40 protein-coding genes and 3 tRNA genes are annotated in these 48,625 nt (G+C 71.5%); 14 read left to right on the top strand and 29 right to left on the bottom strand.

Annotated elements, in window-relative coordinates; all coding sequences use genetic code 11:
• Positions 1 to 523, bottom strand: a 523-nt coding sequence (locus ADL22_RS22230; protein ID WP_159048709.1) for a maleylpyruvate isomerase N-terminal domain-containing protein, incomplete at its 3' end; no start/stop codon positions are given.
• A 233-nt stretch (positions 524 to 756) separates the two neighbouring features.
• Here ADL22_RS22230 and ADL22_RS22225 point away from each other — a divergent pair.
• Entirely contained in the window at positions 757 to 1,632 is an 876-nt protein-coding gene (locus tag ADL22_RS22225; RefSeq protein WP_066982512.1) for a glycosyltransferase family 2 protein, read from the top strand.
• A 301-nt stretch (positions 1,633 to 1,933) separates the two neighbouring features.
• On the opposite strand, the gene ADL22_RS36340 is transcribed toward ADL22_RS22225, so the two are convergent.
• The 7 genes from ADL22_RS36340 to ADL22_RS35805 form a co-directional block, all read right to left on the bottom strand.
• Positions 1,934 to 2,212, bottom strand: a complete 279-nt coding sequence (locus ADL22_RS36340) for an SUKH-4 family immunity protein (RefSeq protein WP_234430805.1) — start codon at positions 2,210 to 2,212, stop codon at positions 1,934 to 1,936.
• 568 nt (positions 2,213 to 2,780) lie between these two features.
• Entirely contained in the window at positions 2,781 to 3,530 is a 750-nt protein-coding gene (locus ADL22_RS22220) for a type I-E CRISPR-associated protein Cas6/Cse3/CasE (RefSeq protein ID WP_066982509.1), read from the bottom strand.
• Positions 3,527 to 4,399 carry a type I-E CRISPR-associated protein Cas5/CasD gene (cas5e, locus tag ADL22_RS22215; RefSeq protein WP_066982506.1) on the bottom strand — a complete coding sequence of 291 codons (873 nt, stop codon included), beginning with the start codon at positions 4,397 to 4,399 and terminating at the stop codon, positions 3,527 to 3,529. Before cas5e ends, ADL22_RS22220 begins: the two co-directional genes overlap by 4 nt.
• Positions 4,396 to 5,760 (bottom strand): type I-E CRISPR-associated protein Cas7/Cse4/CasC, encoded by a 1,365-nt coding sequence (locus ADL22_RS22210; RefSeq protein ID WP_066982503.1) that lies wholly within the window; start codon positions 5,758 to 5,760, stop codon positions 4,396 to 4,398. Before ADL22_RS22210 ends, cas5e begins: the two co-directional genes overlap by 4 nt.
• Positions 5,757 to 6,341 (bottom strand): type I-E CRISPR-associated protein Cse2/CasB, encoded by a 585-nt coding sequence (gene casB / locus ADL22_RS22205; protein WP_079064335.1) that lies wholly within the window; start codon positions 6,339 to 6,341, stop codon positions 5,757 to 5,759. Before casB ends, ADL22_RS22210 begins: the two co-directional genes overlap by 4 nt.
• Positions 6,334 to 7,929: a type I-E CRISPR-associated protein Cse1/CasA gene (locus tag ADL22_RS22200; RefSeq protein ID WP_234430804.1), complete on the bottom strand. Its 1,596-nt coding sequence runs from the start codon at positions 7,927 to 7,929 to the stop codon at positions 6,334 to 6,336. Before ADL22_RS22200 ends, casB begins: the two co-directional genes overlap by 8 nt.
• A gap of 822 nt (positions 7,930 to 8,751) precedes the next feature.
• Complete coding sequence (locus ADL22_RS35805) at positions 8,752 to 8,928, bottom strand: hypothetical protein (protein WP_199836356.1); 177 nt, start codon at positions 8,926 to 8,928, stop codon at positions 8,752 to 8,754.
• Positions 8,929 to 9,503: 575 nt separating this feature from the next.
• Between ADL22_RS35805 and ADL22_RS22195 the strand changes: the two genes are divergently transcribed.
• Positions 9,504 to 12,926, top strand: a complete 3,423-nt coding sequence (locus ADL22_RS22195) for a hypothetical protein (RefSeq protein ID WP_159048708.1) — start codon at positions 9,504 to 9,506, stop codon at positions 12,924 to 12,926.
• Between the two features lie 829 nt (positions 12,927 to 13,755).
• Here ADL22_RS22195 and ADL22_RS35465 read toward each other — a convergent pair.
• The 8 genes from ADL22_RS35465 to ADL22_RS22160 form a co-directional block, all read right to left on the bottom strand.
• The gene (locus ADL22_RS35465) at positions 13,756 to 13,914 is read right to left on the bottom strand and encodes a hypothetical protein (protein WP_159048707.1); all 159 of its coding nucleotides are present in this window, start codon (positions 13,912 to 13,914) and stop codon (positions 13,756 to 13,758) included.
• A gap of 81 nt (positions 13,915 to 13,995) precedes the next feature.
• Entirely contained in the window at positions 13,996 to 14,433 is a 438-nt protein-coding gene (locus ADL22_RS22190; RefSeq protein WP_159048706.1) for a hypothetical protein, read from the bottom strand.
• A 133-nt stretch (positions 14,434 to 14,566) separates the two neighbouring features.
• Positions 14,567 to 15,463: a hypothetical protein gene (locus tag ADL22_RS22185; RefSeq protein WP_159048705.1), complete on the bottom strand. Its 897-nt coding sequence runs from the start codon at positions 15,461 to 15,463 to the stop codon at positions 14,567 to 14,569.
• A 428-nt stretch (positions 15,464 to 15,891) separates the two neighbouring features.
• Positions 15,892 to 17,142, bottom strand: a complete 1,251-nt coding sequence (locus tag ADL22_RS22180) for an esterase/lipase family protein (RefSeq protein ID WP_066982492.1) — start codon at positions 17,140 to 17,142, stop codon at positions 15,892 to 15,894.
• A 474-nt stretch (positions 17,143 to 17,616) separates the two neighbouring features.
• The gene (locus ADL22_RS22175; RefSeq protein ID WP_066982490.1) at positions 17,617 to 18,732 is read right to left on the bottom strand and encodes a glycine amidinotransferase; all 1,116 of its coding nucleotides are present in this window, start codon (positions 18,730 to 18,732) and stop codon (positions 17,617 to 17,619) included.
• Positions 18,733 to 19,163: 431 nt separating this feature from the next.
• Positions 19,164 to 19,240, bottom strand: a tRNA-Ile gene (locus ADL22_RS22170).
• 179 nt (positions 19,241 to 19,419) lie between these two features.
• Positions 19,420 to 19,492: transfer RNA gene (locus tag ADL22_RS22165), tRNA-Asn, on the bottom strand.
• 5 nt (positions 19,493 to 19,497) lie between these two features.
• Positions 19,498 to 19,570: transfer RNA gene (locus ADL22_RS22160), tRNA-Asn, on the bottom strand.
• Between the two features lie 214 nt (positions 19,571 to 19,784).
• Between ADL22_RS22160 and ADL22_RS22155 the strand changes: the two genes are divergently transcribed.
• Positions 19,785 to 20,084: a hypothetical protein gene (locus ADL22_RS22155; RefSeq protein ID WP_066982486.1), complete on the top strand. Its 300-nt coding sequence runs from the start codon at positions 19,785 to 19,787 to the stop codon at positions 20,082 to 20,084.
• Positions 20,085 to 20,217: 133 nt separating this feature from the next.
• On the top strand, positions 20,218 to 21,678 hold the full coding sequence (locus ADL22_RS22150; RefSeq protein ID WP_066982483.1) for an FGGY family carbohydrate kinase: 1,461 nt from the start codon (positions 20,218 to 20,220) through the stop codon (positions 21,676 to 21,678).
• 48 nt (positions 21,679 to 21,726) lie between these two features.
• Here the strand turns inward: ADL22_RS22150 and ADL22_RS22145 are convergent, their stop codons facing one another.
• The 6 genes from ADL22_RS22145 to ADL22_RS22120 all read right to left on the bottom strand — a co-directional run bounded on the left by ADL22_RS22145 (position 21,727) and on the right by ADL22_RS22120 (position 30,193).
• Positions 21,727 to 23,004 carry an RNA polymerase sigma factor gene (locus ADL22_RS22145; RefSeq protein ID WP_420711586.1) on the bottom strand — a complete coding sequence of 426 codons (1,278 nt, stop codon included), beginning with the start codon at positions 23,002 to 23,004 and terminating at the stop codon, positions 21,727 to 21,729.
• A gap of 307 nt (positions 23,005 to 23,311) precedes the next feature.
• Positions 23,312 to 25,225 (bottom strand): DNA primase, encoded by a 1,914-nt coding sequence (gene dnaG, locus ADL22_RS22140; protein ID WP_066982477.1) that lies wholly within the window; start codon positions 25,223 to 25,225, stop codon positions 23,312 to 23,314.
• 69 nt (positions 25,226 to 25,294) lie between these two features.
• Positions 25,295 to 26,299 (bottom strand): threo-3-hydroxy-L-aspartate ammonia-lyase, encoded by a 1,005-nt coding sequence (locus ADL22_RS22135; protein WP_066982474.1) that lies wholly within the window; start codon positions 26,297 to 26,299, stop codon positions 25,295 to 25,297.
• Between the two features lie 9 nt (positions 26,300 to 26,308).
• On the bottom strand, positions 26,309 to 27,571 hold the full coding sequence (locus ADL22_RS22130) for an NAD(P)/FAD-dependent oxidoreductase (RefSeq protein WP_066982471.1): 1,263 nt from the start codon (positions 27,569 to 27,571) through the stop codon (positions 26,309 to 26,311).
• 352 nt (positions 27,572 to 27,923) lie between these two features.
• Positions 27,924 to 29,258 carry a deoxyguanosinetriphosphate triphosphohydrolase gene (locus tag ADL22_RS22125; protein WP_079064334.1) on the bottom strand — a complete coding sequence of 445 codons (1,335 nt, stop codon included), beginning with the start codon at positions 29,256 to 29,258 and terminating at the stop codon, positions 27,924 to 27,926.
• Positions 29,255 to 30,193, bottom strand: coding sequence for a sirohydrochlorin chelatase (locus ADL22_RS22120; RefSeq protein WP_079064333.1), 939 nt, complete (start codon positions 30,191 to 30,193; stop codon positions 29,255 to 29,257). Before ADL22_RS22120 ends, ADL22_RS22125 begins: the two co-directional genes overlap by 4 nt.
• A 161-nt stretch (positions 30,194 to 30,354) precedes the next feature.
• On the opposite strand from ADL22_RS22120, the gene ADL22_RS22115 reads away from it, so the two are divergent.
• Entirely contained in the window at positions 30,355 to 32,574 is a 2,220-nt protein-coding gene (locus ADL22_RS22115) for a molybdopterin oxidoreductase family protein (RefSeq protein WP_066982468.1), read from the top strand.
• A gap of 50 nt (positions 32,575 to 32,624) precedes the next feature.
• Here ADL22_RS22115 and ADL22_RS22110 read toward each other — a convergent pair whose 3' ends face one another.
• Both ADL22_RS22110 and ADL22_RS22105 read right to left on the bottom strand, forming a co-directional pair.
• Positions 32,625 to 33,632 (bottom strand): adenosine deaminase, encoded by a 1,008-nt coding sequence (locus tag ADL22_RS22110; protein WP_066982466.1) that lies wholly within the window; start codon positions 33,630 to 33,632, stop codon positions 32,625 to 32,627.
• A 44-nt stretch (positions 33,633 to 33,676) separates the two neighbouring features.
• Complete coding sequence (locus ADL22_RS22105; protein ID WP_066982463.1) at positions 33,677 to 34,123, bottom strand: gamma-glutamylcyclotransferase family protein; 447 nt, start codon at positions 34,121 to 34,123, stop codon at positions 33,677 to 33,679.
• A gap of 193 nt (positions 34,124 to 34,316) precedes the next feature.
• Between ADL22_RS22105 and ADL22_RS22100 the strand changes: the two genes are divergently transcribed.
• On the top strand, positions 34,317 to 35,021 hold the full coding sequence (locus tag ADL22_RS22100; RefSeq protein ID WP_066982460.1) for a SanA/YdcF family protein: 705 nt from the start codon (positions 34,317 to 34,319) through the stop codon (positions 35,019 to 35,021).
• Positions 35,022 to 35,180: 159 nt separating this feature from the next.
• On the opposite strand, the gene ADL22_RS22095 is transcribed toward ADL22_RS22100, so the two are convergent.
• Both ADL22_RS22095 and cutA read right to left on the bottom strand, forming a co-directional pair.
• Positions 35,181 to 36,158, bottom strand: a complete 978-nt coding sequence (locus tag ADL22_RS22095; RefSeq protein WP_066982457.1) for a trypsin-like serine peptidase — start codon at positions 36,156 to 36,158, stop codon at positions 35,181 to 35,183.
• Position 36,159: 1 nt separating this feature from the next.
• A complete protein-coding gene (cutA, locus tag ADL22_RS22090; protein WP_234430803.1) occupies positions 36,160 to 36,534 on the bottom strand; it encodes a divalent-cation tolerance protein CutA in 375 nt (124 codons plus the stop codon).
• Between the two features lie 440 nt (positions 36,535 to 36,974).
• On the opposite strand from cutA, the gene ADL22_RS22085 reads away from it, so the two are divergent.
• Complete coding sequence (locus tag ADL22_RS22085; RefSeq protein ID WP_234430802.1) at positions 36,975 to 37,409, top strand: cupin; 435 nt, start codon at positions 36,975 to 36,977, stop codon at positions 37,407 to 37,409.
• 213 nt (positions 37,410 to 37,622) lie between these two features.
• On the opposite strand, the gene ADL22_RS22080 is transcribed toward ADL22_RS22085, so the two are convergent.
• A complete protein-coding gene (locus ADL22_RS22080; RefSeq protein ID WP_066982454.1) occupies positions 37,623 to 38,411 on the bottom strand; it encodes a sulfite exporter TauE/SafE family protein in 789 nt (262 codons plus the stop codon).
• A gap of 87 nt (positions 38,412 to 38,498) precedes the next feature.
• On the opposite strand from ADL22_RS22080, the gene ADL22_RS22075 reads away from it, so the two are divergent.
• The 6 genes from ADL22_RS22075 (at position 38,499) to ADL22_RS22045 (ending at position 45,185) form a co-directional block, all read left to right on the top strand.
• The gene (locus tag ADL22_RS22075) at positions 38,499 to 39,437 is read left to right on the top strand and encodes an aldo/keto reductase (RefSeq protein ID WP_066982451.1); all 939 of its coding nucleotides are present in this window, start codon (positions 38,499 to 38,501) and stop codon (positions 39,435 to 39,437) included.
• A 456-nt stretch (positions 39,438 to 39,893) separates the two neighbouring features.
• The gene (locus ADL22_RS22065) at positions 39,894 to 40,760 is read left to right on the top strand and encodes a helix-turn-helix domain-containing protein (RefSeq protein WP_079064337.1); all 867 of its coding nucleotides are present in this window, start codon (positions 39,894 to 39,896) and stop codon (positions 40,758 to 40,760) included.
• Positions 40,757 to 41,113: a DUF397 domain-containing protein gene (locus ADL22_RS22060; RefSeq protein ID WP_066982445.1), complete on the top strand. Its 357-nt coding sequence runs from the start codon at positions 40,757 to 40,759 to the stop codon at positions 41,111 to 41,113. The genes ADL22_RS22065 and ADL22_RS22060 overlap by 4 nt, the downstream gene beginning before the upstream one ends.
• A gap of 14 nt (positions 41,114 to 41,127) precedes the next feature.
• Positions 41,128 to 42,318, top strand: coding sequence for a M20 metallopeptidase family protein (locus ADL22_RS22055; protein WP_066982441.1), 1,191 nt, complete (start codon positions 41,128 to 41,130; stop codon positions 42,316 to 42,318).
• A 92-nt stretch (positions 42,319 to 42,410) separates the two neighbouring features.
• The gene (locus ADL22_RS22050; RefSeq protein WP_066982438.1) at positions 42,411 to 43,166 is read left to right on the top strand and encodes a hypothetical protein; all 756 of its coding nucleotides are present in this window, start codon (positions 42,411 to 42,413) and stop codon (positions 43,164 to 43,166) included.
• A 33-nt stretch (positions 43,167 to 43,199) separates the two neighbouring features.
• A complete protein-coding gene (locus tag ADL22_RS22045; protein ID WP_066982435.1) occupies positions 43,200 to 45,185 on the top strand; it encodes a glycoside hydrolase in 1,986 nt (661 codons plus the stop codon).
• Between the two features lie 111 nt (positions 45,186 to 45,296).
• Here ADL22_RS22045 and ADL22_RS22040 read toward each other — a convergent pair whose 3' ends face one another.
• Positions 45,297 to 45,959: a response regulator transcription factor gene (locus ADL22_RS22040; RefSeq protein ID WP_066982431.1), complete on the bottom strand. Its 663-nt coding sequence runs from the start codon at positions 45,957 to 45,959 to the stop codon at positions 45,297 to 45,299.
• A gap of 77 nt (positions 45,960 to 46,036) precedes the next feature.
• Positions 46,037 to 47,434: a sensor histidine kinase gene (locus ADL22_RS22035; RefSeq protein WP_066982427.1), complete on the bottom strand. Its 1,398-nt coding sequence runs from the start codon at positions 47,432 to 47,434 to the stop codon at positions 46,037 to 46,039.
• A 295-nt stretch (positions 47,435 to 47,729) separates the two neighbouring features.
• Here ADL22_RS22035 and ADL22_RS22030 point away from each other — a divergent pair.
• Positions 47,730 to 48,625, top strand: an 896-nt coding sequence (locus ADL22_RS22030; protein WP_234430806.1) for an FAD-dependent oxidoreductase, incomplete at its 3' end; no start/stop codon positions are given.

The following is a 48,625-nucleotide window of genomic DNA, read 5'->3' as shown; positions in this document are numbered from 1 at the left end:
CTCCCCCACCCAACTCCACCACCACCTCCGCGTCCGTCGCCTCGATACGCAGGGCCGGGAGGGCCTCCGGCCTACGGGACACGGCTTCGGCGAAGTCCTCGATGATCCAGCGGGCGATACGTTCCGGCACGTCGGCGAAGGTGTAACCAGCGGCGAGGTCGGCGTGGTGCACCTCCAGTTCGCGGAGCCTGGTGGCGAGCAGGCTGCCCGGCGTACGGAGTTCCCCGGTCCGCAGCCGTACGCGGCGCCGCCAGGCGCCCTCCGGGAGGCTCCGGACGGCGGCGTCCAGCCGGGCGGCGCCGGCCGCCACGTCATCCAGCAGTACGGCGACCGGCCGCCCCGCCCCCGCCTCGATCTCCGCCTCCCGGGCCGCCATGCTCGCGTACTGCGGGATCGCCCGGCCCGTCCGCGCCCCTTCGAGCAGCCGGCACAGGCTGTCGGCGGCCCGCGCGACATGGGTGAGGACGTGGCCGCGCGTCCAGGGCGGCACCAGCGACATCCCCCGCACCTGCTCATCGGTCAACTTCCCCGCCGTACGCACCAACCGCGCCATGGACTCGTCAATAGGCCCCAACAGCCCCTCGGCATCCACCCTCACCACCACACCCCTCCCGGCGCACCCGCGCCCCTCAGCCCCATCCCCGCCCCGCAGCCCCTACCCCCACGCCCCCGGCCCCACCCCCGCGCCATGGCACGCACCGCCCCCTGCGGCGGCTAGCATCGCTGGGGAGACCGCCAAGAACGGAGTGTTCATCTGTGCGTCAGCTGCGCGTAGGCGTCGCCATCTTGACCATGGGGAACCGCCCCACCGAGCTGCAGGAACTGCTGGATTCGGTGGCGAGGCAGGACCTCCCCGCGACCCACATCGTGGTCGTCGGCAACGGCTCGCCGCTGCCCCCGCTGCCCGACGGCGTCACCGGCGTCGCGCTGAGCGAGAACCTCGGCGTCTCCGGCGGCCGGAACGTCGCCCTGGACGAGCTGCGCAAGCTCGGCGACCTCGACGTGGTGGTCGACCTCGACGACGACGGCCTGCTGATCAGCGACGACGTCTTCAGCCGGCTCGCGGAACTCTACGCAAGCGACCCGAAGTTGGGCATCGTCAGCTTCCGGATCGCCGACGAACTGGGCCGCACCCAGCGCCGCCACGTCCCGCGCCTCCGGGTCGGCGACCCGAAGCAGGGCGGGCTGGTCACCACGTTCCTGGGCGGCGGGCACGCGCTGTCGGTGCCGATGCTGGACCGCGTCGGCGGCTGGCCCGACGAGTTCTTCTACGCCCACGAGGAGACCGACCTGGCCTGGCGGGCGCTCGACGACGGCTGGCGCGTCCGCTACGCCCCGGAGATCGTCCTCCAGCACCCGTACACCTCGCCGACCCGGCACGCGGTCTACCACCGGATGGTCGCCCGCAACCGCGTCTGGCTGGCCAAGCGCCACCTCCCGGCCGTACTGGTCCCGGTCTACCTCGGCGTCTGGGCGGGCCTGACGGCCGTCCGCACCCGCTCCGCGGCGGGCCTGCGCGCCTGGGCCGCCGGCTTCGCCGAGGGCGTACGGACACCATGCGGCCGCCGCAAGCCCATGCGCTGGCGCACCGTCTGGCGCATGACCCGCCTGGGCCGCCCCCCGATCATCTGACGCCCGGCCCGGCCGACCCCGAGGGCTGGGGCGAGCGGCCGCCGGCTACTCACCCCTCGCCCGCTTCCCGAGCCATCAAGGGCGGCCACGGGAATCGTCCCGCCATCTGCATGACGTGCTGCTGGAAAATCCATCGAGCATCCAGGTAGGCCACATATTCCAGGATGTCATGCCACCGCGAATGACTCTCTTCCAGAGCTTCGGGGTCGATTTCCAGAAGCTGCTCAGCCAGTCGCCGAGCAGCCCCTCCGGGGCTGGGGAATGCCGTTCGGATTCGAAATCCCACTTCGGCCGCTCCACCTCAAGGAGACAGAGGAAGTGACCGAAAGCGTGCAGATTCCTGTTGAGCGGATAGACCTCGCCCCCCGTCGTCATAGCAGTCGCCCACCCTCCGGAGTTTTTCGGAGGCCGCCTCGATGAGGTCGAACCAGGGATTAGGGCGGGATGGGATGCCGACGTGGCGCAGGAAGTGGGAGCTGGGTTCGTGCTGGACACCGTCCAACAACCCCGCTGGCAGGGTGACCAGCCCTTCCGGGCCGAACTCGGCCTCAAGAGTGCCCCGGTCGAGGGGAGGCGTCATGCCATGACCTGCTCTGTCGATCGTGATACAGGCCGCTCGACGCTACCAGTTGTCAGGTGACTTCGGGTCGTTCGGAGCGTGCTGCGCGAGGGAAGTTCACTTCCTGTGGCGATTCGCTTTCAGTCAGTCCAGGCAATTCATCTTGTCCGCGTCATCTTGCGACCGGGACTGAGCCGCGGGGCCGAATTCGCCGCTCCGGGGCCACCTTCTCCCTCTGAAGGTTGAGCGTGAGGTTACACGGGCCGGGCGCTACCGACGTCGCCGAGCTTGACACCGTCCACCCCCGCCTGCGGTCCGGGCCCACGTCGCCTTCCCCGAGGCCGCGATGTCCGCGCTCCAGGGAGGCACCCGGCCCGGCTTCCGGCAGGCGTCGCGGCGGGCGCATGAGGGTTCCGGCCGACGGCCTGTCCGCACGTCCGTTGGATCTTGGTCTGGACGGATGAACGGGGGCCGCCCCGGCGGTGGGGCGGAAACCCCTCGTGCGCGATGACCACCACCGGCCCGCTCTCGCCCTTCCAGGCGGGACAGGGAGCATCTCCGCGGGCCTCAGGAGCCCAACACCCCCTGTTCAGCGCACGAGTATCAGTCCGCAGCTGTAGGCACGCGCGTGACCGATGCCCTGTGTGAGGGCGGCGACGAACGTCTTCGGGTCGGTCACCGTGAGCGTGCCCTTGATCTCCGCACGAGCAATGCGCAGACCCTTATGCGGTGCCGGACTGGAGACTCGCGGAAGCATGCGCAGAGCGAGCCGCTCGGTGTCCGCGTCAGCGCCGATGCGGGTGACACCGTTGGGGGCGACCGCGGGCTCCCCGGATGGTTGCAGGCGGTGCGAGAACCACGTCTTCACGTGCTCGGGACGGGTGTGGGGGACACGGACGCCGCGGGTTTTCGGCGGTGAGCCCGGTGTGGGCGGAATGCTGCGGACCGGATTGACGACCGTACGGAAGTCGACACGGTCACCGATGCGGAAAGTGCGGTCGACGGTGAGGGTCTCCGGCGCCTCGGCCAGGGCGCCCCGGGGCACACCGCTCCAGTCGGCCGGGACCGAGGACTGGACCACCAGGTTGAGCCGTGCCTGCCGGAGATCGACTGTCCAGGTCGACAGGATGCCCATCTGGGAGCGGGCGTCGGGACTGCCATCGTCCACCCAGCCGGGGAAACCGCTCATGACGGTCCGGTGCATGTCCTGTGCGTCGATGAGCGATTTCGCGGCAAAAGGATGCCGGGCGTCCAGAGCAAGCAGGCTCTGCGTGGCGACGAACCTGGCGGCACCACCCGGGCCTGAAGGTGCAGGCGACGTGGCGGCTGTCGTGTTCACAGAATGATGTCCCATCCACGGGCGTGCGAGGCAATAGTGATGCGGTGACGGGTCTCCCAACGGAGGCTGTGAACGCCTCCGTCCGCGCCGAACCGCACAGGCTGGTCCGACAGGGCCCCGATGCCAGGGAGCGGGCACGGACTCTCGATCCAGGCCCACGGACGTACGTCTGTCACCGAAGCCGGCGGCTCTCCTTCGTAGCAAGGATCCTCGGGGAGCAAGGCATGTGTCTCGAACGCTTCCCGGAGGGTGCCTGGAACGACTCCGAGGGCGAGGTCACCCGAGGGCGGGCATGCCTTACGGCCGAGCCAGAGCAACCGCTTGGGGTGCTCCAGTGCATGAGCGATCCGCTCCAGGAGTGCCGCGTCGGGGTGCTCAAGGCCGACGAGGAAGGCGGCGTCAGCGAGATACCAACGCTCTGTGATCAGAGCGTGACGGCGGACCTTTCCGGAGATGAGGGCTCCCGATACCGGGTCCGCGGTAACGTACTTCGGTGAGCCGTACCAGGCTTCCAACTCCCCGCGGCCGAACGGGCCGGGCTCTGAATTCAGCATCGAAGCGGTCGCGGCTTCCTCGGCACGATGGTGGTCGGTGAGGAGGTCGCGAGGGCGCAGAGGATAAGTACCTCCGCCGACCGTGTGGTAGTCGCGAAGCGGCGTGCCGGGCCGGTCGGCGCGGACCCCGAAGAGAACCTCCGCAAGTTCCCCGAGGGGCTCCTCCCGGCGGAGGCCGAGAGCTGCGGCGCACAAGCCGATCACACCGGATTTGGTGGGACGGGTGTGTGTGTCGCGGCGTGCGAACCGGCCGGTGAGGCCCCAGGACTGCAGGGGACCGGCCAGCCGGACGAGCAGAACGTGTGGGCCGTTCACGGGGTGAGGTCCTCGGTTCGCTCCACCACGGTCAGTGAATCCGGCAAGCCCAGTTCGCCCAGAAGCATGTCGATTTCGGGGTCGTAGGTGAGTACCCGCGCGGTGCGCAGGTCCTCGCGGCGACGGCTGACGAAGGTGTGATGGCGCAGCAGCCTGCGAACGGCCGCAGGCCCAGCCGGTCCCTCCCCGCCGGCAGAAACAGGGCCTTCGTCCACCGGCCGCTGGAAGGCAGACGCGTAGTTGTAGGGGCGTTCCCCCTCGAACGCGAGAACGAGCATAGGCAACGACCCGGTAGAGGCGGTGGAGTTCTTCTTCGCCTCCGGGAACGCCTCCACGAAGGCGTTCACGAACTCCTCTTCGGCTTCGGAGGCGGCCGTATCGGCCTCCTGCTCGTCCATTCCGGCCGCCCGCAGATTGGTGCGCAGTTGCGCGCGGTCAAGGACGGCGTGCCGGTAGAAGGTGCCCGAGATCAGCGACTGGTAGCCGGTCATACCAGCGCCCGCGTCATCGGCGGCGTCGAGAAAGCTGAGGGCATTGCGCTTGCGATCCAGCTTCGCATCGTCGGCCGCCGCATAGAAGTCCTCGATCTGCTCAGCCTCGTGGACGGTGAAGGCATGCCCGGTCTGGACGGCACCGTCGACATTCGGAGAGTCGGGGATCTCGGCCAGAAAACGGCCGTAGAGAGCGATGTCCACGGCGTCACGGGGAGCGAGAGCGAGCAGAACGGCATCGCGCGTCGCCTTGGGCAGCGGCGGTAGCGGGACGGACGCGGCAGCTTCCGCCGTGGAGGTCCCCTCCGTCTCTTCCGCCTCGGGCGATGATGCGGCCTTCTTCCTGGCTCCGCGACGTGCCTTCTTCGCCGCTTCTGCGCCGGCCTGAGCTTCGAGGTACGCGTCGCGCCACTCTTCGATCTCCGCCGCCTGATCCGCGATGTGCCCCGCGATCCTCACAGCGGCATCTGACGGCGCGAAGACAAGCACCCTCGTCAGGTTGGCTACTGTCTTCTTCTTCGGGTCGCCGAATTTAAGCCCGCTCGCCTCCATCACCGCACGGGCCGTGACCAGGGCCTTCTCCTTATCCCATCCGTGAGCGGACTCAAGTTCACGTCCGGCCAGGATCGCCCACTCCCGGGTGCGGACACCCATGCTCCGTTCCTTGAGCGCCCCGCGGCCCGCGTTGGCACGGTTGCGTGCGTGGACCCGCTCGGCACGTCGGCGTGCCTGGCTGGTGATCATGTGGCGTTCCACGCCTCCGAAGACAAGGGTCTTGGGCTGCGCATTCTCGTCGCGTACCGGAAGGACCGCCGCGAGGGTCTCGATGAGGTGCAGTGAGAGGAACTGGCTCCGAGGTGCCTCGATCACGAGGTGGTGTCCTTCCGCGTCGTCGGTTCATTCTGTGATTCCCGGCCTCGTGCCGGCGGGGTGTGGAACTCGACCGACCACCCGTAGGCGATGCGCGCCTTGCGGTCGTTCCAGTTGATGAGGTCCTCGGTCAGTTCGGTCCAGGACGGCGGCTGCTGTTCGCAGGCCCGCAGGCGGGTGACCGCATGCTGGAGGTGGCGCCAGGGGATGCGCCGACTGGCGACGATACGGTTCAGGAGGCGCTGGGCTCCGGGGTTGTCGGGCCCACGTCCGGTTCCGTCTCCGATACGACGGGCCGCGGCGCCAAGGCTGCCGTGGCCGTATGAGGGCGTGGAGCGCCCTTGGTGGTAGATGGCGAACAGGAAGGCCATCCGTTCGAACAGATCGCGGTGTTCGTCGCCGCCGTACCAGCCCGCGCGGATGTGGGCGTTGGTGCCGCCTCTGGCCCGGCGCAGTTCGGCGAGGGTCCCGTACTCGCGGTTGCGGACCAGAGTGGTGAGCCAGGCGGTGAGGGCCACGCTGTCGTGCAGGACCCGAGGGGGCTCCTGATCTGTTCCGGCGGACAGGCTGTGCTCAGTCACGCGCGATCTCCCCTCGCAGTTCGGCCGGGGCCCAGTCGTTGGACATGTCCTCGTCGAAGCGCCCCACGGCCCGGGCCCGCGCGCGGTGGTTGCGGTCGTTCGGGGGCAAAGTGTCGAGACGCTGAAGCATTTGGGTGCGAGCTGTCGCCAATAAGCCCTGTGCGTAGGCAACGAGGGGCTCCGACGCCGGGTCGTCGTCCTCCGGCCCCCTGTCGACCACTTCGTCCAGCAGCTCGTGGAAGGGGTCCTCCGCAGCGGGCCAGAACGCCCACCGGGCATCGAGTCGTGCCACCTGACCGGCCTCGTCCGCACCCCGCATGGCTGGAAAGGCCGTCTCTGCAGCCAGGACGGCCGCGTTCTTCAAGCTCCTTGCGATGTATTCGGCGATGTCGGAGCCCCGACGGGAGGCTCGGTAGAGGTGGGCGGCCATGCCCGGGGCGTAGGGGTAGGCACCGTGCGTCCAGGCGACGGGCAGGCTCTTGTTCGCCAGCAGTCCCACTGCCCACAACTGGTACGGGGCGCCAGTCCCCCTTCGCTCGTAGGGCAAGGAGCGGAGCCGCGCGTACAGACCGATTCGGTCGTCCCTTACGGCGCTGTAGAGAGCGTGGGCTTCCTGCCACAGCGCCCTGCTGGGGGACGGCCACAACGGCTTCTTCAGGCCGTTCGTCGTCTTGCTGAACACGGCGTCCTGGAGGTGCCGGTCCGGGTCGAGTTCCAGGATCTCGCCGGCGCCGATCAGGACCCTGTCGACGACGATCTGCCCTTGCGGTCCACGGCCCGGGCGTAAAAGCACGGACCGCCCCAGGGCGCTGTGAAGGTCCGCGGAACTCCGCGGCACTCTGGGCTTCGCCTTCTCCCTGAACGTACGGCGCTCGCCGGTGGTCCAGGACGTGTTGAGCGAATCCCCCGGGCCGTCCGCCGGGTAGAGGTTGAGGCGCAGTGTCTCGCCGAGCGTCTGCCCCAGGGCGACGACGCGGATCCTTCCCGTGAGCCGGCCAGCGGCGAGATTGGTCACCTTGGCGCCGAGCCGCTTCCCGGACATGCGAGCCCGCCCATAAGGGCCGTACACGTGTTGCGTGAGCGTGGCGCGGAAGGCGTCTGCCGCCGGGAGCGGGTTGTCGAGTTCAAGGTGGTGATGGTCGAAGTGCTGGTTGTAGTCCCCTGCGTGTTCGATGACCAGCTGGGCCGTTCCGGTGCCGCTCTCGACGAGATCCGCCGCTAGGAGGGAGTTCTGCACCAGGGGGGCCGTGGGGTGGAACAGGTCCCAGGCGTCGTCCGGTTGCCGGGCCAGCCACGCGGCCGCCGGTGCGAGGTCCTGCTTGCCGACCACCCAGGCACGCCATTCCTCGTCCGAAGACGGGCAGGTACCGGACGCGAAGCAGACGGCCAGCAGGTGCTCGATGACGGCGACGTTCTCACCGGGTGACGCGCAGTCGAGGGCGGCCAGTTCGTCGGCCCCGGCAAGGAGCGCGCACAGGGAGTGATGGGCAATCGCTCCGTCGACGGATACGGCGGGTATGCAGGGCTTACGACGCGGGTCCCAGCTGATGCGCTGCTCGGCAGGCCCGGGCGGGGGAGCATCGGACAATTCCTGACTACCCTCTTTCGCTCATGGACAGTGGACACGGCGCCGATTCCGGCGAACGGTGAACAAGCCGACGACGGTGATCGTCGCCGGGAGCGTTCTCCAGATCGGGATCCCCTTGTCGCCAGGGGACTGGAACAGCCCCCGCACAAGCGGGGAAGAACTCAGGCGAAGCCCCTGATGCCGTCGACGGGCCACTCCCGCTGTTTGCGGGAACGCTCCCTTGGTTTTGCGCTCGACTCTCCTTCGAAGAAGCACCTGGCTGTTGACCTGGAGCTGCACGGATCGGGCACTTACAGTGGGAGATTGCCGAAGGATCGGCAGTCTCGGCATGGCCGCACCGGCAGACCGGCGAGGCCATGGAGTGGTTCCCGTTCCGCGCGCACGGGACGGGAACCACTCGTTGCCGGGGCAGGCCGTTCTTGGCGCCGTGGTTGCGCCAAGAACGGCCGTCTACCAGAGGTGATCGACCACGTTGCTGATCACCGCGGCAGCCACGATGAGAACCAGCTCCCATCCATGGCGTCCCAGCCATGCGCGCGCAGCTCTGCCCATGAACATCCTCCGTATCAGCGCCTCCCGTCCTGCGGTTGCGGAACGGGAGGCACCGATACGGCCAGCAGCAGAAGCCCGCACGGATGCCTTTATATCTCAACTGGCCTGTATTACCGACGAGTTCGGACAATCGGACCTTGCGATATCCCAGGGCGCTGCGCCTGAAGCTGTCGAGTTGAGTGCCGTCACGGCGTGGCGCTCGAGTGTGCGATGCGGGCCCTGGGCCCAGGCGCGGGCTCTGTCGCACGAGGGCTCCGGGGCGCATCCCACTCACCGCTGGCGGCGCCGCACCAGGATGGTGAGAGTGGTACGGGCATCCTTGCGGCGTTCCGGCGTAGGGGCCAGGACGGAGACAAGGGCGACGACGAACAGGACGCCCGCATACAGCAGGCCGGCACACCCGCTCAGAGCTGCGGCATAGTGAAGCAGTTGGGAAATCTCGGACACGGGCCATCCTTCTGTCTCAGGGCCGGATTCGGCTGCGCTGTGATGGCTCCACAGTCGCGAGACGGCGGGACGACGGCGAGTTGCGCCTTCCAGCATGCGAGCCGTTTCCGCAGCTCAGGCGGCAGATTATTGACGACGCCGACCGAGTTTTCCGTCGCTGCGAGCCGAGAGGGGGATCGATGGCCGATACGGAGCGAACGGCACGCACGAGACTGGGCGCCATGCTGAGGTGCTTGTGGGAGGCGGCGGGGCAGCCGCGAGCTCAGGAGCTGGGGCTTTCTCGTTCCACGCTGGGAGACTGGCGCAACGGCAGAACCGCCCCGTCAGCCGAGAGCACAGATCAATTCTGGGCTCTGGTAAGGAAGTTGCAGCAGGCCGCCGGTCGCCCGGTCCATACGGATACCGAGTGGGAGATCGCGCTGCATGCCGCGCAGGAGGAGGGGACCACTAGGCGGAACCGCCAGCTCTCCCTGGTCCGGGAGAAGGACCCGGACCACCGGTTCGTCCGCCCTCACATGCCCGCCGTTGACGCTGCCGTGGACGGTCTCCGCGGGCGAGAGGGCGAACGTGCGGCCATGAACGCGTTCATCAGCGACGCCCGTTCCACGGCGCCGTCGTACCTGTGCTGGCACGCCGACTCCCCCGTGGGCAAGACCGTCCTGCTCGCCGACTACGTACAGCGGCCGCCACTCAACACCGACGTCTTGAACTTCTTCGTCTCCGCACATGGCACCGACACACGCGCTGAGTTCGAAAAGCACATGGCTGATCAGATCAGGGCGCTACTCCGTTCGCCCGAGCAACCGATGCCTCGCGGTGTCCAGCAATGGAAACGCCTCTTTGCCGCGGCCGCCGAGACGAGCAGGAAGCACGGGCGCAAGCTATTGCTGGTGGTCGACGGCCTCGATGACGACGTGGCGTGGTCAGGACTCACGGCCGCCGGCGAACCGCCCGCGACCGGAGGCACAAGCCTGCCAGGCATTGTCCGTGGCAGCATCGCCGCGCTCCTACCCGCTGCTCCGCCTCCCGGCATGCGGGTCATCGTCTCCTTCAGGCGCGGCGTGCGCTATCCCGATGACCTCCCCGCACGACATCCGCTGCGCCAACGCGCACATCTGCGCGCTCTCGCACCTGTCGAAGGGGTACGCCAGGTCCGGCGGGACCCCGCCGCTCTGGGTGAATCGGTCGCGGGACTGCTCGCCGCGTCGGGCGGTGGCCTCCGTACGGCGGACCTCGCGGAGCTGGCCGGGCTCCCGCCCGACTGGGTCAACCGCCTGATACAGGGGCCGGCGGGGCGCTCCCTCATCCTCGACGATCCGGTAGCCCAGACCTACGTGCTTGCGCATCCCAGCCTTGCCCAGGCAATTCGTGAGGACTTGGGAGACCAGGTGATCGCACAGCACACCCGTGCGCTGCTCGCCTGGTCGCGGAGATGGCGCACGGCGGGCTGGCCCCCCGGAACGCCCCCGTACCCCTTGACACATCAGCTCCGGCTGCTGACCAGTGCCGCAGAACGTGCCGCGTACGTTCTCGACATGCCCCGGCTGCGCCGCCTCGCCTCCACGGCCGGACCGGAAAAGGCCCTCGCGCAACTGGACGCACTCGAGGAAGAGATCAGCCCTTCAGACACCGCCCCCGGCGACCTGGCGGTGCTCGTCCCGCTCATCGCGGCGCGGGCTCTCCTGCGCCGCGAGTCGCGCGAGGTGCCTCCAGGTGCCCCCGCCCTCCTCGTCCGGCTGGGCGAAGTGGAGCGCGCTCGCGGCGTGGCCCGTTCCGCACCGACCATGGCCGCAAGGGCCATGCACTTGGCGGACGTAGCGGTGGAAATGACCTACGCAAAGCGGGAAGGCGCAGACGCCGTCGCCCTGGAGGCAGCCCAGTGGCTCTCCCGTACCGACCAGGGTTTCCCCGGCGGATATCAGGACACCGAGTCATCTAAGCGGTTCCTCGAAGCCGCCCGCACACTCATGTCACTCAACGACCTGGGCGCTGCCAGAACCCTGCTACGGGCCGTGATCCACGACAAGGCGGCCGGGACGGAGACACTCGCCACGGCAGTCGGCCTGCTGGCCACGGCCAACGACGCAGATGGCGTGATAGCACTGTACGAACGAGCTGAGAATCTGAGCGAGGGGGGCGTACGCGACCGTGCGGCCGCGGTGGACCTCTGGGGGGCACTGGCGCGGGCGGTGCCTTCGCTCAGCAGCGACGCCGGTGGCCGCATCGTGGCCATCTGCGAGAAGCTGGGCCCCTCGGACGGGCTGGAGGCAGCCGACGTACTCGCCCGCGCCGCGTCGGCGCTTTCCAGACTGCCTGCCAGGCGGCAGCGTATGGCTCAGGAAGCGGCACGGGACGCACTGGCCCGGATTACCGAAGCCCTGGCCGACCCTGATGCGTTGCCCGAGGACGATCAGGCACATCTCGGTCGCGAACTGGCCGGAACGCTGGCACGTCTCGCCCAGGCGGTCGACGACGACGCCATGCCGCCCACGAGGTACGCCCTCAAGGAAATCAGCCGCCTGCTGGAGTCCCTGCCCGAGGGGCTGCTTACCGGCGTACTCGGCGATGTCATCCCTGAACGCGCTCTGCTGCTCATCGAAGCCCGTGAAGAACGCCAGGAACAGGAGGCTGAGGCCGCCTCGGCCAACGCCAGGGACAAGAAGAACGCGGCTCGGAGAAAGAAATACGCAGAGCGGGCGCACAAGGAACCGGGAGGCGTGCAGAGGCAGGACCGGCCTGCATCCAGGCATCGGCTGCCCGCAGGTCTGCGTCCTTCCCACGATGGGCCGCAGCGTGATGACGTACTTCTGCTTCACGAGGCGGACACCCAGCTGGAGGCAGGCAATCTTCTGCGCAGCCGGGAGCTGCTGGAGACTGCCCTGCGGGCCTCCCCCGCCCCGTCGTCGTATCCGCCCGTCCCAGAAGACTGGACGGTAAGTCTCTCTCAAGCTCTAGGGTTCACCGGCGACTCCAGGAAAGCTGAAACGCTCGTCGCAGACCTGGCAGGCGCACGGGACCGCGCGCTGCACCTGGCAGCTCTCTCCCTCGGGTGCTCTCTCGGCGGGCGCATGAACGCGGGAGGCCGCTACGCCCATGAGGCGGCACGTCTGACGTCCGGCAACACCGATCCCGCTCTGATGAACGTCGTCGCCCAAGCACTGGCCCATGCCGGAGACGGACCTGCGGCTTTGGCCACCGCAACGGGACGTACCGCCACGCAGAAGCGGCAGGCGCTAACCGCCGTCGCGGCCGGACTCACCCGTCACTGCCCCGAAGAAGCGGCACGTATCGCCGAACCTCTCACAGAGGATCTGATACGACGGATCGATGCGGGAAGCCCTCTCCGAACCCTCCCGGAACTTGCAGCTCTCCTGCTCGCCTACCCGGATATCCGGCAACCCGACACGCGACTGCACGAAGCGTTGCAACTCGCCTCACTTCGCTTGTCCGAAACACCCCCTCCACGGCACGCGCCGTCCATGACCGTCCTCACCCTGCTGCAGCGGCTTGGCTGCCTCCCCGAGAGGGATAGCCACGCCGTAGCAAGCCTGACAAACAGCTGGCAGCACTCGCTCCAGCCGGGGGGAGAGTCTTGCGCGGAACTGGCCTTGCTTTCCGCCGTGGACGGTGACACCACCGCCCTTTGGCGCCATGCCGAGGCGGCACGGACACCGGACGGGCGAGCGACGGCGCTCTACGCAGCCGCTGCGTATCTCGCGGGTGCGCCGGTAACCCTGGCCACGGACAGCCGGGCCGGCGACAGGGTTGTCCGGACCTGTCTGGCACTCGCCCTGGCATCAGGCGACGGCAGCCCCCCTGCTGAGGCAACGGCCCGGCGCCTCGTGCGCGACCTGTTGGGAACCGACTCGTGGACCCACACAATCCCGCTGCTCCCTCAACTCGCTCCCGGCGCCCTGCGGCATCTGAGCTTGATCGCAAGAGACCCCGACCGGCGTGCGGACGGACCAGGAGTCGGAGGCGACATATCCCGGCTTTGAACGGACCGGTGATGTCGCCCTCGATACGGGCGGCCTGTTCCCCGCGCCTGCGAGTTGGTCCCTCCCTCGCTGGGATGGCGCGTTGGCTTGCCGGGCGCCGGCGAGTGCCTGCCGTGGGCCCTGGCTCAACCTGCGAAGTGATCCAGAACCCACTCGTTCATTTCAGGGCCGTGGGATCACCACACCAAGGATCCCATCAAGGCTTCCCCTTAAAGCCCCAGGCCACAAGGGCGGCGGAGGCTCATGGGCCGCACGGAGACGCGTTGCCCGCCTCACAATTCGATGCACCACCTCGCACAAAACCACCGCTCCAACCGCGTTTGCGCAGGTCATGCCGATTTCGCTGAGTGGGGCGGGTGGGACTCGAACCCACGGCCGACGAATGATGAGTCCTTTCAGGATCTTCCGTGATCTTCCTGTTCCTACCCGGTGCTTCCTATTACCGCAGGTCAGAGCTATGTTCTCGTCAGCACGGTTGAACATGGACGCAGCGGAGTGCCTTACAGGGGGGAAGCGATGCCTCAACCTCTTCGCCCGAGGTGGAGCCGGGCGGCGCAATTCCAGGTAAGCCGCCTGATCAGAGGCTAGCCCCCTGGCTAATCCGTTCGGAACGCTTCGCTGAGAAACGCTTCCACCACCGACAGATGCTGTACCGCGGCGATTCCCTCGGCCAGGCACTGCCGAGCACGGTGAAGCCGCGCCCTGGGTTTCCTCTTGCTTCACCTTGCTTCACCCGCCGGTCGCTGTGGAAGCGGTGGCGGCCACCTCCACTGGCGATCACGCAGACCGCGCGAATCGCGGTCCGCGTGGGCATCGCTCCTCGCTCTCGTTACTCGTGGACGGCCTCCTCTACGACCTCGGCTTCGATGACGGAACCCTCCACCGTCAGGGTGGAGACATCGGTCGACGCCTGGGCGATGTCCATGACGGCGTGCCGCAGGTCGACAACCTGGGTGCTCTGTGGTTCGGTAGCTTGGCGGGTAGGCACGTCACTCCCCCTTGCGAGTACGGCTGTTGTCGGTGGGGTCCGCTGGGCCCCCTGCCGGCGGGCACTCGGCCTGCCGGAGCGTCATCGGAATGTGGTGTCCTTCATCTCCTCGCGGATCACACCGCCGACCCGGCCGAGGAGGGCTGAGCGTTCGCCGTCGCTCAGTTGGGTCTGTTGTGCAGCGGCGGCCTCGGGATCGCTGAGGTGCTCGGCCAGTCGGGCCGGATCGGTTGCCAAAATGGTCAGGTAGTCGGCCAACGGGCTGGGGTAACGAGTCGGCATGTAGCGGTCGCTCGTTCCCGGCCTGCTCAGGGGGCGTTCCTCGTCGGCCGCCGGTGCAGGGGACGCGCCGTTGCCCGAGAACCGGCTGGCCAGCCCCAGCCGCTCGGCCGTCTGCATGTTGACGGGCCGTGGGCCGACAGGCGGAAGGTAGAGAGTGGAAATGCCGGTCAGCGGTTCCTGCCGCAGCTCCCGCAGGGGAGTGGTGCGGATGAGGGGCGCACAGACCGGGTACACCACGAGCGAGCACAGGAGAGGCTCCGAGGTCTCGGTGCATTCGAGGGCGATCCCGACCGCCGCCTCTGACGTGGGGCTTCGCCGGGATGGGGCCGCCAGCGACCTTACCCTCACGGCCTAGTGGATCGTCACCGCGTCAATCAGCGGTTGGGAGCGATTCGCTGGCAGCCGGCCATCCGGGCGTCGGGTCGAAGATCCGCGCTTTGTAGATGGTGGGATCGCCCTTGGCGGAGTATGCGGGCTGGTGGTCGGGGTCTGTGCTTCCAGCCTTGTAGAGATTCACAGCTGTAGGCAGGTCGGCCGCCGGCTGACTCCCCCACTGGGTCGGCTGGGTGTACAGGATGGTGCCGTCAGGGAACTGCCCTAGCGATTTGAACCGCGATGTCGCGTAGCCCTTCTCGTTTCGGATCCGGCTGGGCGACTTGTACTCGGCCAGGTAGGGAGAGTCGAACGGGTAGTCGCGGGCATCGATGAGTTGCTGGGTGTCCAGGTTGTAGACGAATACTTCGTTCTCGGTGCTGATGAGCAGCTCTCGCTTCCCGGGCACACCGGCGAGATCGTGTGGCGTATTGGCTTCGCTGAGGTCTTCGGCGTCCTTCTCGTCCTTGGTGATGGTGATAATCCGGGGATTGTCGATCAGGGTGTGATCGTCGGTGTCGTAGTGGAATACCGCAACGATCCCGTCGCCCTGCAGTTTCGCCTTACTGGTGCCGGTAACGTACAGGTCCTGGCTCGCGGCGTCCCACAGCGCCGTGTGGCTGCTGAAGAGTTTTCCCGATCCGAACTTCTTGGCTCTTGGGTGGTCTTTGTCCAGGTCGTAGACGTACACGCCGTCCGCCTCGCTGACTGCCACCTGGTGGTCCGGGAGCACCTCGAGGGAATGCTGGTTGTGCGTATCGGGAAGGCAGAAGCCCGTCTCCAGATGAGGAGTGGGGACCTCATTGACGATTGCCACCCCGTCGCCGGCCAGGGCGGCGAAGTGCGTGCTGTCGACCCGTTTTACTTCCGTCGCGCTCGGGCTGTCGAGGACCATGCACCTATCGAGGTCCGAGCGGGCAGTCACCCTCGCGTCCTTGCTGGGGGCCCACTCCCATTGCTTTGTGAATGTGCCTCCCGATTCCTTCAGCATCTGGAAGGACATGGGGGCTGTGCCCTTCCCGTAGATACCAGCCAGAATCCTGTGTTCCACACTCTGGCCCGGTTCCGGGCTCACCGCATCAATCGGCCGTGGCTCAGCTGCCGCGGTCGGCACCGTTACCGCACTGCTCCCGGCGCAGGTTACGGCCGCAGCTGTGAGTGCCGATGACACCAGCCATCGACGTGTCCGCGTTCTGCCGCGCCGGTGATGACAGACCTGATTCATAAGGTCCCTTTCGTAGCTGCCCCGATGCCCGGCGGCGTCAGCGCCGCAACGCGCAGGTGGCGATCCGCTCGCCGAGCTCGGCGGCGACTGGGGTTCACTCAGGCGTGTTCGACCCAGTACTGCAGATGGACCTTGCCCTCATCCACGCCGTAGACGTATTCGTCGAACTCGCCGGTGCCCATGGTGGGATCCCAGGAGACCCGGCCGGCGGCGAGCTTGTCGTCCGATGACGTGGAGTCGTAGTCGTTGATGTCGAACCGGAAGGTGAAACCCCTTTCGTCGCCCCATTGGCCAATCGCTCCTGGAGCCATGCTGTCCATCTGGCGGCCGAACCGGGTGTCACCTTCGCAGAAGTCCGAGGGGTCGGTCACCTTCCAGGCGTCCCTGCTTTCAGGGCCGGGACGGTCCGCGCCGTGATGGAGCAGGTCAATGCTGCCGTACAATTCGGCGCACTTTCCGGGTCCATCGTTCCAATACTCAAGCCAAGCCTTCGCGTGGATCACATAGTCACCCTTGTCGATGGTGACCGGGGCAGGCTTGTGCTTGTCGAATTCTGCGAGAAGACCGCTGCGAACAGTCGAGTCGTTGCGCAGTCCTTCATGGCTGGGCCCGTCCTCAAGGACGTGGTTGTCCGCGCCGGTGAGCGCGGTGCTCCCAGTGGACACCACGCGATCGTTGCGGGACGCGTAGGTGATGTACTGCGTAGGCCCGGGCGTTTCGTCTCCGCTGTTGAGACCGTTCAGGAAGTCTGAGCCGGGGCTCATTTCAGTGAGAGACGGATAGGCCCACTCGCATGGGAAGAACTTGCACCACACGGCATTGTGGGCACCGTGGTTGGGGCCGCCGAGCGATGCCCAGTTGAGGACCTGGCTCTGGCGGTCGGGGTAGTCCTTGAGGTACTTGCGGGTGAGCAGGCCGCCCATGGAGTGGGCCACGATGTTGATCTTCTTGTCGGCCCCGAAGTGGTCGCGGATGAAGCCGGCCAGCCGGCCGACATGGGCGCTGTTCGACGCGGTCCAGTCGTAGCCCCAGTTGAACAGTTCCGTATCCCGGTAGCCCTGGCCCTTGAACCAGCGGATGGTGTCGTCCCATGTGTTCGCGTCATCGCCGTAACCATGGACGAAGATCACTGGGTCGTGGGCCGTCGTCGTCGACCTGGCGGAGACTGCGGTCGCCCCTTCGGCCCCGGCTGCCGTGGCGGGGATGGCTGTCATGCTGCCAACAAGCCCGACGATGGCCGCCCCGAGTGCCACCAGGAACGCCAGATGTCGAAAGACCCGTCGGCCACCACGGCTGGAGGCGCCTTGTGCGTCGGCTCTGCCGCTCCCGGCCTGCACTGCGCGGATCATTGTGCTCCCCTCCTGTAGGACACCTGTCCCGGGAACCGGCCGGCCCGGGGATGCCGCGCGTCAGGGCTGTGCCCCCACCTGCGCGACGGCGTCCGATCAGCCTGACGAGCAGCAACGATTCACCGGAAGACCGTCTTCAAGGCACCCGCCCCTGGAGGACCCTTCTTCGCCGTTGCCCCACCCGTCACCCCAAACTCCTGAACTCCGAGCGCCGCGGGCATAACGCACCCCCAGACACACCCGCCCTACGCGTCTGCCTCTTCACGCCAGGCACATCAATCCCCTCGCCACAAGGCCCCCGCAACGTCCGGAAACCAAGGCCGAAATCAGGTTCGATGGGAGTAGCCGAGCGAAAGTGCCATAGACGGACAGGCGCACTGCTCGACGTCGACCGCGGCCGACCGGCCCGTACCGCCCGCCGCCGATCGAGCGGATTCCGTCGTGGCCGCCCGATGGGTCGTGTTACCGGTCGCTTCAGTCAATCGCCTTAAGGGCGGAATGGCCGAAGTAGTCCTCGGGACCGGAGCCCGCGCGCACGGTGTCCAGGGTGAAGCAGTGGAATCCGCCGCCGAACAGTCGCCGGTGCCGGTGGCGGACAGGCACCACATCGAAACCGTGGGATTCGAGGGTCTTGATCAGCCGGGGAGCCTGGGAGTTGACGACGACGGTGCTCTCGTCGAGCGAGAGCACGTTCATGTCGATGTACAGACTGGTGAGAGTCAGGTCGTCGGATCCGTAGCCGGGGAAGTCGGTCGGGTCCGGAGCCGGCATGTAGATGCGGTCCCACCGGCGCAGTGGCTCGGGGAGGAATTCCAGGACACCGGGGTTGCGCAGGAGAAGCGTCCCGGGGCGCAGCGGCAGCACTTGGGTGTCGATGTGGTTGTTGTCCAGCGCGTGCATGGTGTGCAGCCGGAACCTGCCGTCGAGGTACCGGCGCAGCCATGCGACGCCCGCCCGGTGGTTGGCCGTGGCGGCGTTGACGATGATGTCCCGACCGAAGCGCAGACACTGCGCCGCGTCGAACAGCATCTCGGCCCCCATATCGGCTGCGGTCACCGGCAGTTCGTCATCACCAGGGACGTGCTCGGGATCTTTGGCACGGGCGGCGGTGAGATCGAAGGAGCGATCTGTCATAACGGGCCGTGGCATGACGGTCCACTTGGCGCCGCGGGCGAAGTACTGGGCGAAGACCGGCTTGAGCAGATCGTTTTCGAAGTAGCGAGCCCGGATCTGCGGCGGTGTCTCGATGATCTCGTCGCCGAGGATGAGGGCCTGGTCGCGGACATTGAGGGCGGGAGTGCCGATCGACCGCCAGTGCGCTGTGTGGAAGTCGGCGGGGCGGGTCAGCGGTAGCGGTCGGTGGACCGTGACCGACGCGTCCTTCAACGCGGCGACCAATCCCTCGACGTCTTCGCACAGTTCCTCGACGTAACGCTTCTTGATCGTCTTGCGGGAAGCATCGGTGAACTCATCGAACACTTTGAAGAACAGGCGGAAAGACAGATCCAGTTCGTGACCGTCGTATCCCGCAGGCGAGCCAACGATGATCTCCCGCAAGGGGGACCATTCGTCGTAGCTGTTGAGAGCCATGGCGCTCCTCTCTTCGGGCCGGGTTACGAGCAGCAGGAGTACCACCCACCTGATCGCAGGCCGCCCGGGTCGGGCTCGCCTGGCGGGGCCCAGAGCAGCCAGATGGGGTAGGACGCGAAGGCCCGCACAGGAGGGTGTGCTCGAACGGCACCGCCCCCGCGTCCGCCGGCAGGCGCCGCAACTCCGACCCGTCGCGGGTGACGTACGCGGCCTCGAACCCGTCCGCCGGCGGCCCGGCGGGACCACCCGGCAGGACCTCTACCGCCTGCACCACGTCCGGCAGGGAACTGAGGGACCCGGGTCGGGCCCTCCGGGTCCCGGTGGGGTCCCTGGACCTTGGTCTGAACGCATGAACGGGGGCCGCCACGCTGGAGTGGCAGCCCCCGTTCATTCGTTTTCGCAGGTAGAAGCGTTGCTGGCTACCTGCCGCGTGGTGGGGCGGGTGGGACTCGAACCCACGGCCGACGGATTATGAGTCCGCTGCTCTAACCGGCTGAGCTACCGCCCCTCACGGCGCGTCGCGCACATTTGTGCGCGCCGTCTGCCGCAGCATAGCCGCTCATACGATCTGCTGCCCGTGCGGGCTGCCGTCGGGCGACCTTGCACGCCCAAGAGGACTTCGATCACCCCGTACGCGGTTCCCGGGCACAAGAAAAAGGACCCCTTCCGGGGTCCTCGTTCCTTGCGCTCCCCCGACTGGACTCGAACCAGTAACCCTCCGGTTAACAGCCGAATGCTCTGCCAATTGAGCTACAGGGGATTGAGCTCCCCCGACTGGACTCGAACCAGTAACCTGCCGGTTAACAGCCGGCTGCTCTGCCAATTGAGCTACAGGGGACTGCTCTGCTTGCCTCGAATGCATCGCTGTCCGGGGCTCCGGACGGCGTGCGCTCGCTGCGACACATACATTAGCGCAAGCAGGGGGGTGCTCCGCCAATCGGTATCGCCACCAGGTCGCCGCGGGTGGGTCCGGTGCCGGTGGGCAGGTGCCTGCCCGGCGTCCGGTGCCGGCCGGTACCGGACGGGAACGAGCGGCAAGGAAAGGTGGAGCGATGCGCTACCGGCTCACGTTCATCGCGGGACTGGCGGTGGGATATGTGCTCGGCACCCGGGCCGGGCGGGAGCGGTACGAGCAGCTCCGGAAGAGCGCCCGGCGGATCGCGCAGAACCCCGCGGTCCGGAACACCGCCGAGTCGGCCGCGCTGGGCGGGCGGCAGGCCGCGTCGAAGGCGTTCGCGGTGGTCTCCGACAAGGTCGGGGACCGGCTGCCGGGGCCGGTCGCGGAACGGGTGCGGTCGCTGCGCGAGCAGCGGGGGAACGATGAGGACGACTGGGGTACCAGCAATACGTAGACGTAGATGTAGACGCAGACGGCGGGTGGCAAGCCGTCCCGGGGGGCCGTAGGCGGGCGGGCCCCCGGGGCGTGGCGGGGTGGGGACGCCCTGGCTCTTTCTCCAAGGCGGGCATGGGGCATCATCTGGGGCCATGGGGATAGTCGCCGGGTTGGACAGTTCGTCGGTCAGCACGCGGATCGTGGTGTGCGATGCGGACACGGGTGCCGTGATCAGGCAGGGGTACGCGCCGCACCCCGTCGAGAAGGGGCCCGAGGCCGATCCGCAGGCGTGGCTGATGTCACTCGGGGAGGCCGCGGGCAACGGGCTGCTGGAGGGCGTCCAGGCGATCGGGGTGTCGGCGCAGCAGCACGGGCTGGTGGCGCTGGACGCGGACGGGAATCCGGTGCGGCCGGCGCTGGTCGGCAACGACAAGCGGGCCCAGAGCGCGGCGGCCGACCTGGTCGACGCGCTGGGCGGGCGGGCGGCCTGGGCCGACGCGGTCGGGGCTGTCCCGCAGGCCAAGCACCCGGTGACCAAGCTGCGCTGGCTGGCGCGTACCGAGCCGGCGAACGCGGCCCGGGTCGCCGAGGTGATGCAGCCGCACGACTGGCTGGCCTGGCAGCTGCTGGGCCGGCCGGCGCGGCGGACCACGGACCGCGGCGGGGCGTCGGCGACCGGCTACTGGTCAGCGGCGTCCGGGACGTACCGGCCGGAGCTGGTGGAGCTGGCGCTGGGGCACCAGGTGCGGCTGCCGGAGGTGCTGGGGCCGGCCGGGACCGCCGGATTCACGCCGGAGGGGCTGCTGATCTCGGCCGGAACGGGCGAGACCATGGCCGCCGCCTTCGGGCTGGGGGTCGGGGTGGGCGACGCGGTGGTGTCGCTGGGCGCCTCGGGGTCGGTGTTCGCGATCCACGAGGAGGCGCTGGCGGACCCGAGCGGGACGATCACCTCGTTCGCCGACGCGACCGGGCGGCATCTGCCCGTGGTGCACACCACCAACGCGGTGCGGGTGCTGCGCGGTACGGCGGAGATGCTGGGCACGGACCTGGCGGGGCTGTCGGAGCTGGCGCTGGCGTCGTCGCCCGGGGCGTACGGGATGGTGATGCTGCCCTATCTGGAGGGCGAGCGGACGCCGTATCTGCCGCACACCGCCGGGTCGTTGCACGGGATGCGGCGGGAGAGCATGAAGCCGGAGCATGTGGCGCGGGCGGCCGTGGAGGGCATGCTGTGCGGGCTGGCGGACGCGCTGGACGTGCTGCGCGGCCGGGGCGTGGCGGTGCACCGGGTGTTCCTGCTGGGCGCGGCGGCGGAGCTGGGCGCGGTGCAGGCGGCCGCGCCGGGGCTGTTCGGGGCGCGGGTGGTGGTGCCGCAGCCGGCCGAGTACGCGGCGCTGGGCGCGGCCCGGCAGGCGGCCTGGGCCTGGCAGGTGGCGCACGGGACGGCCGCGGCCGGGGACGGCGGTACGGGCTACCCGGAGCCGCCGCGCTGGCCGGCGGCGGCGAGCCAGGTCTTCGAGGCGGGTGACGAGCTGCCGGTGTGGCAGGCGGTGCGGCAGCAGTACACGGCGGTGCGGGACGAGGTGCATCCGGGGGCGTTCCAGCGGGAGGGGTGAGCCGGGAGGGCCGCGCCACGGGGCCGGGCCCGCGGGCGGGGCGGTGGGTCAGTCGAGGTAGCCGCGGAGCTGGTCGGCGAAGGCGTGGTCGCGCAGCTTGCCGAGCGTTTTGGACTCTATCTGGCGGATCCGTTCGCGGGTGACGCCGAAGATCCGGCCGATCTCCTCCAGGGTGCGCGGGCGGCCGTCGGCGAGGCCGTAGCGGAGCTGGACGACCTTGCGTTCGCGTTCGCCGAGGGTGGACAGCACGGCGTCGAGATGCTCGCGGAGCAGCAGGAACGCGGCGGACTCCACGGGTGAGGCGGCGTCGCCGTCCTCGATGAGATCGCCGAGCGCGACCTCGTCCTCCTCGCCGACCGGGGCGTGCAGGGAGACCGGTTCCTGGGCGAGGCGGAGGACCTCGGTGACGCGTTCGGGGGTGAGGCCGAGGTGGGCGGCGACCTCCTCGGCGGTGGGTGCGGTGCCGCGTTCCTGGAGCATCCGGCGCTGGACGCGGACCACGCGGTTGATCAGTTCGACGACGTGGACCGGGACGCGGATGGTGCGGGCCTGGTCGGCCAGCGCGCGGGACATGGCCTGGCGGATCCACCACGTCGCGTAGGTGGAGAACTTGTAGCCGCGGGCGTAGTCGAACTTCTCGACGGCGCGGATCAGGCCGAGGTTGCCCTCCTGGACGAGGTCGAGCATGGTCAGGCCGCGGCCGATGTAGCGCTTGGCGACGGAGACCACCAGGCGGAGGTTGGACTCGATCAGGCGGCGTTTGGCGATCCGGCCCAGGACCACCAACCGGTCGAGGTCGTGGGCGAGTTGGGAGTCGAGGTCGGGGGTGCGGGTGAGCTTCTCCTCAGCGAAAAGGCCGGCCTCGACGCGGCGCGCGAGGTCGACCTCCTCGGCGGCGGTGAGCAGCGGGATCCGGCCGATCTCGCGGAGGTACTGGCGGAAGAGGTCGGAGGAGGGGCCGCCGGGGTCGGGGCGGGGGGTCCGGTCCTCGGTGGCCGGCTCGTCCGCGGAGGGCTCGTCGGCTGCCTCTTCGGCGTCCGGGGCCTCGGCGGACGAGGGCTCCTCGGTGTCCTCGGCCGGGTCCTCGTCGCGTTCGTCCGCGGCGGCGTCCTCCGCGTCCACGGGGGCGCCGGCGTGCTCCGGCGGTCCGGGAGGTTCGGGCGGCTCCGGGGCGTTCTCCGCGGCGGGGGCGCCGGCGGTGAGGGTTTCGGCGGCGGGGGCGTCGGGCTGCTGCGGTACCGCGACCGGGACGGTCGGCAGGCCGGGATCGGGCGGAGCGGCCGGGGCGCCGCCGGCCGGCGCGGCGGAGAGGGTCCGGGTCTGCACGGGGGCGACCTCCAGGTGATCGCGGCTGGGGGCACGAGGACCGGGTGCGGACGCGGCCGAGCCGCCGGGTCCGCCCCGTACGGCACGGGCGGCTGCGCGGGTCACGGCGCGTACGGCGGCGCGCGCGGCCGGGGGGTGCCGCGCTCCGGGGCCTTACGGCACCTGTGCTCAGTGTGGAGTACGACACGCGCCCGCCACGAGGGGCGTGCGGGCACTTTTTGAGACCGGTACGTGACCGTATGGCTACCGGGAGGTGCCGTCCGTGGGCGGTGGGATTCCTGGTGCGGGCGGGGCGCGGGCGGGGTGCTTACAGGGCGGCGGCGCCCCGTTCGCGGAGGGACTGGCCGTACTGCTGGAGGACCCAGAGTTCGTTCTGCACCGCGGCGAGCTGCTGGGGGTCGGCGCGCGGGCCGAGGCGCTGGAGGCTGCCGCGGATCTCGGTGATGCGCTGATTGACGGCGGCGAGGCGGACGGCGACCAACTGGACGCCGGCGTACGCCTCATCGGGGTCGCGGCGGGTGTGCAGCGGCTCGACGGCCAGCTCGGTGACCATGGCGCGGACCGTGTCGTCGGGGGCGGCGTCGCGCACCCGGGCGAGATAGCCGTCGTCGGCGGCGCCGGCCGTGGCGCCGCCGGCCTCCTCGATGCACTGCCGGACGACGGCGTACGGGGGCGCGGTGAACTCGTCGGCCCCGTAGGCGTCGAAGGCCGGGGAGACCAGGTCGGGGCGCTGGAGGGCGAGCTTGAGCAGCTCCCGCTCGACGCGGTGGGCGGGGCTGCGCAGATTGAGCGCGGGGCCGCCGGGGGCGGGGCGGGGCGCGGCGCCGGCCGGGGGCGCCTCCTGGCGCGGCGGGCGGCCCTGGCCGGGGGCGGTGCCGTCGCGGCCGCGCTCGCGGGCCCAGCGGGCGAGCTGGGCGACCCGGCGGACGACGAACTGGGTGTCCAGGATGCCGAGCATGCCGGCGAGCTGGACGGCGGATTCGTGCTGGATGGCGCTGTTCTTGATCCGGGCGACGATGGGGGCGGCCTCGTCCAGGGCGGCGGCCCGGCCGACGGGGGTGTCGAGGTTGTGGCGGGAGACGACCTGGCGGAGCGCGAACTCGAAGAGCGGGGTGCGGGATTCGACGAGGTCGGCGACGGCCTGATCGCCCTCGGCGAGCCGGAGGTCGCAGGGGTCCATACCGCCGGGGGTGATGGCGATGGAGGTCTCGGCGGCGAACTTCTGGTCGTCCTCGAAGGCGCGCAGGGCGGCCTTCTGGCCGGCGGCGTCGCCGTCGAAGGTGAAGACCACCTCGGCGCCGCTGTTGTCCATCAGCAGCCGGCGGAGGATCTTGATGTGGCCCTCGCCGAAGGCCGTGCCGCAGGTGGCGATGGCGGTGGTGACGCCGGCGAGGTGGCAGGCCATGACGTCGGTGTAGCCCTCGACGACGACCGCGCGGCTGGTGCGGGCGATCTCCTTCTTGGCGAGGTCGATGCCGTAGAGGACGTGGGACTTGCGGTAGATGGGGGTCTCGGGGGTGTTGAGGTACTTGGGGCCGTTGTCGTCGTCGCGGAGCTTGCGGGCGCCGAAGCCGACGACCTCGCCGGCGATATCGCGGATCGGCCACATCAGGCGGCCGCGGAAGCGGTCGATGGGGCCGCGGCGGCCTTCCTGGGCGAGGCCGGAGAGGACCAGTTCCTTGTCGCTGAAGCCGCGGCCGCGCAGGAAGCGGGTGAGGTGGTCCCAGCCGGCCGGGCTGTAGCCGAGGCCGAAGTGGGCGGCGGCGTCCTGGCCGAAGCCGCGGTCGGCGAGGAAGCGGCGGGCGATCTCGGCCTCGGGGCCGTCGAGCTGCTCGGTGTAGTACTGGGCGGCGGCCTTGTGGGCCTCCACCAGGCGGGTCCGCTCGCCCTGCTGGCGGCCGGGGGTGTAGCCGCCCTCCTCGTAGCGGAGGGTGATGCCGGCCTGGGCGGCGAGGCGTTCGATGGTCTCGGCGAACGAGAGGTGGTCGATCTTCATGACGAAGTCGACGGTGTCGCCGCCCTCCTGGCAGCCGAAGCAGTGGTACAGGCCCTTGGCGGGGCTGACGTGGAAGGACGGGGACTTCTCGTCGTGGAAGGGGCACAGGCCCTTGAGGTTGCCGCCGCCGGCGTTGCGGAGCTGGAGGTACTCGGACACGACGGCGTCGATCGGGACCGCGTCCCGAACCGCCTTCACATCGTCATCGTTGATCCTGCCTGCCACGCGTGAATTCTACGGTGGGGGTCCGACAGTCCCGGCCCGGCCGCCGCCCGGGGCGGGACCGGGGGACGGTCAGCCGAGGATCTTCAGGAAGCTCTCCAGGCCGATGTTGCCGCCGGAGACGATCACGCCGGTGCGGGCCGGGACGGGGTCCAGGCGGCCGGCGAGCAGGGCGGCCAGGGCGCTGGCGCCGCTCGGCTCGGTGACGATCTTCAGGCGTTCGAACGCGAACGCCATGGCGGTGCGGATCTCGTCGTCGGTGACCAGGACCACGGAGTCGACCAGCCGCTGGGTGATCGGGAAGGTCAGCTCTCCGGGGGCCTCGACGGCCTGGCCGTCGGCGATGGTGCGGGGCACCGGGACGGAGGTCCGGTGGCCGGCCAGAAGGGAGCGGCGGGTGTCGTCGCCGGCTTCCGGCTCGACGCCGATGACGCGGATACCGGGGGCCAGGCCGGTGGCGGCGGTAGCGGTGCCGGCGATCAGCCCGCCGCCGCCCACGGGCACCAGCAGCGCGTCGAGCGGGCCGGTCTCGTCCAGCAGCTCCAGGGCGGCGGTGCCCTGTCCGGCGATGATGTGCGGGTGGTCGTACGGGGGGATCAGGGCCAGGCCGCGTTCCTGGGCGATGCGGGCGCCGAGGGCGGCGCGGTCCTCGGTGTAGCGGTCGTAGGTGACGATCTCGGCGCCGTAGCCGGCGGTGGCGTCCCGTTTGGCGGGCGGGGCGTCCTCGGGCATCACGATGACGGCGGAGGTGCCCAGCTCCCGGGCGGCGAGGGCGACGGCCTGGGCGTGGTTGCCGGAGGAGTAGGCGACCACCCCGCGGGCCCGCTGCTCCGGGCTGAGGCGGGACAGCGCGTGGTAGGCGCCGCGGAACTTGAAGGCGCCGGCCCGCTGGAAGTTCTCGCACTTCAGGAACGCCCGGGTGCCGGTGCGGGCGTCCAGGGTGCGCGAGCGCAGCACCGGGGTGCGGTGGGCGGCGCCGGCCAGCCGCCGGGCGGCGTCCCGGACGTCGTCGAGGGTGACGGCCGGGGCGCCGGGCCCGCCGGCGGGGCTGGTGGGGCTGGTGGGGCCGTGGGTCATACGGGCACGCTACGGGAGCAGGGACTCCAGGGGAACGCCCGGATCGGCCAGCTTCTCGGTGTCCAGCGGGGCGGCCGCGCGGATCAGCTGCTGGATCTGCCCGGCGACGTCCCAGACGTTGACGTTCATGCCGGCCAGGACGCGGCCCTCGCGGAGCCAGAAGGCGATGAACTCCCGTTTGGCGACATCGCCGCGGCACACGACCTGGTCGTAGGAGCCGGGCGGGGCGTAGCCGGAGTACTCCATGCCGAGGTCGTACTGGTCGGAGAAGAAGTACGGGACGCGGTCGTAGCTGACGTCCTGGCCGAGCATGGCGCGGGCGGCGGCCGGGCCGCCGTTGAGGGCGTTGGCCCAGTGCTCGACGCGCAGCCGGGCGTCCAGGAGGGGGTGGTCGGCGGCGGCCGCGTCGCCGGCGGCATAGATGTACGGGTCCGAGGTGCGCAGCCCGGCGTCGACGGCGATACCGCCGCCGTCGGCGCGGTCCACGACGTCCAGGCCGGCCTGTTCGGCGAGGGCGGTGCGGGGGGCGGCGCCGATGGCGGCGAGCACGTCGTGGGCGGGGATCTCGGTGCCGTCGTCGGTGCGGACGGCGGTGACCACGCCGTCCTGGCCGGTGATCTCGGTGAGGCGGGCGCCGAAGTGGAAGCGGACGCCGTGGTCGCGGTGCAGGTCGGTGAAGAGGGTGCCGAGTTCGGGCCCGAGGATGCCGTGCAGGGGGGTCGGTTCCGGTTCCACGAGGGTGACCTCGGCGCCATAGGTGCGCGCGGCGGCGGCGACTTCCAGTCCGATCCAGCCGGCGCCGGCGATCACCAGGTGGCCGTTGTCACGGCCCAGTGAGGCGAGGACGCCGCGGAGGCGTTCGGCGTGGGCGAGGCGCCGGAGGTGGTGGACGCCGGCCAGGCCGGTGCCGGGGACGTCCAGGCGGCGGGGTTCGGCCCCGGTGGCGAGCAGCAGCTTGTCGTAGGCGATCAGGGTGCCGTCGCCCAGGCGGACGGTGCGGGCCGCGGGGTCCAGGTGGACGGCGGGCTGGCCCAGGTGGAGTTCGATGCGGGCCTGGGCGTAGAAGGCCGGTTCATGGATGAAGACGCTGTCGCGCTCGTCCTTGCCGAGCAGGTACCCCTTGGAGAGCGGGGGGCGTTCGTAGGGGTGGTCGCGCTCGTCGCAGATGAGGATCACCCGGCCGGTGAACCCCTCCGCGCGGAGCGTCTCCGCGGCCTTCGCTCCGGCCAGGCCACCCCCGACGATGACGAACGTCTGGTGTGCGTCGACCACTTGCTTCCTCCTCGTTGCGGTGCCGTACGTCCGCGTCCGCGGCCGTGTACGCCCCCGTTGGTGCCCCCGTCGTGCCTGCGCTGCCCCCCGTGTGCGGTGCCCGTGCCCGGTTGCCCGTCCCGCTGGCCCATGGTGTCCCCCGGTGCCCCTCGTGCCCCTTGGGTCCTTCGGTCCTCGCGGTGCCCTTTGGTGCCTCTCGTGCCTCTCGTGCCCCTTGGTGCCTCTTGGTGCCTCGCTCCCTTGATGTGTTCGACGGTGTTCGGGTTCCCGTGCGCCGGTGCGTGGACGAGGGTCCCGCACGGAGCGTGAAGGGGGAAGAGGGGCCGTCCCCCCGAAGTCACCCTGCGTTGCCCTAACTGTTACCAGGGGGACGTGTGAGGCGGGCGTGAAGAGTGCGCGCGGAGGCGTCGGTGAGCGCGGCGATCTGGTCGATGACCGCCCGCATCCGGCCGGTGTCGTCGGGGGCCGCGGCGAAGAGGGAGCGGAACTGCGGATCGAGGCCGTCGGGGGCGCGGGCGAGCAGCGCCTCGGCGAGTTCGGCGATCACCACCCGCTGGTCGGCGCGGAGCGCCTCCTGATCGGGGCGCTGGATGACGTAGCGGTCGGCGACGGACTTGAGAACGGCGCATTCCAGCCGGGTTTCGGCCGGAACCACCAGCTCCGCCGCGTACCGGGTGAGCCGCCCGCTGCCGTAGCGGGCCCGGGTGGCGCCCTCCGCGGCCAGGCAGAAGCGGCCGATGAGCTGGCTGGTCGCGTCCTTCAGGCGGGCCTGGGCGAGCGCGGAGCCGTCGTAGCCGTGCGGCCACCACTCCTGCTCCAGGAGGCGGTCCAGGGCGGCGGCCAGCTCCGCCTCGGCCGCGCCGGGCGCGTAGCGGGCCGCGGCGAGTGCGAAGATCTCGGCGCGCTCGGGGTCGGCGAGCAGGACGTTGGGGTCCAGGTGGCCGGCGTGCAGCCCGTCCTCGACGTCGTGCACCGAGTACGCGACGTCGTCGGCCCAGTCCATGACCTGCGCCTCGAAGCTGCGGGCGGCGGACGGCGCGCCCTGCCGGAACCACGCGAAGACCGGCAGGTCGTCGGCGTAGACGCCGAATTTCGGGACGTGCGGCCCGGCCGGGTGGGCGCCGCGCGGCCAGGGGTACTTGGTGGCGGCGTCCAGGGCGGCGCGGGTGAGGTTGAGGCCGACGCTGAGGGTGCCGCCCTGGGGGGCGGGCACGAACCGCTTGGGCTCCAGCCTGGCCAGCAGGCGCAGCGACTGGGCGTTGCCCTCGAAGCCGCCGCAGGCCGCGGCGACCTCGTCCAGGGCCTGCTCGCCGTTGTGCCCGAAGGGCGGGTGGCCGAGATCGTGCGCCAGGCAGGCGGTCTCCACGAGGTCGGGGTCGCACCCCAGGGCGGCGCCCAGTTCGCGGCCCACCTGGGCGCACTCCAGGGAGTGCGTCAGCCGGGTGCGGGGGCTGGCGTCCCATGCCTGGGTGGCGCTGCCGGGGGTGACGACCTGGGTCTTGCCGGCGAGCCGGCGCAGCGCGGCGGAGTGCAGGACCCGGGCGCGATCGCGCTGGAAGGCGGTGCGCCCGGGCCGCTTGTCCGGTTCGGGGACCCAGCGTTCGGTGTCCGCCGCGGTGTAGCCCGGGAGCGCCGCGTGCGGGCCCTGGCCGGGGCCGGGAGGGATGGCCGGTGATGTGCCCGTCATACCGCGACGGTAGCCGCCCCGGTGGGTGCGGTGCCCGATCCGGTGGCCGCGCAGAGCGCCTGGTCGTAGCGGTGCAGGACGAGGCGGGCCAGCGCGGGGTGGTCGCCCAGGGGCGCGGCGGCGGGGCCGGGGGCCAGGGCCGCGCACCGGTCGGCGAAGCGGCCGGGGGCGGTGAAGCAGGCCGCGACGGCGGTGCGGCGGGGGTCGTGGCCGCGCGCGGCGAGGGTGCGCAGGGCGTCGGGGACGGTGGGGGCGGCGGCGGACGCGTAGGCGGGCACCACGGGGACGCCGCCGAGGCGGGCGGCCAGGAGGCGGGCGATGCGGGTGGTGTCCCCGGTGGAGCGGGGGGCGCGGGAGCCGGCGGCAGCCAGGACGACCGCGGGGCCGCCGTCTTGGGGGCCGGCGCGGAACCCGGCCTCCAGGAGGCGGTCGTGCAGCGCCTCGGCCAGGAGGGGGTGCGGGCCCAGGGGCGCGGCGATCCGGCCGGTCAGGTGCCCGGCGGCGGCGAGCGCGGCGGGCAGGTCGTGGCTGACGTGGTAGCCGCGGCCGAAGAGCAGCGGGACGAGCACCACCTCGCCGCGCAGCGCGGCCAGGGTCCCGTCGAGCGGCGGCCGGTCGAGTTCCAGGTGGCCGAGGTGGACGGGCAATCCGGGGCGGAGGGCGCGGACGCGGGCCAGGAGGGCGCGGACGGCGGGCGCGGCCCCGGGGTGGCGGCTGCCGTGCGCGACGGCCACCAGGGCGGGCGGCCCGGCGGCGGGGCGGCGGAAGCCGTGCAGGCGGACGGTGCGGAGCCGGCTGCTGAGTTCGGCGGTGATGCGGTGGGCGAGTTCGGCGCTGCCCAGGGGCGCCGGGTACGCGGCGGGCGGGGCGGATAGCGGCGCGGGGGCGGAGGGGCCGGGGTCCGGGGTGGGCTGGTGCGCTGTCGACGCCGTCATGGGCCGAGCCTGGCAGCCGGGCGTTGCGATCCCGTTTCCGGGTGGGGAATTCCGTGTTCCACGGGGCCCGCGGGGGTCGCGCGCCCGGTGGGAGGATTCCGCCGCGGGCCGGAAACCGGGGCGAGACGCGGGCGTAACAGGCCCGTCGCACGCTGGCCGCCATGGACGCTGCGTCGGTTGCCACGGTCGAGACCCACTGCCCGTATTGCGCCCTCCAGTGCGGGATGGGGCTGCGGCCCGCCGCGGGCACCGGGGAGGGGGCGTCCGGGTCCGTCCTGGAGGTCGTGGAGCGGACCGCGTTCCCGGTGAACCGCGGCGCGCTGTGCGGCAAGGGGAGGACCGCGCCCGAACTCCTCGCCCCGGGGGCGCGGTTGACCACTCCCCTGGTGCGCGACCACACCACCGGGGAGCTGGTGCCGGCCGGCTGGGCCACCGCGCTGGACCGGGTCGCCGAGGGGCTGCGGCGGACCGGCGCGCGGTACGGGCGGGACGCGGTGGGCGTCTTCGGCGGCGGCGGGCTGACCAACGAGAAGGCGTACGCGCTGGGGAAGTTCGCCCGGGTGGTACTGGGCACCTCGCAGATCGACTACAACGGCCGGTTCTGCATGTCCTCGGCCGCGGCGGCGCAGCACCGGGCCTTCGGGCTGGACCGGGGGCTGCCGTTCCCGCTGGCGGATGTGGCGCGTACCGGGTGCGTGCTGCTGGTCGGCTCCAACCTGGCGGAGACCATGCCGCCGGCGCTGCGGTACCTCACCGAGCTCAAGGAGAACGGCGGCCGGCTGATCGTCGTCGATCCGCGCCGCACCCGGACCGCCGAGCAGGCCGATCTGCACCTGGCGCCGCGCCCCGGCACGGACCTGGCGCTGGCGCTCGGGCTGCTGCACCTGGTGGTGGCGGAGGGGCGGACGGACGAGGAGTTCATCGCGGCGCGGACCAGCGGCTGGCCGGCGGCGCGGGCCGCGGCGATGGCGCACTGGCCGGAGCAGGTCGAGCGGATCACCGGCATACCGGTGCCGCAACTCCGGGAGGCGGTGCGGCTGTTCTGCGACGCGCCGGCCTCGATGGTGCTGACCGCGCGCGGCCCGGAACAGCAGGCGAAGGGCACCGACACCGTGGGCGCGTGGATCAACCTGTGCCTGGCCACCGGGCGCGCGGGCCGCCCGCTGTCCGGTTACGGCGCGCTCACCGGGCAGGGCAACGGTCAGGGCGGCCGCGAACACGGCCAGAAGGCCGACCAGTTGCCCGGCTACCGCCGCCTGGACGACCCGGCGGCGCGCCGCCACGTGGCGGCGGTGTGGGGCGTGGAGCCGGAGACCCTGCCGGGGCCGGGCCGCAGCGCGTACGAGCTGCTGGACGCGCTGGGCGGGGAGGTCCGGGCGCTGCTGCTGATGGGGTCCAACCCGGTGGTCTCCGCGCCGCGCGCCGCCCACGTGGAGGAGCGGATCCGGGCGCTGGACTTCCTGGCGGTGGCCGATGTGGTGCGCTCGGAGACCGCGGAACTGGCGGACGTGGTGCTGCCGGTGGCCCAGTGGGCGGAGGAGACCGGGACGACGACCAACCTGGAGGGCCGGGTGCTGCTGCGCCGCCGGGCCGTCGCCCCGCCGCCCGGGGTGCGGACGGACCTGGAGGTGCTGGGCGGGCTGGCGCGGCGCCTGGGCCACGCCAAGGGCTTCCCGGCCGACCCGGAGCAGGTCTTCGAGGAGCTGCGGCGCGCGTCGGCGGGCGGGCCCGCGGACTACTCGGGGATCAGCTACGCGCGGATCGCGGCGGAGGACGGGGTGTTCTGGCCGTGCCCGGCGGGGTCGGGGGCGTCGGAGGCCGCGCAGGGGGCCTCAGGGGCCGTGGCGGGCGCCTCGGAGGCCGTGGCGGGCGCCCAGACGGCCTCCGGCGGCCCGGCCGGGCCGGGAGCCCACCCCGGCACGCCGCGGCTCTTCCTGGACCGTTTCGCGACGCCGGACGGCCGGGCCCGCTTCGTGCCCGTCACGCACCGCCCGGCGGACGAGGAGACCGACGCCGGGTATCCGGTGGTGCTGACCACGGGCCGGGTGCTGGCGCAGTACCAGTCGGGCGCGCAGACCCGCCGGGTGGCGGCGCTGAACGCCGCCGCGCCCGGCCCGTTCGTCGAACTGCACCCGCGGCTGGCGGACCGGCTCGGCATCGCGGACGGCGAGCCGGTCGCGGTGGTCTCGCGGCGCGGCCGGGCGGTCGCGCCGGCCCGGGTGAGCGCGGCGATCCGCCCGGACACGGTGTTCATGCCGTTCCACTGGCCGGGCGAGGGCCGGGCCAACACGCTGACCAACCCGGCGCTCGACCCGGTGTCCGGAATGCCGGAGTTCAAGGTGTGCGCCGTCCGGATCGAGCGGCTGGACGGGCCGGCCTAGGGGCGGCGGCCTGAGCCAGGGGCCGCCCGGTCCACGGGCGCCCCAGCCGGTCAGTGCGCGTCGAGTTCCTTCAGGTAGGCGGCGCGGGTCTCCTCGTCCAGGAAGGACGCGAGGAAGGAGTTGCGGGCGAGCGTCCGCAGCGCCGCCTCGTCCAGGCCGAGGGCGTCCCGTACGGCGGTGAAGTTGTCGTCCGCGTAGCCCCCGAAGTAGGCCGGGTCGTCGGAGTTGACGGTGACCAGGAGGCCGGCGTCCATCATGGCGGGCAGCGGGTGGTCGGCGAGGTCGTCGACGACCCGGAGCCGGAGGTTGGAGAGCGGGCAGACGGTGAGCGGGATCCGGTCGGCCACCAGGCGGGCCACCAGCGCCTCGTCCTCCATGCAGCGCACCCCGTGGTCGACCCGGTCCACGCCGAGGATGTCCAACGCCTCCCAGACGTAGGCGGCCGGGCCCTCCTCGCCCGCGTGGGCCACGCACTTCAGGCCCGCCTCACGAGCCAGCGCGAAGACCTCCCGGAACTTCGACGGCGGGTGGCCGACCTCGGCGGAATCCAGGCCGACGGCGGCGATCCGGTCCAGGTAGGGGCGGGCCGCCTCGAACGTCTCCAGGGCCGAGTCGGCGCTCTCGTCCCGCAGGAAGCACATGATGAGCCGGGTGGTGATCCCGTACGTCTCCGGGGCGGCGTCCAGGGCCCGGCACAGGCCCTTCACGACCGTCCCCAGGGGGACGCCGCGGGAGGTGTGCGCCTGCGGGTCGAAGAAGATCTCGGCGTGCCGCACCCCCTGCTCCTTGGCGCGCGCCAGGTAGGCGTGCGCGAGGTCGGCGAAGTCCTCCTCGGTGCGCAGCACCTGCATCAGCGCGTAGTACAGGTTCAGGAAGGACTGCAGGTCGCTGAAGGAGTAGGCGCGGCGCAGCTCGTCCTCGGTGGCGTACGGCAGGGTGACGCCGTTGCGGGCGGCGAGCGCGAAGGCCAGCCCCGGCTCCAGGGTGCCCTCGATGTGGAGGTGCAACTCGGCCTTGGGGAGCGGTCGGTGGGGGGCGGGGGTGCGGTCGGGGGCCACGGGTCACACCTGTTTCTGCTCTGTGCTGCGGACGAACCGCCAGGTTATCCGGGGGTGCCGCGGCCGGCGCGGCCGGTCCAGACGCCGCCGGGCAGCGGGGTGCCGGTGGCGCGCAGCCGGGCGGCGAGCGGTTCGGCGGCCAGGTAGACCCAGGCCCGTTCGGTGCGCCCGTCGGCGCGCCGCGCCTCGGTGGCGACCCGCTCGTAGAGGTTCCCGGGGGCGCCGGGGGTGTAGCCCTCCAGGTGGTCGAGGGCGGCCCGTACGGCGTCGTGGTCGGCGTCCCGGAGGCGGATCAGGGTGCCGTGCACCACGGAGTCGGCGGGTCCGGCGGTGGCATACGGGTAGCCGGGGCCCGCGTAGAGCTGCGCGCCGGTGATCCGGGCCGGTTCCTCGGACGCGGTGCGGCCGCGCAGCAGGCGGGCGTAGTTGGCCTCGCCGGGGCGCAGCGTCCCGTAGACGAAGAACGGCAGGCGCGCGGCCTCGGTGGTCATACGGGCCCTCCTGGGGGCGGTCGCGGCGGGACGGCGCCGGTGGTGGCCCCGCCGGCGCCCTGTGACCTTGCCGACGCCCGGCCCCCGGACGCAACCGCGGCGGCCCGTGGCACGTCGGACCTTGCGACATCGGCCCCGTGCACGGGAGACGGCCCGCGAAGGGCCGCGGCGGGGCCGGGGAACGGGGGACGGCATGCGGGTGCTGCGGGCGCGGCTCGGGCGCGTGGCGGGCGTGCTGCGGCGGGTCCGGCCGCCGCGGACCCGGCGGGGCCAGCGCCGGGCGTTCCAGGCGGTCGTGGCGCTGTCCGTGCTGGCGCTGCTGCCGGCGACGTGGCTCAACGCCACCGCCGGACCGCGCGTCCGTACGGTCGCCGATGCGCCGGCCGCCCCGGTGGCGGTGGTGTTCGGCGCCGGCCTGTGGAACGGCGAGCCGTCGCCGTACCTCGCCCACCGGCTCGACGCCGCGGCCCGGCTCTACGAGGGCGGCACGGTGCGCGCCATCCTGGTCACCGGCGACAACAGCCGCCACGATTACGACGAACCGGACGCCATGCGCGCCTATCTGGTGCGGCACGGCGTCCCGGCCCGCCGGATCGTCAGCGACTACGCCGGCTTCGACACCTGGGATTCCTGCACCCGCGCCCACCGCATCTTCGGGGTGGACCGGGCCGTACTGGTCAGCCAGGGCTTCCACATCCGCCGGGCGCTGGCCCTGTGCGAGGCCGCGGGGATCGACGCGTACGGCGTCGGGGTCGCCGCCAACCACGATGTGACCTGGGCGTACGGCGGCGTGCGGGAGATCTTCGCGGCGGGCAAGGCGACCGCGGAGGCCCTGCTCCGGCCGGACCCGCACTTCCTCGGCCCCAAGGAGACGGGGCTGGCGCAGGCACTCCGTTAGCGCGGGGGGGGGCATTCGCGGCAATGCTCCCCATGGGCCATGGTCAAGTACACCTCCGAGTGGCGGACGGTGTGCCTGCACGGCGGCAACAGGGAGCGCTGCCCCCAGGAATAGCCTCCCCCGCCTATGGGGACGCCCCTCTGGGCCCGGTCCCGGTCCTCAGTCCTCGTCCTCCCCGCCCTGCTCCTTCGTGGCCCGGTCGTAGAGGCTGAGGATCTCCTTCCCGAAGTACGGGCTGTAGGAGGTCCGGTCGCTGTGCGGGCCGCGCGGGCCGCCGCCGTTGACGCCGCCGATGACGCCGATGACCTTGCCGGTGCGGGTGTGCGGGTCGTAGCCGGCCAGCCAGGGGCTGCCCGAGGTGCCGCCGTAGAAGCCGTTGCAGTCCATGCGGAGTTGGCGGGTGCCCTCCAGGCGGCGGGTGGTCGTGGCGCACCGCACGGCCCGGTCCTCGGGGTCGCTGTGGACGCTGGGGTAGCCGATGACCTGGACGTCGTTGCGGTAACCAGGCGTGGCGGCCAGCACGTTGGCGCCGGTGACCTCCTCGATGCGCCGGCCGTCGTCGTCCGGGGCGACGGTGGCGAAGGCGAAGTCCCGGTCGGCGGCGTCCCCGCTGGTGCCGCGGTCGGCGTACGCGTAGGAGTCCTCGATGGCCCACACCCCGTAGGGCTGCTCGTCCGCGCCCGACCGGTACTGGGGCACGAAGGCCGCCCGCGCTCCCGGATTGCAGTGCCCGGCGGTGAGGATCAGGTTGCCGTGCGGGCTGTGCACCACGCTGGCGGTGCAGTGGTGCTCGCGGGCCTCGCCGTCGACGGAGAACAGCACGCCGACGGAGGGGATGCCGTCGAAGTGCTCGGCGGTCGGCGCGCGGTGCGAGCCCGCGGCGGGCCGGCCGGTGCCGCGCTCCGGCGGCGCGGCGGCGGCCATCCGCCGGGGCGTCCAGAAGGCTTCGGCGTCCTTGCTGGTCCAGGTGGCGCGGGGCCGGGACTCGTGGGCGTACGAGGTCTGGGTACCGGGGCCGCGGGGGTCGGTCTCGGCCGCGTGGCTCACCGGGGAGGTGGCCAGGCCGAAGGCCATCCCCAGGGCGAGCGTGGTCGCCCGCGCCCACCGGCGCGGCAGGGGCTCTGCGGTGCTCGGCACGTCAGCTCGTCTCCTCTGCGACCCAGGCCAGATACCCGGCGCCCCCGTGGGTGACCGGGGTGGCGATGATCTCCGGGGTGTCGTAGTCGTGCGCGGCCAGGAGGTACGCCTCCAGCGCGGCGTAGCGCCCGGCGGCCGTCTTGAACAGCACCTGCCACTCCCGGCTGGTCTCCACGGCACCGTTCCAGCGGTAGACGGAGGTCACCGGCGCGCTGATCTGGGCGCAGGCGGCGAGCCGGTCCTCGATGGCGCCGCGCGCCAGCCGCTCGGCCTTCTCCTCGCTGTCGGTGGTGGTCATCACGGTCAGGAAGCGCGCCGGGGGCCCGGCCGGGGCGGGGGCGGCGGACGGTTCGTTCAGGGCGGTGGGATCGGCCACGGTGACACACCCTTCGCGGTCGGTGGGGCGGGGATTGCACGTCCGGGGGTCGGGGGTCGGGGACGGGTATCGGCCTGCGGTCCGGGAGGCGGGCTCCGGGGTGGCGGCCGGCTTCCGGACCGGCAACGCGTCGGCCCGGATACCGGCCCGGCAACGCGTCAGCCCGGTTACCGGTCCATCGGCCCGTCTCCGGTCCGGCAATCTGTCAATCGTTCGATCGTCGATCAAGGGACGTCTCGCATGGTACGGACCGCGATGATCAACCCGTGCACGGCGGGCCGCCCTGTTCCGGCAAGCACCCGGACGTCCCATTCCGGCCGTTCCGTACCGTCGTGCCGCGGAGATCCGGTTGCGCCGGGCGGGGCACGGAGAACGATGGAGGGGGAAGCCCCGCCGCCCACCCGCGTCCGGAAGCCGGTCCGCTCCGAAAGGCGAGCGCCATGGAAAACCTCGAATCCCTCGTCCGCGACCAGCTCGACGACGCCCGCGCCTCCGCCCACGGCCGCAGCGCCCACCTCTTCCTGCACGACGGCCCGCTGCGCCAGACCGTGATCGCGCTGCTGGCCGGCGCCGAACTCGACGAGCACAACGCGCCGCCGGCGGCGAGCCTCCAGGTGCTGCGGGGCCGGATCCGGCTGACCGGGCCGGGCGGCGGCCAGAAGCTGACAGCGGGTCAGATCGGGCCCGTCCCCCACGAACGCCACGGCGTGCGGGCCCTGGACGACGCGGTGATCCTGCTGACGGCCGTCACCGAGGTCCGCAGGCAGCCCCGCCCGGCGGGCACGGGAGCCGGGACGGCGGGGAGGGCGGGCACGGGAGCCGGGACGGCGGGGAGGGCGGGGACGGCTGGGCGGGCCGGGACCACGGTGCGCTAGGTGAGGGCGACGGAGGGTGGCGACGTCTTTGGGCGAAGCCTTTGGGCGGCGTCGGGCCGTAGCGCCCCGCGTGCGCACGCCATCGGCCCGTAGCGGCCCGCGCGCGCTCCCCACCGACTCGTAGCGGCCCGCAAACGGCCGTAACGGCCCCTCTCCCGCCCCGCCGGCCGGCCGGCGACCGAACACCAGACCGCCCAGCGCGCTCCCCGCGCCTCAGGCGGCCAGCCACTGGTCGTAGGCGAGCTTGCACAGCAGCACCACGACCACCAGCACCAGTACGCCGCGTACGAACCCCGCGCCGCGCTTGAGCGCCATCCTGGCGCCGACCGTCCCGCCCACCAGGTTGAAGACCGCCAGCAGCGCGCCCAGTTGCCACAGCACCGTCCCCTGGAGCGCGAACATCGTCAGCGCCCCGATATTGGTGCACACGTTGATGACCTTGGCCGTGGCGGACGAGGTGACCAGGTCCATGTGCAGCACGGCGGCGAGCGCGATCACCAGGAACGCGCCCGTTCCGGGGCCGATCAGGCCGTCGTAGAAGCCGATGCCCAGGCCCGCGATCAGGATCGCCGCCAGGACGCGGCGCCGCGACACCGGGCCGGACGGCGCCGGGGCGGTCCCGAACGCCGGGCGGACGAGGATGAAGACGAGGACGCCCAGCAGCACGGCCATGATCAGCGGGCGCAGCACCTCGCTGTTGATCCCGGCCGCGAAGAACGCCCCGCCCAGCGACCCGGCGACGGCCGCGGCGCCGATGCGCAGGGCGGTCCGGATGTCGATCGGGGCCTTGCGGACGTACGTGACGGCCGCCGCCGTGGTGCCGACGATGGCGGTCGACTTGTTGGTCCCGAGGACGAACGCGGTGGGCGTATGGGGCAGGCCGACCAGCAGCGCCGGGAGCAGCAGGAGTCCGCCGCCGCCCACCACCGCGTCGATCCATCCCGCGGCGAGGGCGGCCAGGCAGAGCAGGGCCAGCGTGAACAGCGATATGTCAGAGGGCACCCGGTGATCTTATGGAGCGGCCCGCCCCGGTCGGCGATCTTATGGAGCGCCCCGCACCGGCCGGATGACTACGCTTAAGCTCCCGCCATGGCCACGCAACCCAGTCAGACCCCGCGTCCCGCCCCGCCCGCGTACCCCGACCCCTTCTTCACCCTCGGCGGGGAGTTGGCCACCGGGCGGCTGGGCTACGGAACGGCCTCTCTGGCCGGACCCGGCTACTGGGGCGCGCGGCACGCGGACCCGGAGCGTTCCGTGGCGTTGCTCCGCCGGGCCGTCGACGCGGGCGTCACCCTCATCGACACCGCCGACAACTACGGCCCGGACGTGGCCGAGGAGTTGGTGGCCCGCGCCCTGCACCCGTATCCGGACGGCCTGGTCATCGCCACCAAGGGCGGCGTCGTCCGCACCGGTCCCGACAGCTGGCACATCGCGGGCCGCCCGGAACGGCTGCGCGCCATGTGCGACGCGAGCCTGCGGCGCCTCCGTACGGAGACCATCGACCTCTACCAACTGCACCGCCTCGACCCGGACGTCCCGATGGCGGACCAGCTCGGCGCCCTCCTGGAACTCCAACAGGCCGGAAAAATCCGCCACATCGGCCTGGACACCATCAGCGCCGCCCAACTGGCCCAGGCCCGCGAACTCGCCCCCATCGCCTCCGTCCAGAACCGCTACAACCTCCTGGACCGCGCCTCCGAGGACGTCCTGAGGCTGTGCGAGGAAACCGGGACGGCGTTCCTGCCGTGGTTCCCCCTGGGCAACGGCACCCTGACCGGCGCCGCCGGCTCCGCCCCCGGCCCCGCCGCGGACACCCTGGCCTCCATCGCCGCCACCCACGGCGCGACCCCCGGCCAGATCGCCCTGGCCTGGCTCCTCCACCGCTCCCCCGTCCTCCTCCCGACCCCCGGCACGAGCTCCCCCGCCCACCTGGACGAGAACCTCGCCGCGGCCGGCATCCACCTCACGGCGGCGGAGCTGACCCAACTGAACGGCCTGGCGCAACCGACGCAGCCGGCGTCGGCGTAACGGATACGGCCGACGTAGCCGACGCAGGGGCAGCAGGGGCCGCCAGGGCCCGCAACCGGTCCCCCCGGCTCCGCGCGACCCGCCGCACCTCCACCAGCGACTCGGTCAACTCCACGGCCAGCAGATGCAGTTCACCGGAAGTCCAGTTACGGTCATCGAGCATCCGCCCGGCATCCACGATGAGCCCATCGGCGAGCGCGAGCTGCGCCTCCTCCACCTCGTCGGCCATACGGGACACGAACCCGGTCCCGTCGCCAAGTACGAAACAGGGCTTGCCATCAGGGCTCAACCACGGCAGCAGCCGCGGGGCAGCGTCATTCATCATCGTCAGCCTCCAGGGATCAGTCGACCGGAACCCGCCATGTGCGGGCTGTAGCCATTCGGTCACGGGGAGGCCCGGCGGGCAATAGGATGGAGGGGCTTTAACGGCAGCTCGCAAGTCCACGACCTGCCGTGATGCTGGACGCGACCGCATGCCGAGAGGTCACAGCCTTGGACGAGACGACCCCACCCCAGCACTTGAACCCGCTCCAACGCTTCGGCCAGGACGTCAAACAGGTGAGACTGGCGCGGAAGCTGACACAGAAGCAGCTCGGCAAGGCGGCAGGTTACTCCGAGGCGTACGTCAGCAGAGTCGAGGCTGGGAAGCTCCTGCCCCGGCCCAGCGAAAAGTTCGCCAAGGGCTGCGACATCGCCTTCGGGACAGGCGAGTTGTTCACGGACCTGCTGCGGCGGATAGACGAAGGGGACCACCCGTCCTGGTTCGTTCCGTACCTCAACCTGGAGCGGAAGGCGTCGCGGATCCTGGACTACTCGACCAGCCTCCCGATGGGGATCCTTCAGACAAAAGACTACGCGCGGGCCGTGTTCCGCGCGTACTACTCCGGGGCGAATCCCGAGGTGATCGAGGACAAGGTCATTGCACGTCTGCGGCGGCGCGAGGTGTTCGAACGGGACGCTCCACCGCTTCTTTGGGCCATCATGCACGAGGCATGCCTACGAACAGTCGTGGGTGACTCAAAGGTCATGTCGGGGCAGCTGGAACATCTGCTGACAGCCGCCGCGTCACCGCACGTCAAGGTCCAGGTCATGCCGTTTTCAGCGGGTGCTCCCGCCGCGTCGACAAAGCCGTTCATCGTGCTGCACTTCACGGACTCGCCCACGGTGTTGTACACGGAGACCCGGGTAGGAGGCAGGATGCATGATTCCGCACAAACGGTCGACGCGGCTCTGGACGACTACGATCTTCTCAGGGCGAACGCGCTGTCCCTCAGCGAATCAACGGACCTGATCAAGACGCTGCTGAAGGAGTACCGATCATGAGTGCCGACCTGGATCTCACGGCGGCCCGGTGGATCAAGTCGTCCTACAGCGACGCAAACGGCGGCAACTGCCTGGAGTACTCCCGCGACTTCGCCTGGATCAAGTCGTCCCACAGCGAAGGCAACGGCGGGGAGTGCCTCGAATTCTCCCGAGACCTCGCCTGGGTCAAGTCGTCCCACAGTGAGGGCAACGGCGGGGCGTGCCTGGAAATGTCCCCCACCGCCGCCCCCGCCCAGGGAGTGGTCCCCCTCCGGGACAGCAAAGCCCCCGACGGCCCCGCGATCATCGTTTCCGTCGCGGGGTGGTCCTCCTTCGTCGACGCGGTCAAGAATGGGGAGTTCGCCGCCGTCTAGAGGAGGAGCGCCCCGTGGACCTGTGTGACGATGCCCGTGCCCTGTCCGGTGAACTGGTGCGGTTGCGGCGGGCGCTGCACCGCATACCGGAGACCGGGCTGGAACTCCCGCGCACGCAGGAGGCCGTACTGGCCGAGCTGGACGGGCTGCCGCTGGAGGTACGCACCGGGACGGGGCTGAGTTCCGTGACGGCGGTACTGCGCGGGGCGCGGCCGGGGCCGGCGGTGCTGCTGCGCGGCGACATGGACGCGCTCCCGGTGGCCGAGCGCCTGCCGCTGGACTTCGCCTCGGACAACGGGCGGATGCACGCCTGCGGGCACGACCTGCACACCAGCATGCTCGTGGGCGCGGCCAAGCTGCTCGCCGCGCACCGGGACCGGCTGGCGGGGGACGTGGTGTTCATGTTCCAGCCGGGCGAGGAGGGGTACGACGGGGCCCGCCACATGCTGGCGGAGGGGGTACTGGAGGCGGCGGGGCAGCGTCCGGTGGCGGCGTACGCGCTGCACGTGCTGGCGGCGGGGCAGGCCACGGGGGTGTTCGGCACGCGCGGCGGGCCGATGATGTCGGCGTCCAACGTGCTGCGGGTGACGGTGCGCGGTCAGGGCGGGCACGGGTCGATGCCGCACCGGGCGAAGGATCCGGTGCAGGCCGCGTGCGCGATGGTGACGGCGCTGCAGGCGTGGATCACGCGGAGTTTCGACATTTTCGACCCGGTGGTCCTGTCGGTGGGGACGTTCCACGCGGGGACGCAGCAGAACGTGATCCCGGAAACCGCCGTTTTCGAGGCGACGGTGCGCAGTTTCTCGGACGCGGCGCAGGCGCGCGTGAAGGACGGGACGGTGGAGGTCTGCCGCGGAATCGCCGCGGCCCACGAGGTGTCCGTCGACGCGGAGTTCATCGAAACGTACCCGGTGACGGTGAACGACGTGACGGAGGCGGAGTTCGCGGCGCACACGGTCCGCGAGGCGCTGGGCGAGGAACGCTTCGCGCCGCGCCGGAATCCCCTCCCCGCGTCCGAGGATTTCTCCCGCGTACTGGCGGAGGTACCGGGCGTCATGATGATGCTGGGCGCCCCACCCGCCGGCGCCGACCCGGAACGCAGCGCCAACAACCACTCGCCCCTGGCCGAATTTGACGACGGCGTACTGGCGGACGGCGCGGCCCTCTACGCAGAACTGGCGACGAGGCGCCTGGCGAAGGGCTAAAGACCCGGTAGCGGACTTAACGGGTGCCCTCTCACTCGAAATTCCACCGTTTCGGTACACCCATCTCCCGCCATGGCTCATAATCGTGCAGCGTGATCGACGGCTTCTGGGCAACACTCATTGAAATCGGCTTTTTCCTGTTCATGGTCAGTTTTTTCGGCTTTGTCGGCTGGACCATGTGGTCGAGCAGGAAGGACGGGAGAAACGCTGAACAGCTGAAGGAACTCATCCGGTTCGCGCAGCAGCGCGGATGGGCCTACGCCGACGTCGCGCGCAGCAAGCGCGGCCGCTACTTCACCGGAAAAGTAGCGGAAAGAGTGTTCGTGTACGACTTCGGCGCATATGACTTCATCACCGGCACATTCCGCGGCCGGACCTTCCGTTGCTTCGAACTCCGCAGCCGACCAGCGAGCCCGGATGGCCCGGAATCGACGAAGATCACCGTGACGTTCGAGCTTGAGCTACCGATGGCCGTACCCCTGACCACCATCAAGCGTCGGCGCCCCCTGGATACGGTTGGTGCCCGTTTCTTCGCGAACGACAAAGTGGTGGAGCTGGGCCTTCCCGTATTCGACAAGACGTTCCGCGTCATGACCGAGGACGAGGATTTCGCACGGCATGCCTTGAGCGGTGCACTGGCGCAGTTCCTCGCTACCGACCCCAGGGCCCCGAGTGAGCCCCTGCTGCTCTCTCGGAACGTTCTCTCCACGACATATACCGGGCGGCTCCGAGTGGAGCAGGTCGACGCGAAACTGAACTATTTGTCCGATGTCCTGGACCGTCTGCCGGCGCAGTCGCGGCGGGTGGCCGAGCCGCATGCGGCCACCCGGAGCGGACAGGACTCTTAGAACGTTCTTAAGACGGGTCGGTAGTCACATGCCATGGCATTGAAGCTCAGGCGTGTGATTGCTGTGTCGTTGGCGTTGTCGGCCGTTTCGTTCGGGGTGGCCGGGTGCGGGAGGGCCGAGGCGGGGACGCTTCAGGGTGGGCGGTTGACGCTGCCGGTGAACGGGGGGAGTGCGACGGTGGACACCGCGTCGCTGGCGGTGACGGCGCGGGCCGCGGACGGGACGCGGATGGTGCTGTCCGAGGCGGTCGCGGGTGGGCTCGGGGCGCCCGGGCCGGTGACGCGGACGGCCGGCGGGGCGCGCTGGTCGTATCCGGACAAGGGGCTGTCGGTGACGGCGAGTTCGGAGGGCGGCAGGCTGCGGATCCGAATGCGGGCGGAGCGGGACCAGAAAGTCAGCTGGCCGGTGACCGGGACCGACCGGGCGGTGTCGGATGTGCAGCTGCCGCGCGGGGAAGGGCTGGATATTCCGGTGCGGGACGCGTTCTGGAATTCCGGGCCGGGTGGGCTGGCCGGGAGTTCGGTGGATATCGGGGCGGATCTGGCGCTGCCGTTGTGGGGTTATGCGATGGGGGGAGGATCCAGTAGCGCAGCTCGGCATGGGGTGAGTTATGTGGTGGCTACGGATATTGGGACGTCGTTGGGGTTCGCTTCGCGGGGTGGGGCGTTGCGGGCCACGGCCGCGCATGAGTTCAGCGGTGGGGAGGGGACTCGGGAGTACGAGGTGTCGTTCGCGTTGACGGATGGGGATCCGGTGGCGCCGGCGGTGGATTACCGGTCGTATTTGGCGGAGCGGGGGGAGCTGGGGAGTTTGAGGGAGAAGATTAGGAAGAATCCGGCCAATGGGCGGTTGTTGGGGGCGTTTCATGCGTATGTGTGGGGGGAGGCGCGGACTGCGGCGGGTGTGGAGCGGCTGAGGAAGCTCGGCGTGGACCGGATGTGGCTGGGGTATGACGCGGGGCCGGATCCGATGGACGCGGGGGCGGTCAAGGCGGCGAAGCGGGCGGGGTATCTCGTCGGGCCGTACGACTCGTTCGCCAATGGGCAGGATCCGAAAACGGCGGACAGTCCGACGTCGGCGTGGCCGGGGACGGTGTATCCGGACTTCTGTGTGAAGAAGGCGGACGGGACGGCGGAGAGCGGGTTCGGGGGGCGCGGGTGCTATATGAGCTCGCAGGCGTTCGAGCAGGCCGAGCCGTCGAAGCACTATTTGGCGGAGCGGACGCGGGAGATGACCGCCAACGGGGCGAATAGTTACTTCCTGGACGTGGATGCGACCGGTGAGGTGTTCCGCGACCACGGGGCGGGCCATGAGATGACGAAGGCGGACGACCGGAAGAATCGGTTGGCGCGGATGGGGCGGCTCGCCAAGGGGTTTGTGCTGGGGTCGGAGTCGGCGCAGCCGTGGGCCAACGGAGTGCTGGCCTTCGACCACGGGTCGGGGACGCCGGTGGCGGACGGGCTGTGGAAGCTGGAGCGCGACAAGGGCACCTGGGGCGGCTATTACCCGCAGGACGCGCCGAAGAATTTCTTCAAGCCGGTGGCGCTGCCGGATGACCTGGCCACGGCGATGTACGACCCGAAGTACCGGGTGCCGTTGTACGAGACGGCGCTGCACGGGTCGTTGGTGAATGTGGAGCGCTGGGAGCTGTCGTACGACAAGTTGCCGGCGCAGAAGACCAATCGGGCGCTGCTGGCGATGCTGTACAACACGCCGCTGAATTTTGTGCTGGACGGGCCGTCGTTGACGAAGAACGGGAAGGAGCTTGCTTCGCTGCAGCGGTATTTCGCGCCGTTGCACAAGGCTGCGGGGACTGAGCGGATGACGTCGTTCCGGTGGCTGACGGGGGATCGGAGTGTGCAGCGGTCGGTGTTCGGGGATGGGGTGCTGACGGTGACGGCGAATTTCGGGCACACGGCGTACCACGGGCTGCCGGGTGGGTGTGTGGACGCACGGCTGAAGGGCGATGCGAAACCGCGGCGGCTGTGTCCGGCGGAGGTCAACACTCCGGCCTCGTAGGCGGGTTCCGGCCCCGGCCCCGGGGGCGTACGCGGTCGGTGCCGGCCCGTTAGGCGGAGGGGCGCGCCACCGGGGCGGGCGGGCGCGCCCCCAGGGCATCCCGGTGCCCGCCTACGGGTGCCGGGACGCCTCCAGGTAGCGCAGGACCGCCAGGACGCGGCGGTGGCCGGTGTCGGAGGGGGGCAGGCCGAGCTTGGTGAAGAGGTTGGCGATGTGCTTCTCGACGGCGCGTTCGGTGACGGTCAGGGCGGTGGCGATGGAGTGGTTGGTGCGGCCCTGCGCCATCAGGGCCAGCACCTCCCGTTCGCGCGGGGTGAGCGCGTCCAGGGCGGTGGCCCGGCGGGCGGCGCCGAACAGCTGGGTGACCACCTCGGGGTCGAGGGCGGTGCCGCCGGCCGCGACCCGGTGCAGCGCGTCGGTGAACTCGCCGATGTCCACCACCCGTTCCTTCAGGAGGTAGCCGACGCCCGCGAAGCCCGCGCCGGAGCCGAAGAGCCGGTCGGCGTAGGCGGTCTCGACGTACTGGGAGAAGATCAGCACGCCGGTGCCGGGGTGGCGTTCGCGGAGGGTGACGGCGGCGCGCAGGCCCTCGTCGCGGTGGCCGGGCGGCAGCCGGATGTCGATCACGGCGGCGTCCGGGCGGTGCTCGGCCACGGCGGCCAGCAGCGATTCGGCGTCCGCGACGGCGGCGGCGACCTCGATGTCGCGGAGTTCCAGCAGCTGGGCCAGGCCCTCGCGCAGGATCGCGGAGTCCTCGGCGATGACGACGCGCATGGGTTCCTGCCTGGGGGGAGAGGGGGTCGGGCCCGGATGGGGCTGTCGGGACGGGGGGACTGTACGGGGCGGGCGGGTCAGCCACGGTCCCCGGTGCCGGGCCCGATGCCCGTGCCGGGGCCCGGGCCGGGCGTCGCCGGGTACGGGAGCTGGACGGTGACCACCGTAGGGCCTCCGGGCGGGCTGTCGCAGGTCAGGGTGCCGTCCACGGTGCGTACGCAGCCGAGGAGGCCGGTCAGGCCGCTGCCCGCGCCGATCACCGCGCCGCCGCGGCCGTCGTCGCGTACGGCCAGCAGCAGGGTGCGGCCGTCGCCGCGCACCTCGATGGCGGCCCGGGTGGCGGCGCTGTGCTTGACGGCGTTGGCGAGGAGTTCGGCGGCGCAGAAGTACGCGATGGACTCCAGGGCCGGGGTCGGGCGCGGGTCGATCCGGGTGTCCAGGGCGACCGGGAGCGGGGCGTCGGCGGCGAGCGTGGCCAGGGCGGTGGCCAGGCCCGCGTCCAGGGCGGGCGGGTGGATGCCGCGTACCAGGTGGCGCAGGTCGGCGACGGCCTGGGTGGCGTTGTCGCGGGCGCGGTCCACGGTGGCCAGCAGGCGGTCCGGGGCGGCGTCCCGGGTGATCAGTTCGCGGATCAGGGTGAGCTGCATACCGAGGCCGACGAGGCGGGCCTGGGTGCCGTCGTGGAGGTCCCGTTCGATCCGGCGGAGGGTGGCGGCGGCGTCCTCGACGGCGTGCGCGCGGGACTCCTCCAGGGCGCGGATCCGGGCGTCGGCGGCGCTCGGGCCGAGCAGGGCGCGCAGCAGCAGCCGGTGCGGGGCGCCGGCGCGGCGCACCAGCCAGGGCGCGAGCAGCAGCAGCGCGGCCCCGGCGGCGACCACGGCCGTCCAGCGCGGCCAGGAGTCGAATTCGACGCCGTCGAGCATCAGGCCCACGTGGCGGACCGAACCGTCCGGGGCGCGGACGGTGACGTTGTTCCAGCGGCGCAGGACGGGGTGGGCGAGCGCCAGCGGGCCGTAGACGTAGCCCAGGACCGCGGCGAGCAGCGGCGGCAGGGCGGTCAGCGGGGCGAGCAGGGCGGCAGCCAGGGCGCGGCGGCTCGCCGGGTCGCCGAGGACGGCGCGCCGCCAGCCGAGGAGGCCGGGCGCGCGGCGGCGGCCGGGTGGTTCCACGGTCTCGCCCAACAGGGCGCGGGCCGTGGCCCGTTGGATGTCGCCGAGGGCGAGCGCGCCGCGCAGGGTGAGCGCGAGCAGCCAGGGGCCGAGCGCCGTCCAGGAGAGCACGGTGCCGGCCAGCAGCCCGGCCGCCATCAGGACCGCGCCGGGCAGCGCGACCACCGGGGCGAGGACGGCGTGCAGGAGCGCGGCCAGGGCGCGGGGGGTGAAGGGGGCGGAGAGGGTGGCGCGGGTGCGGTGGAGCGCTCGGGACGCGCGGGGGGCGCGTGCGCGGGCGGGCGGGTCGGGGGCGGTCCGGTGCATGGGGCAAGCTTCCCCTCACAGTGGCGGCCGGCTCCCGCTGAGGGCCGTGTTCCGCGGGCGAAACGCGGACGATGCGGACGGGTAACAGGCACGTCGCACGCTGGCGGGCATGACATGGACCGGCACACCGCCCACCGGCAGCGCTTCCCGGGGCGCCGGGGGGCCTGGCAGCGCTTGCCGGGGCGCCGGGGGCGCCCGTAGCTCTCCCCCGGGCGCCGTGGGCCCCGGACGCGCGTCTGCCGGGCCCGCGCCGACGCCGCCCGCCCCGGTGCGGGTGGTGGTGATCGGCGGCGGGATGGCCGCCGCGCGGCTCGTCCACCGGCTGACGGCGGCGCCGGGGGGCGCAGCCGCGGCGGACCGCACCACCATGCCGAACGGCACCGGCCCCCGCCCCCGCCCCCTCCGCCTCACCGTCCTCGCCGAGGAGCCGCATCCGCCGTACAACCGGGTGCTGCTCGCCGAGGTCCTGGCCGGCCGCTATCCGCCCCGGGTGATCGAGCTGCCCGCGCCCGGCGCCGGTGTCGAGTGGCGCGGCGGGGTCCGGGCGGTGCGGATCGACCGGGCGGCGCGCCGGGTGCGGACCGATGACGGCCGGGAGACCCGTTACGACGTGCTGGTGCTGGCCACCGGGGCCGCGCCCGTACTGCCGCCGCTGCCCGGTCTGTTCGCTCCGGGGCGGCGGGAACTTCCGCACGGTGCCCGTCCGTTCCGTACCCGGGACGACTGCACGGCGCTGGCCGCGGCGGTCCGGCCCGGGCTGCCGGCGGTGGTGGTCGGCGGCGGGCCGCTGGGCGTCTCGGCCGCCCGGGCGCTGGCCGGGCGCGGGGCCCGCGTGCTCCTGGTCGAGCAGTGCGCCCACCTGATGCCGCGTCAGCTCGACCCGGAGGCGGCGGCGCTGCTCCGCGACCACCTCACCGGCCTCGGCGTGACGGTCCGCACCGGGTGCCGGGTCACCGCCGTCCGCACCCGCCCGGCGCCCACCCCGGCTGGCGCCCCCGGCGCACCGGCGGCGCGCCGGGTCACGGGGGTGGAGCTGGCCGACGTACGCCCGCCCGCCCCGGGCCCGGACGGCCCGCAGCCCACCACCGGGCGGGACGCCACCACCCCGGCCCCCCAGCCGTACGGCAACGAGCCGGACCGGCAACCACCCGCCGCCCAACGGGACGCCCACCCGGAAAGCCACCCCACCCC

This window comes from Streptomyces sp. NRRL F-4489 (genome assembly GCF_001509485.1).
GTDB lineage: Bacteria > Actinomycetota > Actinomycetes > Streptomycetales > Streptomycetaceae > Streptomyces.
The sequence above is the reverse complement of the archived record's forward strand: the minus strand, read 5'-3'. Positions and strand labels throughout refer to the sequence as shown.

What these genes read in the sequence shown, in the direction of transcription:
- ADL22_RS36340 (WP_234430805.1), bottom strand. Translation starts at nt 2,212, where the DNA reads ATGACGCCTCCCCTCGACCGGGGCACTCTTGAGGCCGAGTTCGGCCCG.
- ADL22_RS22195 (WP_159048708.1), top strand. Translation starts at nt 9,504, where the DNA reads ATGAACGCGTTCATCAGCGACGCCCGTTCCACGGCGCCGTCGTACCTG.
- ADL22_RS22185 (WP_159048705.1), bottom strand. Translation starts at nt 15,463, where the DNA reads ATGGTCCTCGACAGCCCGAGCGCGACGGAAGTAAAACGGGTCGACAGC.
- ADL22_RS22180 (WP_066982492.1), bottom strand. Translation starts at nt 17,142, where the DNA reads ATGATCCGCGCAGTGCAGGCCGGGAGCGGCAGAGCCGACGCACAAGGC.
- ADL22_RS22175 (WP_066982490.1), bottom strand. Translation starts at nt 18,732, where the DNA reads ATGGCTCTCAACAGCTACGACGAATGGTCCCCCTTGCGGGAGATCATC.
- ADL22_RS22155 (WP_066982486.1), top strand. Translation starts at nt 19,785, where the DNA reads ATGCGCTACCGGCTCACGTTCATCGCGGGACTGGCGGTGGGATATGTG.
- ADL22_RS22150 (WP_066982483.1), top strand. Translation starts at nt 20,218, where the DNA reads ATGGGGATAGTCGCCGGGTTGGACAGTTCGTCGGTCAGCACGCGGATC.
- ADL22_RS22135 (WP_066982474.1), bottom strand. Translation starts at nt 26,299, where the DNA reads ATGACCCACGGCCCCACCAGCCCCACCAGCCCCGCCGGCGGGCCCGGC.
- ADL22_RS22125 (WP_079064334.1), bottom strand. Translation starts at nt 29,258, where the DNA reads ATGACGGGCACATCACCGGCCATCCCTCCCGGCCCCGGCCAGGGCCCG.
- ADL22_RS22120 (WP_079064333.1), bottom strand. Translation starts at nt 30,193, where the DNA reads ATGACGGCGTCGACAGCGCACCAGCCCACCCCGGACCCCGGCCCCTCC.
- ADL22_RS22115 (WP_066982468.1), top strand. Translation starts at nt 30,355, where the DNA reads ATGGACGCTGCGTCGGTTGCCACGGTCGAGACCCACTGCCCGTATTGC.
- ADL22_RS22105 (WP_066982463.1), bottom strand. Translation starts at nt 34,123, where the DNA reads ATGACCACCGAGGCCGCGCGCCTGCCGTTCTTCGTCTACGGGACGCTG.
- ADL22_RS22100 (WP_066982460.1), top strand. Translation starts at nt 34,317, where the DNA reads ATGCGGGTGCTGCGGGCGCGGCTCGGGCGCGTGGCGGGCGTGCTGCGG.
- ADL22_RS22085 (WP_234430802.1), top strand. Translation starts at nt 36,975, where the DNA reads ATGGAAAACCTCGAATCCCTCGTCCGCGACCAGCTCGACGACGCCCGC.
- ADL22_RS22075 (WP_066982451.1), top strand. Translation starts at nt 38,499, where the DNA reads ATGGCCACGCAACCCAGTCAGACCCCGCGTCCCGCCCCGCCCGCGTAC.
- ADL22_RS22065 (WP_079064337.1), top strand. Translation starts at nt 39,894, where the DNA reads ATGCTGGACGCGACCGCATGCCGAGAGGTCACAGCCTTGGACGAGACG.
- ADL22_RS22060 (WP_066982445.1), top strand. Translation starts at nt 40,757, where the DNA reads ATGAGTGCCGACCTGGATCTCACGGCGGCCCGGTGGATCAAGTCGTCC.
- ADL22_RS22045 (WP_066982435.1), top strand. Translation starts at nt 43,200, where the DNA reads ATGGCATTGAAGCTCAGGCGTGTGATTGCTGTGTCGTTGGCGTTGTCG.
- ADL22_RS22040 (WP_066982431.1), bottom strand. Translation starts at nt 45,959, where the DNA reads ATGCGCGTCGTCATCGCCGAGGACTCCGCGATCCTGCGCGAGGGCCTG.
- ADL22_RS22035 (WP_066982427.1), bottom strand. Translation starts at nt 47,434, where the DNA reads ATGCACCGGACCGCCCCCGACCCGCCCGCCCGCGCACGCGCCCCCCGC.